Annotated in this window: 55 protein-coding genes (2 of these 55 cut by a window edge); 30 read left to right on the top strand and 25 right to left on the bottom strand. The window is 63.2% G+C overall.

The window, feature by feature from the left end; genetic code table 11:
- From CLV78_RS19680 to CLV78_RS19690, 3 genes are all read left to right on the top strand, one after another.
- A protein-coding gene (locus tag CLV78_RS19680; RefSeq protein ID WP_106207255.1) for a DNA translocase FtsK crosses the window boundary here: on the top strand, positions 1-1942 show its 3' portion. The gene continues 980 nt to the left of window position 1, outside the view; 1942 of the gene's 2922 nt are visible here — the last part of the coding sequence; its start codon lies off the left edge, out of view; its stop codon occupies positions 1940-1942.
- Between the two features lie 188 nt (positions 1943-2130).
- Positions 2131-3699: a hypothetical protein gene (locus tag CLV78_RS19685; protein ID WP_106207257.1), complete on the top strand. Its 1569-nt coding sequence runs from the start codon at positions 2131-2133 to the stop codon at positions 3697-3699.
- A gap of 87 nt (positions 3700-3786) precedes the next feature.
- Positions 3787-4386, top strand: coding sequence for a LolA family protein (locus CLV78_RS19690; RefSeq protein WP_106207259.1), 600 nt, complete (start codon positions 3787-3789; stop codon positions 4384-4386).
- A 64-nt stretch (positions 4387-4450) separates the two neighbouring features.
- On the opposite strand, the gene CLV78_RS19695 is transcribed toward CLV78_RS19690, so the two are convergent.
- Together CLV78_RS19695 and CLV78_RS19700 are read right to left on the bottom strand one after the other, a co-directional pair.
- Positions 4451-5035: a transglycosylase SLT domain-containing protein gene (locus CLV78_RS19695; protein ID WP_106207260.1), complete on the bottom strand. Its 585-nt coding sequence runs from the start codon at positions 5033-5035 to the stop codon at positions 4451-4453.
- Between the two features lie 87 nt (positions 5036-5122).
- Positions 5123-6004 (bottom strand): AEC family transporter, encoded by an 882-nt coding sequence (locus tag CLV78_RS19700; RefSeq protein WP_106207262.1) that lies wholly within the window; start codon positions 6002-6004, stop codon positions 5123-5125.
- 82 nt (positions 6005-6086) lie between these two features.
- Here CLV78_RS19700 and hspQ point away from each other — a divergent pair, with 82 nt between their 5' ends.
- Positions 6087-6413 (top strand): heat shock protein HspQ, encoded by a 327-nt coding sequence (gene hspQ, locus CLV78_RS19705; protein WP_106207264.1) that lies wholly within the window; start codon positions 6087-6089, stop codon positions 6411-6413.
- Between the two features lie 122 nt (positions 6414-6535).
- Here hspQ and CLV78_RS19710 read toward each other — a convergent pair whose 3' ends face one another.
- The 3 genes from CLV78_RS19710 to CLV78_RS19720 all read right to left on the bottom strand — a co-directional run bounded on the left by CLV78_RS19710 (position 6536) and on the right by CLV78_RS19720 (position 9244).
- Complete coding sequence (locus CLV78_RS19710; RefSeq protein ID WP_106207266.1) at positions 6536-8116, bottom strand: gamma-glutamyltransferase family protein; 1581 nt, start codon at positions 8114-8116, stop codon at positions 6536-6538.
- A 208-nt stretch (positions 8117-8324) separates the two neighbouring features.
- Complete coding sequence (locus CLV78_RS19715) at positions 8325-8765, bottom strand: ATP-binding protein (protein ID WP_158263614.1); 441 nt, start codon at positions 8763-8765, stop codon at positions 8325-8327.
- Positions 8766-8899: 134 nt separating this feature from the next.
- Entirely contained in the window at positions 8900-9244 is a 345-nt protein-coding gene (locus CLV78_RS19720; RefSeq protein ID WP_106207269.1) for an STAS domain-containing protein, read from the bottom strand.
- 90 nt (positions 9245-9334) lie between these two features.
- Between CLV78_RS19720 and CLV78_RS19725 the strand changes: the two genes are divergently transcribed.
- Genes CLV78_RS19725 through CLV78_RS19740 form a run of 4 tightly spaced genes read left to right on the top strand, consistent with a single transcriptional unit; the run spans position 9335 to position 11971 of the window.
- Positions 9335-10495: an acetyl-CoA C-acyltransferase gene (locus CLV78_RS19725; protein WP_106207271.1), complete on the top strand. Its 1161-nt coding sequence runs from the start codon at positions 9335-9337 to the stop codon at positions 10493-10495.
- Between the two features lie 3 nt (positions 10496-10498).
- Entirely contained in the window at positions 10499-10954 is a 456-nt protein-coding gene (locus tag CLV78_RS19730; RefSeq protein ID WP_106207273.1) for a GAF domain-containing protein, read from the top strand.
- A complete protein-coding gene (locus tag CLV78_RS19735) occupies positions 10944-11327 on the top strand; it encodes a GFA family protein (RefSeq protein WP_106207275.1) in 384 nt (127 codons plus the stop codon). The genes CLV78_RS19730 and CLV78_RS19735 overlap by 11 nt, the downstream gene beginning before the upstream one ends.
- Positions 11324-11971 (top strand): RluA family pseudouridine synthase, encoded by a 648-nt coding sequence (locus CLV78_RS19740; RefSeq protein WP_106207277.1) that lies wholly within the window; start codon positions 11324-11326, stop codon positions 11969-11971. Before CLV78_RS19735 ends, CLV78_RS19740 begins: the two co-directional genes overlap by 4 nt.
- Positions 11972-12039: 68 nt before the next feature.
- Here the strand turns inward: CLV78_RS19740 and CLV78_RS19745 are convergent, their stop codons facing one another.
- Positions 12040-13476, bottom strand: a complete 1437-nt coding sequence (locus tag CLV78_RS19745; RefSeq protein ID WP_106207279.1) for an aldehyde dehydrogenase family protein — start codon at positions 13474-13476, stop codon at positions 12040-12042.
- Positions 13477-13633: 157 nt separating this feature from the next.
- Here CLV78_RS19745 and CLV78_RS19750 point away from each other — a divergent pair, with 157 nt between their 5' ends.
- Together CLV78_RS19750 and CLV78_RS19755 are read left to right on the top strand one after the other, a co-directional pair.
- On the top strand, positions 13634-14290 hold the full coding sequence (locus tag CLV78_RS19750) for a peroxiredoxin (RefSeq protein WP_106207281.1): 657 nt from the start codon (positions 13634-13636) through the stop codon (positions 14288-14290).
- 198 nt (positions 14291-14488) lie between these two features.
- Complete coding sequence (locus tag CLV78_RS19755) at positions 14489-15052, top strand: L,D-transpeptidase (protein ID WP_106207283.1); 564 nt, start codon at positions 14489-14491, stop codon at positions 15050-15052.
- An 18-nt stretch (positions 15053-15070) separates the two neighbouring features.
- Here the strand turns inward: CLV78_RS19755 and CLV78_RS19760 are convergent, their stop codons facing one another.
- The gene (locus tag CLV78_RS19760; protein WP_106207285.1) at positions 15071-15640 is read right to left on the bottom strand and encodes a L,D-transpeptidase; all 570 of its coding nucleotides are present in this window, start codon (positions 15638-15640) and stop codon (positions 15071-15073) included.
- 263 nt (positions 15641-15903) lie between these two features.
- On the opposite strand from CLV78_RS19760, the gene CLV78_RS19765 reads away from it, so the two are divergent.
- Genes CLV78_RS19765 through lpxK form a run of 3 tightly spaced genes read left to right on the top strand, consistent with a single transcriptional unit; the run spans position 15904 to position 18405 of the window.
- The gene (locus tag CLV78_RS19765; protein ID WP_106207287.1) at positions 15904-16146 is read left to right on the top strand and encodes a DUF4170 domain-containing protein; all 243 of its coding nucleotides are present in this window, start codon (positions 15904-15906) and stop codon (positions 16144-16146) included.
- 7 nt (positions 16147-16153) lie between these two features.
- Complete coding sequence (locus tag CLV78_RS19770) at positions 16154-17416, top strand: 3-deoxy-D-manno-octulosonic acid transferase (RefSeq protein ID WP_158263615.1); 1263 nt, start codon at positions 16154-16156, stop codon at positions 17414-17416.
- Positions 17416-18405: a tetraacyldisaccharide 4'-kinase gene (gene lpxK, locus CLV78_RS19775; protein WP_106207291.1), complete on the top strand. Its 990-nt coding sequence runs from the start codon at positions 17416-17418 to the stop codon at positions 18403-18405. The genes CLV78_RS19770 and lpxK overlap by 1 nt, the downstream gene beginning before the upstream one ends.
- Positions 18406-18413: 8 nt before the next feature.
- On the opposite strand, the gene CLV78_RS19780 is transcribed toward lpxK, so the two are convergent.
- Complete coding sequence (locus CLV78_RS19780) at positions 18414-19052, bottom strand: DsbA family protein (RefSeq protein ID WP_106207293.1); 639 nt, start codon at positions 19050-19052, stop codon at positions 18414-18416.
- Positions 19053-19057: 5 nt separating this feature from the next.
- Positions 19058-19594 carry a DUF721 domain-containing protein gene (locus tag CLV78_RS19785; protein WP_106207295.1) on the bottom strand — a complete coding sequence of 179 codons (537 nt, stop codon included), beginning with the start codon at positions 19592-19594 and terminating at the stop codon, positions 19058-19060.
- A gap of 81 nt (positions 19595-19675) precedes the next feature.
- Between CLV78_RS19785 and CLV78_RS19790 the strand changes: the two genes are divergently transcribed.
- Positions 19676-20737 (top strand): A/G-specific adenine glycosylase, encoded by a 1062-nt coding sequence (locus tag CLV78_RS19790; RefSeq protein WP_106207297.1) that lies wholly within the window; start codon positions 19676-19678, stop codon positions 20735-20737.
- A gap of 58 nt (positions 20738-20795) precedes the next feature.
- On the top strand, positions 20796-21929 hold the full coding sequence (locus CLV78_RS19795) for an alkane 1-monooxygenase (protein WP_106207299.1): 1134 nt from the start codon (positions 20796-20798) through the stop codon (positions 21927-21929).
- Positions 21930-21953: 24 nt separating this feature from the next.
- On the opposite strand, the gene CLV78_RS19800 is transcribed toward CLV78_RS19795, so the two are convergent.
- The 7 genes from CLV78_RS19800 to CLV78_RS19830 all read right to left on the bottom strand — a co-directional run bounded on the left by CLV78_RS19800 (position 21954) and on the right by CLV78_RS19830 (position 30061).
- Entirely contained in the window at positions 21954-23771 is a 1818-nt protein-coding gene (locus CLV78_RS19800) for an ABC transporter ATP-binding protein (protein WP_106207301.1), read from the bottom strand.
- A 102-nt stretch (positions 23772-23873) separates the two neighbouring features.
- Entirely contained in the window at positions 23874-24227 is a 354-nt protein-coding gene (gene uraH, locus CLV78_RS19805; RefSeq protein ID WP_106207303.1) for a hydroxyisourate hydrolase, read from the bottom strand.
- Positions 24228-24705: 478 nt separating this feature from the next.
- The gene (locus tag CLV78_RS19810) at positions 24706-26154 is read right to left on the bottom strand and encodes a TRAP transporter large permease (RefSeq protein WP_106207305.1); all 1449 of its coding nucleotides are present in this window, start codon (positions 26152-26154) and stop codon (positions 24706-24708) included.
- Positions 26155-26157: 3 nt separating this feature from the next.
- On the bottom strand, positions 26158-26958 hold the full coding sequence (locus CLV78_RS19815) for a TRAP transporter small permease subunit (RefSeq protein WP_106207306.1): 801 nt from the start codon (positions 26956-26958) through the stop codon (positions 26158-26160).
- A 110-nt stretch (positions 26959-27068) separates the two neighbouring features.
- Entirely contained in the window at positions 27069-28118 is a 1050-nt protein-coding gene (locus tag CLV78_RS19820) for a TRAP transporter substrate-binding protein (protein ID WP_106207308.1), read from the bottom strand.
- A gap of 252 nt (positions 28119-28370) precedes the next feature.
- Positions 28371-29045: a GntR family transcriptional regulator gene (locus CLV78_RS19825; protein ID WP_106207310.1), complete on the bottom strand. Its 675-nt coding sequence runs from the start codon at positions 29043-29045 to the stop codon at positions 28371-28373.
- Complete coding sequence (locus tag CLV78_RS19830) at positions 29042-30061, bottom strand: Gfo/Idh/MocA family protein (protein WP_106207312.1); 1020 nt, start codon at positions 30059-30061, stop codon at positions 29042-29044. Before CLV78_RS19830 ends, CLV78_RS19825 begins: the two co-directional genes overlap by 4 nt.
- A gap of 98 nt (positions 30062-30159) precedes the next feature.
- On the opposite strand from CLV78_RS19830, the gene CLV78_RS19835 reads away from it, so the two are divergent.
- The 10 genes from CLV78_RS19835 (at position 30160) to serA (ending at position 40518) form a co-directional block, all read left to right on the top strand.
- Positions 30160-30450: a putative quinol monooxygenase gene (locus tag CLV78_RS19835; protein ID WP_106207314.1), complete on the top strand. Its 291-nt coding sequence runs from the start codon at positions 30160-30162 to the stop codon at positions 30448-30450.
- A complete protein-coding gene (locus CLV78_RS19840) occupies positions 30447-31244 on the top strand; it encodes an N-acyl homoserine lactonase family protein (RefSeq protein WP_106207316.1) in 798 nt (265 codons plus the stop codon). The genes CLV78_RS19835 and CLV78_RS19840 overlap by 4 nt, the downstream gene beginning before the upstream one ends.
- Positions 31241-32467 carry a 3-oxo-tetronate kinase gene (otnK, locus tag CLV78_RS19845; RefSeq protein ID WP_106207318.1) on the top strand — a complete coding sequence of 409 codons (1227 nt, stop codon included), beginning with the start codon at positions 31241-31243 and terminating at the stop codon, positions 32465-32467. Before CLV78_RS19840 ends, otnK begins: the two co-directional genes overlap by 4 nt.
- A 3-nt stretch (positions 32468-32470) precedes the next feature.
- A complete protein-coding gene (gene otnC, locus CLV78_RS19850; protein ID WP_106207320.1) occupies positions 32471-33121 on the top strand; it encodes a 3-oxo-tetronate 4-phosphate decarboxylase in 651 nt (216 codons plus the stop codon).
- Between the two features lie 483 nt (positions 33122-33604).
- Positions 33605-34585 (top strand): Bug family tripartite tricarboxylate transporter substrate binding protein, encoded by a 981-nt coding sequence (locus CLV78_RS19855; protein ID WP_106207322.1) that lies wholly within the window; start codon positions 33605-33607, stop codon positions 34583-34585.
- A 150-nt stretch (positions 34586-34735) separates the two neighbouring features.
- Positions 34736-35209 carry a tripartite tricarboxylate transporter TctB family protein gene (locus tag CLV78_RS19860; RefSeq protein ID WP_106207323.1) on the top strand — a complete coding sequence of 158 codons (474 nt, stop codon included), beginning with the start codon at positions 34736-34738 and terminating at the stop codon, positions 35207-35209.
- A 9-nt stretch (positions 35210-35218) separates the two neighbouring features.
- Complete coding sequence (locus CLV78_RS19865) at positions 35219-36739, top strand: tripartite tricarboxylate transporter permease (protein WP_106207325.1); 1521 nt, start codon at positions 35219-35221, stop codon at positions 36737-36739.
- Positions 36740-36867: 128 nt separating this feature from the next.
- Entirely contained in the window at positions 36868-37290 is a 423-nt protein-coding gene (locus tag CLV78_RS19870) for a GlcG/HbpS family heme-binding protein (RefSeq protein ID WP_106207327.1), read from the top strand.
- A 406-nt stretch (positions 37291-37696) separates the two neighbouring features.
- Positions 37697-38851 (top strand): phosphoserine transaminase, encoded by a 1155-nt coding sequence (locus CLV78_RS19875; RefSeq protein ID WP_106207328.1) that lies wholly within the window; start codon positions 37697-37699, stop codon positions 38849-38851.
- A 71-nt stretch (positions 38852-38922) separates the two neighbouring features.
- Entirely contained in the window at positions 38923-40518 is a 1596-nt protein-coding gene (serA, locus tag CLV78_RS19880) for a phosphoglycerate dehydrogenase (RefSeq protein WP_106207330.1), read from the top strand.
- Positions 40519-40600: 82 nt separating this feature from the next.
- Here the strand turns inward: serA and pflA are convergent, their stop codons facing one another.
- The 3 genes from pflA to CLV78_RS19895 all read right to left on the bottom strand — a co-directional run bounded on the left by pflA (position 40601) and on the right by CLV78_RS19895 (position 45027).
- Entirely contained in the window at positions 40601-41386 is a 786-nt protein-coding gene (gene pflA, locus CLV78_RS19885; RefSeq protein WP_106207331.1) for a pyruvate formate-lyase-activating protein, read from the bottom strand.
- Positions 41387-41436: 50 nt separating this feature from the next.
- A complete protein-coding gene (gene pflB, locus CLV78_RS19890) occupies positions 41437-43692 on the bottom strand; it encodes a formate C-acetyltransferase (protein ID WP_106207333.1) in 2256 nt (751 codons plus the stop codon).
- Between the two features lie 360 nt (positions 43693-44052).
- A complete protein-coding gene (locus CLV78_RS19895) occupies positions 44053-45027 on the bottom strand; it encodes an NUDIX domain-containing protein (RefSeq protein ID WP_158263616.1) in 975 nt (324 codons plus the stop codon).
- A 120-nt stretch (positions 45028-45147) separates the two neighbouring features.
- Between CLV78_RS19895 and CLV78_RS19900 the strand changes: the two genes are divergently transcribed.
- The 5 genes from CLV78_RS19900 to CLV78_RS19920 all read left to right on the top strand — a co-directional run bounded on the left by CLV78_RS19900 (position 45148) and on the right by CLV78_RS19920 (position 50144).
- Positions 45148-45642, top strand: coding sequence for an NUDIX domain-containing protein (locus tag CLV78_RS19900; RefSeq protein WP_245925198.1), 495 nt, complete (start codon positions 45148-45150; stop codon positions 45640-45642).
- 25 nt (positions 45643-45667) lie between these two features.
- On the top strand, positions 45668-47263 hold the full coding sequence (locus tag CLV78_RS19905; RefSeq protein ID WP_245925199.1) for an aminoglycoside phosphotransferase family protein: 1596 nt from the start codon (positions 45668-45670) through the stop codon (positions 47261-47263).
- Positions 47256-48140: a GAK system ATP-grasp enzyme gene (locus tag CLV78_RS19910; protein WP_106207339.1), complete on the top strand. Its 885-nt coding sequence runs from the start codon at positions 47256-47258 to the stop codon at positions 48138-48140. The genes CLV78_RS19905 and CLV78_RS19910 overlap by 8 nt, the downstream gene beginning before the upstream one ends.
- On the top strand, positions 48137-49225 hold the full coding sequence (locus CLV78_RS19915; protein ID WP_106207341.1) for an HprK-related kinase B: 1089 nt from the start codon (positions 48137-48139) through the stop codon (positions 49223-49225). The genes CLV78_RS19910 and CLV78_RS19915 overlap by 4 nt, the downstream gene beginning before the upstream one ends.
- 652 nt (positions 49226-49877) lie before the next feature.
- Positions 49878-50144 carry an amphi-Trp domain-containing protein gene (locus CLV78_RS19920; protein WP_106207343.1) on the top strand — a complete coding sequence of 89 codons (267 nt, stop codon included), beginning with the start codon at positions 49878-49880 and terminating at the stop codon, positions 50142-50144.
- Positions 50145-50165: 21 nt separating this feature from the next.
- Here the strand turns inward: CLV78_RS19920 and rbsK are convergent, their stop codons facing one another.
- The 6 genes from rbsK to rbsD form a co-directional block, all read right to left on the bottom strand.
- Complete coding sequence (rbsK, locus tag CLV78_RS19925; RefSeq protein ID WP_106207345.1) at positions 50166-51080, bottom strand: ribokinase; 915 nt, start codon at positions 51078-51080, stop codon at positions 50166-50168.
- Positions 51081-51120: 40 nt separating this feature from the next.
- Positions 51121-52113 (bottom strand): LacI family DNA-binding transcriptional regulator, encoded by a 993-nt coding sequence (locus tag CLV78_RS19930; RefSeq protein ID WP_106207347.1) that lies wholly within the window; start codon positions 52111-52113, stop codon positions 51121-51123.
- Between the two features lie 66 nt (positions 52114-52179).
- Complete coding sequence (rbsB, locus tag CLV78_RS19935) at positions 52180-53061, bottom strand: ribose ABC transporter substrate-binding protein RbsB (RefSeq protein WP_106207349.1); 882 nt, start codon at positions 53059-53061, stop codon at positions 52180-52182.
- A 34-nt stretch (positions 53062-53095) separates the two neighbouring features.
- Positions 53096-54043: a ribose ABC transporter permease gene (rbsC, locus tag CLV78_RS19940; RefSeq protein WP_106207351.1), complete on the bottom strand. Its 948-nt coding sequence runs from the start codon at positions 54041-54043 to the stop codon at positions 53096-53098.
- 154 nt (positions 54044-54197) lie between these two features.
- Positions 54198-55703, bottom strand: coding sequence for a sugar ABC transporter ATP-binding protein (locus CLV78_RS19945; RefSeq protein ID WP_106207353.1), 1506 nt, complete (start codon positions 55701-55703; stop codon positions 54198-54200).
- Positions 55704-55719: 16 nt separating this feature from the next.
- Positions 55720-56066 carry the 3' portion of a D-ribose pyranase gene (rbsD, locus tag CLV78_RS19950; protein ID WP_106207419.1) on the bottom strand. Its footprint extends 76 nt past the window's final position, so 347 of the gene's 423 nt are visible here — the last part of the coding sequence; the start codon falls outside the window, past its right edge; the stop codon is at positions 55720-55722.

Consider the following 56066-nt stretch of genomic DNA (forward strand, 5'->3'; position numbering starts at 1 on the left):
TGCCGACGCCATTCGCGTCCGAGCACGCGGCACCACGGCCGCCCGTTCCGCCAGCGGTTTCGCCCGCGCCGAACCGCCCGTCGTACGTGCCCGCAAACCTGACCCGCTGATCCTGAAGGTTCCCGGCGCCGTTCCCTCCGCCCCGATGGCTCAAGTCGATGACATGCAGCCCATTCCTGCTTCGCAGATCCAGCCCACCACCCCGCAGCCCGAGGACCAGGTGGCGCAGGACCCGGCGCCCCGCCCCGGTCCAACTGGCATCGCCGGGCCGCAGGTTGCCCCGCAGATCCATGAACGCGGCACACCGGTTGCCACCATCGAGGAGCCGCGGGCCGTGGTGCAACACCCGCCGCGCAAGGCGCCGCAGCCGTCCCGACAGGCGAAGGCCGAGGCGCAGCCTGCCCTGGCTTTCGAGCCTTCGGAAGCCGCCGTATACGAGACCCCGCCGCTGTCCTTGCTGACCAGCCCGACCTCCATCGAGCGGCACGTCCTCTCCGACGAGGCGCTGGAAGAAAATGCACGCATGCTTGAAAACGTGCTCGACGACTACGGCGTGAAGGGTGAGATCGTCTCTGTCCGCCCCGGCCCCGTCGTCACCATGTACGAGCTGGAGCCGGCCCCCGGCCTCAAGGCGAGCCGCGTCATCGGGTTGGCGGACGATATCGCCCGCTCCATGTCGGCGCTTTCGGCGCGCGTCTCCACCGTTCCGGGCCGCTCGGTGATCGGTATCGAACTGCCCAATGCGAACCGCGAAATGGTCGTGCTGCGCGAGATCCTGTCGTCCAAGGACTTCGGCGATGCCAAGTTCCGCCTGCCACTTGCGCTCGGCAAGGATATCGGCGGCGCACCGGTGGTCGCCAACCTCGCCAAGATGCCCCACCTCCTGATTGCGGGCACCACCGGTTCCGGCAAATCGGTCGGCATCAACACGATGATCCTGTCGCTGCTCTATCGGCTGAGCCCGGAGGAATGCCGCCTGATCATGATCGACCCGAAAATGCTGGAGCTGTCGGTCTATGACGGGATCCCGCACCTGCTTTCGCCGGTCGTTACCGACCCCAAGAAGGCCGTCGTGGCGCTCAAGTGGGTGGTCGGCGAGATGGAGGACCGCTACCGCAAGATGTCCAAGATGGGCGTGCGGAACATCGAGGGCTACAACGGTCGTGTCCGCGAGGCACTGGGCAAGAACGAGATGTTCTCTCGCACCGTGCAGACAGGCTTCGACGACGAAACCGGCGAGCCCGTCTTCGAGACGGAGGAGTTCGCTCCGGAGATCTTGCCGTTCATCGTCGTCGTGGTGGACGAGATGGCAGACCTGATGATGGTCGCCGGCAAGGAGATCGAGGCCTGCATCCAGCGCCTCGCACAGATGGCGCGGGCTTCCGGCATACACCTGATCATGGCCACGCAGCGCCCCTCCGTGGACGTCATTACCGGTACGATCAAGGCAAACTTCCCGACCCGCATTTCCTTCCAGGTGACCTCCAAGGTCGACAGCCGCACGATCCTGGGCGAGATGGGCGCCGAACAACTGCTCGGCATGGGCGACATGCTCTACATGGCAGGCGGCTCCAAGGTTACGCGCGTGCACGGCCCGTTCGTCTCCGACGAGGAGGTCGAGGAGATCGTGAACCACCTAAAGGCCTTCGGCCCGCCGGAATACATCGGTGGCGTCGTCGACGGACCGGACGACGAGAAGGAGAGCGACATCGACCTCGTGCTCGGCCTTGGCGGGAATACCGACGGCGAAGACGCGCTGTATGACCAGGCGGTGCAAATTGTCATCAAGGACCGCAAATGCTCCACCTCCTACATCCAGCGCAAGCTGGCCATCGGTTACAACAAGGCCGCGCGCCTCGTTGAACAGATGGAAGAACAGGGCCTAGTGAGTGCCTCCAACCACGTCGGCAAGCGCGAGATCCTAGTCCCCGAACAGGACTGACGGCAGCATTCGCACGACAATGGATCGCCCGGTTCCGGATATCCCGGGGCCGGGCGATGTCCTTTCCGAAGCACGGAAACCGTTCTGCTCCTACTGAAGCCCGGGGGCCGGACACCGGCCGCCGTTTGGTGCCCTGCCCCCCCTGTGCTACGATTTGCAGATAGTGCGAGTCTTGTCGAGGAGAGGTCATGCCGGTTGTCAGGGATATTCGGGCCATTCTTGCTTATCATGAGGATGAGCAGAACCGCTGGAACGCCAACGAAGACCTCGGCACATCGGCATTCGTCGCCTATCGCTTTGCCACCAATGCTGAAATCGGGCCCTTGGAAAGCAGCTCACGCAACCAGTACAATGGCGACTTCCGCGTCTTCACCCCGAAGGAAAAGGCCGCCTTCAGGGAGGCCGTCAAGGTCTTCGAGAAGGCCGCCGGCATTCGCCTTGTCGAGACCGCAAACACGGCCGCAAAGGTCGTCGCCTTCGGCGCGGACCTGAATGCCATGAACCCGGCCGGCTACGCTTATGTGCCGTTCATCAACACCGGCACGGGGACCTTTGACGATCCGATCGACCAGTCGCTGCACTACGTGATCAACATGGCCCCCAACGATTTGGCCACGAACAAGGGGTTCCGGACGGTCCTGCACGAGTTGGGCCATTCTCTCGGCCTCAGCCACCCGTTCGAGGCGCCATTCACGCTGGCAAGCAACCTCGACAATACCGACAACACTGTCATGTCCTATACTCACACGCCGGTCACCGGGCGCCAGCTCGCACCGATGGACATCGAGGCGATGCGGCATCTCTACGGTCCGTCCAGCGATCTCAAGGGCTGGACCTACAGTATCAAGAAAGGCGTCTTCAAGGCGACGGGGACCAAGGCGGACGAGGAGGTTGTCGGCCTGCTGCACTTCAAGAACAACATCAAGGGCGGGGCCGGCAAGGACCTCATTGTTGGCTGGGAAAAACGCGACATCCTCGACGGCGGCGGTGGAAACGACACGCTCAAGGGGGCCCGCGGGAACGACCTGCTCAAGGGCGGCGCCGGCAACGATACCCTCCTCGGGGACGAGAATGATCCCGACAGGCAGCTTGATTTCGGCGACACGCTGCTCGGCGGTGGCGGCAAGGACAAGCTGCGCGGGATGGACGGCAACGACATCCTGAAAGGGGGCAAGGGCAACGACATGCTCTGGGGCGACCAGAGCGACAACTGGTGGATCAACGACGACAAGCTCTACGGCGGCGGCGGGAACGACCAGTTGTGGGGGGGTGTCGGGGACGACACGCTGAAAGGCGAGCGTGGCAGAGACAAGCTCTATGGCGGTGATCAGTCGGACAAACTGATTGGTGGCGGCGGAAACGACCGGTTGGATGGCGGCAAGCACAACGATACGTTGTCTGGTGGGGCTGGCCCGGACATCGTGAAAGGCGGCGCCGGCCGCGACACGATTTCGGGCGGTGGCGGCGCGGATATCCTGGTCGGCGACGATGGCCCCAAGGGCAAGGCGACGGCCGAAAAGGACACCTTCGTCTTTACCCGGGCGGACCGTGGCGCGCGAGACAAGATCACGGATTTCGATCTCCGGCTCGACGCGATCGATGTCTCGGCAGCCGGGTTTGCGTCCGGTGATCTTCAGGTGAAGAAGGTAAACGGCAATGTGCTTCTCAGTTTCGACGGCGGCAGCCTGGAAATCGTCCTGCAGGGCATCAGGAAGGCCCAAGTGGACGCTTTGAGTGATTTCGAACTCTTTGCCTGAGCCACTCCCCGCCGTGGCAAAGGCGGTCACCTCTATGTGAGCCGCTTCGGGGTGGCGCGACACCTCGAGAAGCCCTAGGCATTTGACATGATCAGAACTCTCATCCTTTCGCTGGCGCTCGGGATTGCCCTGGCCAGCCCGGCAACCGCCCAAAAACTCTCTCTGGGGGCGTTGTCCAACTACCTCAATTCCTTCCAGACCGCCGCTGGCGAGTTCACGCAAGTGAACGCCGACGGAACGATCTCGACTGGAACGATTTTCATCAAGCGGCCCGGTCGGGTGCGGTTCGAATACAATCCGCCGGACAACTCGCTGGTGATGGCAGGTGGCGGGCAGGTCGCTGTGTTCGATTCCAAGTCGAATACCGGGCCGGAACAGTTTCCTCTCAAGCAGACGCCGCTGAACCTGATCTTGCAGAAGAACGTCGATCTGACCCGTGCCCGCATGGTCGTGGGGCATTCCAGCGACGGCAAGAGCACGACCGTCGTCGCACAGGATCCGGAACGGCCGGAACTGGGCACGATCCAGCTCGTTTTCACGAGCAACCCGACGGAGTTGCGCCAATGGGTCATCACCGACGGTGGCGGCGAGAGGACAACGGTGATCCTCGGTCAACTCGAAAAGGGTGTGTCGCTTGGGTCGAGGATGTTCAATATCCCACACGAAACCGCAGCACGCTCACGGTGACAGCATCCGGGACGCTAGAAGGAAACGCCGGGCACGCCCGGCGTTTCGGTCCCTAGGCGCCAGACTAGCGCTTCCCGCAGGATCTTAGCTGACGGTCGTACATGACCGCCCTGTCGCCCACGCGGCTGGAGACGCTGACGAGCCACCCCTTGGCGCGATAGCTTCCACGCGCGTAGCCGGTCCAGCCTTCGTGATAGGCGAGGTACTGACGCCGGGCATCCGACAACGGGATGCCATTGCGCCGCTTCGTCTCGTTCATGTACCAGCCCATGAAATCGGTGGCGTCGCGGATCTTGTCCCGCTTGGCCCCGCGGTTGCCCGTTGACGTGCGGTAGTGATCCCAGGTCCCGTCAAGAGCCTGACTGTAGCCAAAGGCCGAACTCTGGCGCCCCATCGGGATCACGCCAAGCTGCCATTGCAGTGGCGTGCGAGCGTCGCCGTCAAACTTGCTTTCCTGGTGCATCACCGCCATCTGGACCGGGACCGGGACACCCCATTTCTTCTCGGTCTTCTTCATCGCCCGAAGGTACTTCGGCCGTTGCTTGACGATACTGCATGCATTGTCGAGGTTGCTCGGGGAAACCTTGTTGCCCCCGCCACACCCGGCAAGCAACATCAGGACGCACACCGCGCTGAGAAATCGGATCATCCGCCTGTCCAATCGTTTTTTTGGTCTGCTCGTTTTCTTTCAGTCTAGTTCAATTGCGTCTCGGGGGAAACGGTCAACCGTTCACATTCAGACCAGCAGCGCCAGCGCGATCGGCAGCGTCACCACGGCAAGAAGGGTGGAGGTTACCACAAGCCCGGCCACCTGCTCCGCGCCGGCATCGTATTTCTCCGCAAGCAGGTAGGAGGTGACGGGGACGGGCGTGATCATCTGCACGACCAGAACCGCGAAGGGCACCTCCGGCAGGCCAAGCGCCAGACCGGCCGCGACACCAGCCGCCGCGCAGATCAACACCCGCACAGCCGACAGCCCGAACCCCGCCAGAAGCTGCCCCGGGTGCAGGCGGCCGACGGCAACCCCCAGAGTCAGCAGCATCAATGGGATCGCCATCTGCCCCAGCAAGTCGAGCGAGTTGGTCAGCCAACCGGGCGTGGACCACCCCATGGCAAGAAAAAGAGCGCCGAGGACGGTGGCGATGACCATCGGTTCGCGCAACACCCGTGCGGGATTGCTGGCGCCCGACACGATCAGCAAGCCGATCGTGAACAGCCCGATCGTGGTCACGGCCAGCACCGCCACGCCATAGGAGAGCCCGTCGGTCCCGAATGCAAAAAGCGCCAGCGGCAGGCCGAGGTTTCCGGTGTTTCCGAACACCATGGGGGCAAGGTAGGTGCGCCGCTCGAGCTTCAGAACCAGACAGAGACCGAACAGCGCGACGGCAATCAGCGCGTAGGCCAGAACGGAGGCAATCGCGATCCCGGAAAGCACGACCGGGTCGATCTGCGAAGATTGCAGCGCGGTGAATATCAGGCAGGGCACTGCAAGGGTCATCGCAAGCCGCGTGATGAAGGCGACGGGGTAGTCCCAACCGAGGCGGGTCCAGGTGAAACCGAGTGCTCCCAGGAGGAAAACCGGCGCCACGATTTCAATCACTGTCAGGATGAGGTTCACAGACTGTTTCCCATGTTTTCCGGCCTGTCGCATGGACTCAAAGGCCCTCAGGGCTTAGGCAAGAAGTGTGGGGACTGCAATTATGTTAAAAAGTCAGGCTAAATATCATCTTGGTCAGGTGCTCCGACATCGGAAGCATCCGTTTCGTGGTGTCGTATTTGATGTGGACGCCATGTTCTCTAATACGGACGAATGGTACAATGCCATTCCGGAAGACAGCCGGCCAGTCAAGGAACAGCCGTTCTATCACCTGCTGGCCGAGAACGATCAGAGCTACTACGTAGCCTACGTTTCCGAGCAAAACCTCGTACCGGACGTCTCTGGCGAGCCCGTGGATCATCCCGATCTGCCCGACCTTTTCGGGGAGTTCGAGGACGGTGTCTATCCGCTGCATTTCCAGTTGAACTGACCCTGCCGGGCCATACTGGATGACCTGTTTCGGGGGGCTCCCGCCCCTCTGGCACGGCCTGTCGGCCGAGCGAGAGCGTTGGGTCGGGCGCGCTTCGCGCGTGCGCCCGTGGCAATTGGTCCTCAGTATCCGACTGCCTGCCCATCCTTGCGAGGGTCAGAGCCGGCGATCAGCACACCGGTCGTCGGATCGATCCGGATGGCCTGAGCGCCCCCGATCCCGGTGTCCGGGCGAACAACGCGGTGGCCCAGGCCCGACAGTTGCGCCTGCACATCCGGCCCGTATCCGCTCTCAAGCGATAGCACGCCATCGAAGGCAAAGCTGCGCGGGCTGTCGATGGCGTGCTGTGGATCCATGCCAAAATCCACCACGTTGCTGACAAAGCGCGCGTGGCCATTGGGCTGGTACTGTCCCCCCATGACCCCGAACGGCATGAGAACCTTGCCCCCCTGGCGCAACATTCCGGGAATGATCGTATGCAATGGGCGCTTGCCCGGGCCGTACTCGTTGGGGTGCCCCTCGGCCAGGGTGAACCCGGCGCCGCGGTTCTGGAGCAGGATACCATAGGTCGGGGAGGCGATCCCGGAGCCGAAACTGTGGAAGATCGAATAGATGAGCGACACCGCCATGCGATCCTCATCGACGACAGTGATATAGATCGTGTCGCGGTGGACGGCCTCGGTCAGGGGGGGGGCGGCCTCCATTGCCTTACCCGGATCGATAAGCGCCGCGAGGTCGCGCGCGAGATCGGGGTCCAGCAATCGATCCGGGTTGGACATGAACTCCGGGTCGGCAATGAATCGGTTGCGCGCGTCATAAGCAAGCTTTGCGGCCTCCGCCTCGATATGCGCGCGCTCGGCGCCATGGGGATCCATCGCCGAGATGTCAAAAGCCTTCAGGATGTTCAGCAACAGGATGGCCGTGGCACCCTGCCCGTTGGGAGGGTGCTCCACGACCTCGATATCGCCATAGGACCCGCTGATCGGCGTCGCCCAGTCGGCGCGGTGGTTGGCGAAATCCTCTTCGGTGTGAACGCCTCCGAGTTCATTCAGTGCGGCCACCATGTCCGCTGCAATTTCACCGGTGTAGAAGGCTTGCGGTCCCGCCTCGGCAATCGCGCGAAGCACCGTCGCCTGCCCCGGCGAGCGAAAGACCTGACCGACCCCGGGCGCATTCCCCGACAGAAGGTAGTGCTCCCTGCCTGCGCCCTGCAGGTTGCCCACGGCGGCTTGCCAATCGTGTGCGACCCGCGGCGCCACGGGGACACCACGTTCGGCGTAGTCGATTGCCGGCGCGAGGCTCGCGGCAAGGCCCAGCCGGCCCAATCGTTGCGACAGTTCGGCAAACCCAGCGATTGCACCGGGGATGGTGACGGCTTCGGGCGAGAAGAGCGGGACGGAATCCAGCCCACGTCCACGAAGCGCCTGCGCGGAGGCCGCCGCCGGAGCGCGTCCCGATCCATTGAGCGCAAGGACGTCTCCACCATCCGGAGGGGACACCAGCACAAAGCAATCCCCGCCGATCCCCGTCATCTGCGGCTCACAGATTCCAAGCAACACGGCGCCTGCAATTGCTGCATCCACCGCATTGCCGCCATTGCGAAGGATGTCAATTGCGGCCGATGCTGCCAGCGGATGCGACGTTGCGCACATTCCCCGCTCGGAAAGGACCGGGGATCGACCCGGGGTCTGGAAATCTCGCATGTTTTTCTCCCTGTCGACACTGGATATCGTGCCGATCCGGGGAAGCCAATGCTGGTGGAGGGAAGTATGTGATCCTCGGCGCCATGCACTGGGTGGGGGCTAATACGCACAGCGCCGAGGGAAGCCTAGTGCAGCTACACAGCCATTTTGAGTTTCGAGTCTGTCGGCACAGTGGTTCGATTGCGGCAATCGTGAGGCACAACCGAACCTACGCGGTCCGGTTGCGACATATGCAGAACGACACATGGTTCTGGCCGTTGGAGCGGACATAGCCGAGTTCGCAGGTCAGGTCCTGGATTAGAGTCCAGCCAAATCCGCCCTCGGGCAAATCCTCCAGATCCACGTTGAAATCGTGCCGGTGCACGGGTGGCGGAGCAAGTCCCGGCAGCGCTAGACCGTCATCGACAACATGGCAGGACAGGGAATCATCTAGGATATCAACACGAAGGCAGATGCTGCGACCGGGTTGGCCAAGGTAGGCGTGTTCCACCACGTTGTTCATGAGTTCGGCGAGGACAACCTCGGTGCTCTCGATCTCTCTCGGACAGGCTCCCCTTTCGGCCAGAGCCCGCGTCGTCCGTTTCAGCGCGTTTCGAACGCTTTCCGCGGTGCTGTCGATCCGTTCCTCGATTCGGGACCGATGTGACATCCACTTCGCCTCACCCGTGCGAGCGATCAATCGCCCCGTACAGCACTTGCCTGACGCCTCTCCTGGACGGCTTGAGGAGGTAGTCTCTCCCGGGTCGTCTTGGCCGGGCCCTTCGTGTCGGCCATGGCGCCCCATCAGGCGGCGCTGTCTCCCGCGCCAAGCGCGGTCTCCACCGTGTCATGGATGGTGAATACCGTATCCATTCGGGTGAGTCGAAACACCTTCGAAACCTTGGACGACAGGCCGGATAGCTCCAAAGTCCTTGACTTACCGAGCATTTTCATCGTTGCAACGACGGCACCCAACCCGGATGAATCGAGGAAATCGACAGCGGCGAAGTTCAGGACGACCCGCCTTGGCTCGTCGCCGCAAACCTCCCGCATCCGGTCCTTGAACTGAATTGCGCAGGCCGCGTCAATTCGTGAGGTCCCCACATCCACCCGCAACGTATCGCCGTGGCGAAAAGCCTTCAGTTCCATTTGCCACTCCCTGGCGCATTCGGCATGTCCAGACGCTGGACGAAAAAGCTTACCATTCGGTATGCGTTGGGGCAGATGAGGGAGGATCATATGAAAGACGTCGTGATTTCGGGCGCCAGCCGCACGCCCATGGGTGGATTCCAGGGAGTGTTTTCGGACCTGGGCGCCCCGGCGCTCGGAGCAAGCGCCATCCGCGCGGCGCTGGAAGGCGCGGGCGTGATCACCGCGGACGAGGTCCTGATGGGCTGCGTACTGCCGGCGGGACAGGGCCAGGCTCCGGCGCGGCAGGCAGGGTTCGGCGCGGGGCTCGGGGAGGAGGTCCCCGCCACGACGCTCAACAAGATGTGCGGCTCCGGGATGAAGGCAGCGATGATCGCCTTCGACCAGATCGCCCTCGGGCAGTCGGATGTGATCGTGGCCGGCGGAATGGAGAGCATGACCAATGCGCCCTACCTGTTGCCGAAGATGCGCGGCGGCGCCCGGATCGGGCATCAGGAGGTGCAGGACTCGATGTTCCTCGACGGGCTTGAGGACGCCTATGACAAGGGGCGCCTGATGGGCACCTTCGCTGAGGATTGCGCCGAGCGGTTCCAGTTCACCCGCGAAGCCCAGGACGAATACGCACTTGGTTCGCTGGCGAATGCGCTTGAGGCACAGAAATCCGGGGCCTTCACGGCAGAGATCTCGGCGGTCACCCTGCGCGGACGGAAGAGCGATGTGGTGGTGACAGAGGACGAGCAACCCGGCAACGCGCGTCCGGAGAAGATCCCGCATCTGAAACCCGCGTTCCGCAAGGACGGAACCGTGACACCGGCCAATGCCTCGTCGATCTCCGATGGTGCGGCGGCCCTGGTCATGGCTTCGGCCGACAGCGGTTTGCCGGTGCGCGCACGTGTGCTGGGGCATGCCTCCCACGCGCAGGCACCGGGGTGGTTCACCACCGCACCGGTGCCCGCGGCCCGCAAACTGCTTACCCGGATCGGATGGTCGGTCGAGGACGTTGACCTCTGGGAGGTGAACGAGGCTTTTGCCGTTGTGCCTATGGCGTTCATGCGCGAAATGGGGATCGCCCGCGACAGGATGAACGTGAACGGTGGCGCCTGCGCGCTTGGCCACCCTATCGGAGCCTCGGGCGCCAGGATCATGGTCACGCTCCTGAATGCGCTGGAGGTGCGGGGCCTGAAGCGCGGGGTCGCGGCCATTTGCATCGGGGGCGGCGAAGGCACGGCGATTGCAATCGAAAGGCCATAGGGAATGGTGAACTACACCGAACTGGAAAAGGTCATCCTCGCCCTGACGGCGGGGGAGACGGACGAGGTGGCGCTCATGGCGACGCTCGCCTGCGAAATCCACCACGCGGATCACAGGTTCGACTGGACCGGCTTCTACCGCGTGGTGGCGCCGGACCTTTTGAAGATCGGCCCCTACCAGGGCGGACATGGCTGCCTTGTCATTCCCTTCGCGCGTGGCGTGTGTGGCGCGGCGGCCCGAACGGGAGAAGTGCAACTGGTCGACGATGTGGATGCCTTTCCCGGCCATATCGCCTGCGCCTCCTCCACCCGATCCGAACTTGTGTTGCCGGTCCGGAATGCCGCGGGTGAGGTGATCGGAGTGCTCGATATCGACAGCGACCAGCCGGCGGCATTCACAGAAGACGATGCGCAATCTTTGTCGCGGATCCTGGAGAAAGTGTTCGGCAATGTCGGGTGACGCTCTTCGGGGGAGCCGCCTTTGTGGGGCGGCCTCTTTCGCGGTCAGGGGTAAGGTTGAGGGGCCCGGGATCTGCCATTGCTCGCAATGCCGCAAGCAATCCGGCCACGTCTGGGCCTCTGCCTTCGCTCCGGCGTCGCGTGTCGAAATCACCGGAGAGGTCCGCTGGTTTGCCTCCAGCGATACGGCACGGCGGGGGGTCTGCCCGCATTGCGGATCCTTCCTGTTCTGGCGGCACACAGCGGAGGACACGATCTCGTTTTCCCTTGGTGTGCTTGACGGGCCGACGGGATTGACGCTGGAGAAGCACATCTTCGCACGCGACAAGGGCGACTACTACGAGATCGCGGACGGTCTCTCTCAGAGCACGTGAGCAGCGAATATGCCCCTCCGACAGCGCCGCTGGTCGTCCTTCACCGGGACGACCACCTGCTTGTCGTGGACAAGCCCGCCGGTCTCCTGTCGGTTCCGGGCAAGGGGGCGCACCTCTCGGACTGCCTTCTGAGCCGGCTAGAAGCGGTCGATGCCGCCACATTGCTGGTGCACCGCCTGGATCGGGACACGTCCGGTGTCATGGTCTTTGCACGGACCAAACTGGCCCAGCGCCACCTGGGGTTGCAGTTCGAGCGGCGACACACGTCAAAAACCTATATCGCGCGCATCACCGGCCACCCGGACACCGATGGCGGCCAGATCGACCTGCCCCTCATCGCCGACTGGCCGAACCGGCCAAGGCAAATGGTCGACTTTGAGCGTGGGAAACCAGCGCGAACCGGCTGGCGAGTGCTGGAGCGCGAGCCACGCAGCACCAGAGTCGAGCTGACACCGGAAACCGGGCGGAGCCATCAGCTGCGGGTTCACATGGCGGAGCTTGGACACCCGATCCTCGGGGATCCGCTCTATGCCGAGGGTGAGGCACGCGCAGCGGCCCGCATGATGCTGCATGCCGAGACGCTGACCATTCGCCATCCCGATGGCGGTGCTCCAACGACGTTCAGAACCGCCTGTCCCTTCTGACGGCTGCGGTGACGCAGAGCACGCCCGAAAAACACACGCCCCGGGAGTGCCCTTCGACAGCGGAGCGACTAGTCCGCCGGCCAGCCGCCCACGGCCACGACCTCAAGGAAATCGTCGAGTCCAAACTCACCGCCTTCGCGGCCATTGCCGGATTGCTTGATCCCCCCGAATGGCGCGATCTGAGCGCGGCTGGCGCCGTTGATCTCCACCATCCCGGCGCGTAGCTGCCGCGCCATGCGGATCATCCTGTCTCTGTCCTGCGTCTGGGCATAGTTGGTCAGACCGTACGGGGTGTCGTTGGCCAGCCGGACAGCCTCTTCCTCGGTGTCGAAGGGCGTGATCGACAGGACGGGACCGAAGATCTCCTCCCGGTAGATCGTCATGTCGGGAGTCACATCGGCAAAGACGGTGGGCTTGGCAAAATAGCCGCGGTTCAACCCGTCGGGCCGACCAGTTCCGCCCGCAACCAGACGGGCGCCCTCGTCGATTCCCGTCTGGATCATGCCCTGCACCTTGTCCCATTGCATCTGGCTCACAAGCGGACCGATGTGGCGGCCATCGTCATGGGCACTGGAGACCCTGGTGGCCTCCGCCTCGGCCGCCGCGATCTCCACCGCTTGATCGTAGCTGGAGCGCTCCACCAGCATGCGGGTCGGCGCGTTGCAGGACTGACCGGTGTTCTGCATGCAGTGCCGCACGCCCCGTTCCACGGCCTTGTCATCGGCATCCGCGAACACGAGGTTCGCCCCCTTGCCGCCGAGTTCCAGGCAAACCCGCTTGACGGTATCGGCGGCAGCCTTGGAAATCAGGATCCCGGCACGGGTAGAGCCGGTAAAGCTCACCATGTCCACGCCCGGATGCGCCGAAAGCTGGCTGCCAACGCCCGCACCATCGCCGTTGACCATGTTGAAGACCCCCGCCGGAACGCCAGCCTCGTCCATGATCTCCGTCCACACGACGGAGGACAGGGGCGCGATCTCGGAGGGTTTCAACACCATGGTGCACCCCGCCAGAAGCGCCGGAATCACCTTCAGGGACACCTGGTTCATCGGCCAGTTCCACGGTGTGATCATCGCGACCGTACCGATCGGGGACATGATGATACGGTCGTTCGGGGCGCCATCGAGCTTGCGCACGAAGGCATAGTCGCGCGCCACCTTCAGGAAGCCCTCGATATGCCAGGCTCCGGCGCCAACCTGGTTGTTGCGGGACATCCGTATCGGGGCGCCCATCTCCAGCGTCATGGCCTGCGCGAGGTCTTCGGAGCGGGACTTGTAGACCTCAAGGATCCGCTCCACCAACGCGATCCGCTCCGCGGGGTCGGACTGCGACCATGAAAGGAACGCGGCATTTGCCGCCAACACTGCAGCATCAGTATCCGCCTCGCCCCCGAGCGAGATCACGGCCACCTCTTCCTCCGTAGAAGGGTCGATGACCGGAAGATCGTGCGGCGACACCGGGTCAACCCAGCTGCCGTTGATATAGAACTGGCGTTTTTCGATCATTTTCCGGAGGTCCTTCCCGTCGCATTTTGCGACACACTGTCACCACGCCGAAACCGCCGCAAGATGGGGATTGCGTTCCTAAGTCTGGGATATATCTAAAGCACGGGTCGCCCCCTCAGCACCCAGCACACTGACAGATTTCATCAAGGAGACCCACATGGGCCTGCGTATCAACGATGTCGTTCCGGATCTGAAATTCAAGACCAGCCAGGGCGAAATCGCGTCCTTCCACGACTGGATCGGCGACAGCTGGGCAATCCTCTTCTCGCACCCGAAGGATTTCACGCCGGTCTGCACAACCGAGTTCGGCGCCGTCGCTCAACTGGCCGAGGAGTGGCAGAAGCGCGGGACCAAGGTCATCGGCCTTTCGGTCGACGGTGTTGAAGAGCACAAAGAGTGGATCAAGGACATCGAGACATACGCAGAGGCGCCGGTTCCCTTCCCGATTATCGCCGACGAGGACCTGGAGGCGTCCAAGGCCTTCGACATGCTGCCGGCCGAAGCCTACCTTCCGGACGGCCGCACGGCCAACGACAGCGCCTCCGTGCGTTCGGTCTTCATCATCGGACCGGACAAGCAACTGAAGCTCACAATGACCTACCCTATGTCGGTTGGCCGCAACTTCGGCGAGGTGCTGCGGGCGCTTGATGCGCTGCAATGCACCTCCAACGTGCCGATCGCGACTCCGGCGAACTGGACCATGGGTCAGGACGTGATCGCGGCCCTGTCGCTCGACGACGACGCCGCACGGGCGAAGTTCGGGGAGTTCGACGCCGTTCTGCCTTATCTGCGCAAGGTCAAGACACCGGCCTGACGCCTCTGAATCGACAAGACGACGAATGCGGGCCCTGCCACCAGCGGGGCTCGCTTTCTTGTCCGGTGCTGGCAACTGCCGAATTGCCACACCTCCGACATGCGCGCGAACATTTGATCCACCATCGAGTACGCGCGCTTGTCCCGCGGAAAAGGCCATGCAAGGCTTCTGTCCAGATTAGCCAGGAACCATTGTGTCATGACCAGCCGCCGTGCATTCATCGCCACCTTTGCAGCCACGCTCTGCGCCCCCGCCATTTCTCGGGCCCAGGTTCAGAAGACCTACAAGCTGGACAAGAAGTACCAGGCCAAGGTGGTGAAGCTGCGTCCAGGCTACACACCGGGCGATATCCATATAGAGACCAAGCGGCATCTTCTCTACCTCATGCTCCCCGACGACCAGGCAATTCGATATGGCGTTGCGGTTGGCGAAGAAGGCCGGAACATGTCCGGTGAAGCCTACATCGGGCGTAAGGCCGAATGGCCAAGCTGGACGCCGACGGCGAACATGATCCGCCGCGAGCCCGAACTCTATGGTCCGATGGCGGGCGGCATGCCGGGCGGTCCGGACAACCCTCTGGGCGCACGAGCGCTGTACCTTTACCGAAACGGAAAGGACACGCGGTACCGAATCCACGGTACACCGCAACCTTGGACCATCGGGCGCTCGGTCTCCTCCGGATGTATCCGGATGCTGAACGACCACGTGATCGACCTCTATCAACGGGTGCCGATCGGCGCCCGTGTGATCATCTATACCTGAGCTTTCGGCCTTGGAGCGTCAGTAGACAACGACCTTCGTACCCGTCGGGACATCCGGGTAGAGTTGGGAAACATGGGTATTCGTCAGCCGAATGCAGCCTGACGAGAAGGAGCGCCCGATGGTCCAGGGCTGTGGCGTCCCATGGATCCGGTAGTATGTGTCGCGGCCACCCTGGTAGAGATAGAGCGCGCGCGCACCGAGCGGGTTCCGCTCATGTCCGCCCGGCAGGCCACCACTGTATTTCGCGTAGATCTGCGGCTCCAGGCGGATCATGTTCGCCGTGGGCGTCCAGCTTGGCCATTCGGCCTTGCGCCCGACATAGGCCGTTCCCTTGAAATTGCGCCCGGCCGCGCCGACGGCAATGCCGTATCGCATCGCCTTGCCCTTGCCGAGCGTCCAGAACAGGAAGTGCTTCTCCGGAAAGACGTGGATCTCCCCCGCGGGTGTAGCATCGCCCACAGACACTTTCTGCGGCATGTACTTGCGCGGGATCCTGACTTTCTTGGTGGAGGTGGCAAACGCCGGGACCGGAAGCGTGGTTGCGGTGGCGGCAGTTGCGGCAAGAAGGAAGTGGCGACGTGTGACCATTCGTGACTGCTCCCGTGGTCAATTGTATTTTGTGGCGCTTCCTTACAGGAAACCGGCCAAAATGCGTAGCAATTGGGCAGAGCCTGGATGTCTGAACCGCGAAGTGTTGCGCTTCTACCCCGTACGAACAGGCGCAGTACGCACAGGGTTTTCCGAACGCGCGACACTTTTCCGTCGCGCCCGCCGGTGCCGCTGCCACGCTTGACCCGATGGACGCAATCGCTAGGGTGCCGACGATTCAACGCGATACCCGGGAGGCTCTCATGGCCCAACGCCTTCATCTCGTCTTTGGCGGCGAACTCGTCGATCCGTCAAAGACCCAGTTCAAGGATGTGGACGACATCCATATCGTTGGCATGTTCCCTGACTATGCCTCGGCCCATGACGCCTGGAAATCCGAGGCACAGCGGACGGTCGACAACGCCCACATGCGCTATTTCATTGCACATATCCACCGTCTGCGCGACGAGGAAACGGAAGCCTCGTCGACAGAGGAACTCGGCTGAGCCGGACTTGGACGCGCTGACCTTCACAAGACTGAAGGCCCGTTTCAATGCGTCTCATCTCAATCACCGGATCAAGTCTCAATCCGGCGACAACGAGGACGCGATACGGGAAGCGGGCGAGCGCCTCGGCCGCGCCTCCCTGCCGCGTCCTGACGGGGCGCTGGCATGGATACATGCACCCGACGGTCTGGATTGCCGGTGCCTTGACGACCTCCTTGAACGGCTCGAAACGCAGCTCGATCCGATCCACGTGTTGATAACCGCGCCGCGACGTCTCGACACTCAGGTTCTCGGCGATGACGCGCGCATCATTCAGCATTTTCCACCGGAGGACATGCCAGGCCCGATCGCTCGGTTCCTCGATCACTGGCGCCCCGATGTCGGCATATGGCTCGACCGGGCTGACAAACCACTGCTGCTCGATGGTGCCGCGAGATATGGCATGACCCTGTTTCTGCAAAACGCGAGCGCGCCACGGGATCACCATCCCCGGGCGCGTAACCTCGAACGACACCTGTTCGGACTGTTCGAGCGTGTCCTCGCTGTCAACTCGACGGAGGCCGAAAAGATCCGGACGTTGGGAGCCATCCCCGCCCGGATCGAGACAACCGGCCCGCTGCGTCCCATCTCACACCCGCCGGATTGCAACGAGTCCGAACGCGAGGCCCTTGCCGCGGCCATCGATACCCGGCCGGTCTGGATGGCGGCCATGCCGGATCCGCGGGAGCTCGACGCAATACTGGTGGCCCACGGGCAGGTCCGCCGAACGGCACATCGGTCACTGCTGCTGATTGTCCCGCGCGACGATGCCGAGGGCCCTGCAATGGTGCAGGACTTGCGGAACCGGGGCTGGCAGGTTGCAAGCCGCGAACTCGACATCGAACCCGACCCGAACACCGACATCTTCGTCGCCGATTGCCTTGAGGAGATCGGCCTGTTCTACAGCCTGTCGCCAGTGTCCTTCCTTGGCGGATCGCTTCTTGGAGCGGAGATCCCGGACCCGATGGCTCCTGCGAGCCTCGGGTCTGCCATGATCGCCGGCCCCACCATGGGCACAAACGCGGACGCCATCCGGCGCCTGCGCGCAGCCGATGCCTGCCTCCGTATCGCCCGCCCCGAAGAGCTGGGCGACGCGGTGATCGATCTGCTTTCACCCGATCGCGCGGCGACCCTGGCGTTGCACGGCTGGGATGTCGCCTCCGAAGGCAGCCAGGTCCTCGACCGCCTTTCCGCCCTGATATGTGCGTCGCTAAGGGACAGTTTCGCGTGATGCGGGCGCCGCGCTTCTGGGATACCCCGGCCGACGAACCGGCCCTTTCTGCAAGACTGCTGAGTCCGCTTGGCAGGCTCTATGCCGCAGCGACGGCACGCCGGCTGGCCGGTGGCACGCCGTACCGATCGGACGTTCCGGTGATCTGTATCGGCAACCTCAACGCAGGCGGGACGGGCAAGACACCAACCGTGATAGCTCTTGCCCAACGTCTCGGCGAGGGAACCCAGGTGGTCAGCAGAGGGCACGGCGGATCGCTGGAGGGACCGGTTCGGGTGGACGCCGCCGCTCATACCGCCGAACAGGTTGGCGACGAGCCGCTGCTGATTGCGGCCTTTGCTCCGGTCTGGGTTGCCCGGGACCGCGCCGCGGGCGTGCGGGCGGCAGCGTCTGCCGGGGCGGCTCGAATCCTGCTCGACGACGGGTTCCAGAACCCCTCCGTTCACAAGGACCTCTCGGTTATCGTGGCCGACGCGCGGCTCGGTTTCGGAAATGGGCGCTGCATTCCCGCCGGTCCCCTGCGCGAGCCCGTCCACGTCGGGCTTGCCCGCGCCGATATCGTGCTGAGCATCGGCGATCCGGCAATGCAGGCGCGTTTCAGGAGCAACTGGTCCCCGCCAATCGCCGAAGCGGGCTTGCCGCATGTGACCGGCCAGCTCCAGCCGCTCCAGACGGGGATGGACTGGAGCGGGCTGCCGGCGCTGGCCTTTGCCGGGATCGGCTATCCGGAAAAGTTCTTTGCCACCCTGCGTGCCCTCGGCGTGGATCTGAAGCGCACCGAAGCCCTCGACGACCACCAACCGTTGACCCCTGCCCTCGTGACCCGCCTGCAGAACGAGGCAAAGCTGCTCGGTGCCCAACTGGTCACAACGGAAAAGGACGCCGTGCGGATGCCGGCGCCCTTCAGACGGCAGGTGCTCACGGTCCCCGTCAGGTTGGAACTCGACGACTGGAACCCACTGGACAGCTTGCTTGACAGGCTGCCCTGAGGGGTCTTCTACTCGCCGAGCTTCTCGTCCAGCACCTTGGAGAAGTCGGCATAGTTCATGTTCGAGTACTTCTCGCCATTGATCACGAAGCTCGGCGTTGCGGAGATGTCGTGCTCCTTCGCGTTGCCCTCGTACCAGGCGACCAGGTCCTGGGCCATTTCGGCATCCTGAAGGCAGGCATTCACCTGCTCGTTGGACAACCCTGCGGTGCGTCCGATCTTGCGCAGGTTGTCAGCGATCTGGGCAGGCTCACCCGAGGCCCAGGCGCTGATATCCTTGAAGAGCAGGTCGGAAATGCCAAAGTAGCGCATCGGATCGCAGCGGGCGACCATCGATGCCCAGAGCCCGTAGCGGTCGAAGTAGACATCGCGGTGCACGAACTTGATCTTGCCGGTGTCGATGTAGTCCTTCTTGATATCCTTCAGGACAGTCTGGCTGAAATTGGCGCAATGGCCGCAGGTGAAGGAGGCGTATTCGATCACCTCGACCTTGGCGTCCGGGTTGCCCAGCACCATTTCCTGAATGGCCTCGGCATGGGCCGCGCCGACGAAGGACGGGAAGGTCGACTGACCGGGCTGGCTTTGGGAAAAGCCGATACCGACAGCCGCGATCGCGGCCAGAACAGCCAGGGTGAAAGAACGCTTCATTCGGGTTACTCCGCTGATTTCTTGGAATTTCTGAGGACTTCTGCGCCGAGATCGGCCAATGCCTTGCGCAGACCTTCGTCTTGCACATCGACAGCCATGATCTCGGCCTGTTTCTTGATTTCCCGGTCCGGCGGCCGGTGTTCGGGCACGGGAGCGGGGCCGAACTCGGCCTGCCCCTCCGCAAAGCCGGTGGGCGCGGTCTGGGTGAAACGAATGCGGGTGATGGCACTGTAGCCATAGCAGGCGTTGATCTTCTCCCGCAGTCGCGGTTCCTGCATCTGCAACATCGGCGCCTGTGCGCCTGTGGTCAGCACCGTCAGGGTCGCGCCAAAGCTGCCGCGTGCGTAGCTGACGTTGACGGGTCGGGACACCGCCGCCACGTCGGCACCGACGATCTCTCCCCAATGGGTCAAAAGGCGCGTCTCGGCAAAGCCGCGTGTCTCGCTGGCCTTGCGAATGCGCTGCGCCAGCAGGCTCGACGTCCGCTCGAAGCCCCGCCTGCGGCGGGCGGGCTGTTTTTGATCCGCGGGCTGCTTTGCCATGCCTGACATTTCCTTCGTTGCGCCCTATCTTACCCGCTGGTTCGGCGGGAACCATAGGGCGCGAGTGCCGGGGAATAAACAATGCGTGACGTCACATCGGCGCAATCTGCGCTTCTGGACTGGTATGATGCCCATGCTCGGGTGATGCCGTGGCGGGTAGGCCCTGCCGAACGCCGCGCAGGCATTGTCCCGGATCCCTATCGCGTCTGGCTGTCCGAGGTCATGCTTCAGCAAACAACCGTTGCAGCGGTGCGGGAGAAATACCTCCGGTTTACCGCACTCTGGCCACGGGTTGAGGACCTCGCCGCGGAGGAAGATGCCACCGTGATGGCGGAATGGGCCGGCCTCGGCTACTACGCCCGGGCCCGCAACCTGTTGAAATGCGCCCGCGTGGTGGCGGTCGAACACAGCGGCGTTTTCCCAGACACGCGCGACGCCCTGCTTGGGCTGCCGGGCATTGGCCCCTACACCGCCGCCGCAATTGCCGCCATTGCGTTCGACCGACCGGAAACCGTTGTCGACGGCAACGTCGAACGCGTCGTGTCCCGCCTCTATGACATCCACACCCCGCTTCCGGAGGCCAAACCCGAACTCACCTCTGTGGCCGAAGCGTTGACTCCGACCCAGCGCCCCGGCGATCACGCCCAGGCCATGATGGACCTTGGCGCCACGATCTGCACCCCCCGCAGACCGGCCTGCGGGATCTGCCCGCTGATCGCTGAATGTGCCGCACGCGTTGCCGGCACTGCGGCCGATCTGCCGAAGAAGTCGCCCAAAACGGCCAAGCCGACCCGGCTCGGCATCGCCTATGTCGCGCAGCGCGAGGATGGCGCCGTACTGCTGGAGACGCGCCCGCCCCGCGGATTGCTCGGCGGGATGCTGGGGTGGCCGGGCACCGAATGGAACGACGCTCCCGTTGCTGCTCCGCCTCTGGAGGCCGACTGGCAGCAGGTCCCGGGCGAGGTGCGCCACACCTTCACCCATTTCCACCTCCGGCTCGCTCTCCAGGTCGCTGTCGTCCCGGCAGACACCCAAACCACGCGCGGCGGTTTCCATGGCCGGGCTGACTTTCGCCCTGCCGCCCTGCCTACCGTGATGCGAAAGGCCTGGGACCTTGCGTCCAGCGCCTTGCCACCCCTTTGAAGTGGCCGACAATTGAGAATAGGCTGCGGCCCGTGATCCACCACTCGAAAGCACCACGATGATCCCGGCCTCGCAGATCGCCCGTTTCCAATCCGCTGCGCCATTCTGGCTGTCGCTCCTGATGATTCCACTCGCATGGCTGTCGGCGACCCGGGGCGGACCATGGGTATTCGCCTTGCCGCTTTTCTCCTGGGGGCTGTTCTCCTTGCTGGACACTCTGACCGGCCTCTACGAGGAGAATGCCGACCTGGAGACAACGGAGGATCAGCTCTTCTGGTATCGGCTCATCACGATTGTCTGGTTCCCGATCCAGGTCGGCGTGCTTGGCTGGCTCATCTGGTACGTGCCGGGCGCCGAGCACCTGAGCTGGCCGGAAAAGCTCATGGTGTTTTTCGGCATGGGGGTCGTCTCCGGAACCACGGGAATAGTCTATTCCCATGAACTCATGCATCAGTCCGACAAGCTTGAACGCTGGCTGGGCGATCTGCTGATGGCCTCGGTACTCTACGGCCACTTCCGGTCAGAGCACCTGCTGGTGCACCACCGCTATGTCGGCACGCCGCGCGATGCCGTCACCGCCCGCTACAACGAGGGGTTCCATCGCTTCTTCGCCCGAGTTCTGCGACAGAGCCATTCCTCTGCCTTTGCCGCCGAGAAGACGATGCTCGCCCGCAAGGACCTGCCCTGGCACCACCGCTCCAACCCGTTCTGGCGGTACTGGACACTGGAGATCGCCTTCCTCCTGGCGGCCTTGGCGATCGGTGGCTGGGCCGGGTTGGCGCTCTTTCTCTGGCAAGCCTTCGTCGCGATCTGGCAACTGGAGCTTGTGAACTACGTCGAACACTACGGGCTGACACGGAAGCATCTCGGCGAAGGCCGGTACGAGCATGTCCTACCGCGCCACAGTTGGAACGCCACCCACCGCGCGTCCAACTGGCTTCTCATCAACCTGCAGCGTCACTCCGACCATCACTACAAGCCCAGACGCCGGTTCCCCCTTCTACAGACCTATCCCAAGGACGAGGCGCCACAGCTTCCTCATGGCTACCCTGTGATGACCTTCCTCGCCATGATCCCACCGCTCTGGCGGCGGCGCATGAACCCGCGCGTCCGCGCATGGCGCAGGCAGTTCTATCCCGAGATCGACGATTGGACGCCCTACAAACAGGCCACCAATCCACTGCCACGCTAGAGGGGCACTGTTGCAGGGACCGGCCTAGAACGGGCGCAACACCTTATGGCCGGGCTCCACCTCGTCATAGACGGAAGGCGCCGGCTCGTAGTCCAGCGGGAAGACCGGCGACGGGATCGGCTTGAAATTGAGCTCATGCTCCTTCTTGCGCTTGCGCGGGTCGGCCACAGGAACGGCCGAGAGAAGCGAGCGGGTGTACTCATGCTGCGGGTTCTCGAAGATCTGCTGCCGCGACCCGATCTCCACGATACGGCCAAGGTACATTACGCCGACCATGTGGCTCACGCGTTCCACCACGGCCATGTCATGGGATATAAAGAGCAGCGATATCCCAAGCTCTGCCTGAAGCTCGATCAGCAGGTTGAGCACCTGTGCCTGGATCGACACATCCAGCGCGGAGACGGCCTCGTCGGCAATGATCAACTTCGGCCGGAGCGCGAGCGCGCGGGCGATTGCCACCCTCTGACGCTGCCCGCCCGACAACTCGTGCGGGAACCGGTTGAGAAAACTGCGTGGCAACTCCACCCGGTCGAAAAGCTCGGACACCTTGTCCTGCAACTGCCTGCGGCCCTTCGCGAGACCGAAGTTCAACAATGGCTCGGCGACCTGGTCGACAAGCCGCATCTGCGGATTCAGGGAGGCAAACGGGTCCTGGAACACCATCTGCATCTCCGCGCGAGCCTGGCGCAACTCGCTTTCCGGCATCGCCAGGATGTCCTGACCGTCGAGCCAGACCTCCCCGGCCTGCGGCTCCACCAGACGCAGGATCGACCGACCGCAGGAGGATTTCCCACAGCCCGACTCACCGACCAGCGACAGGGTTTCCCCTGCGTTCAATGTGAAGGAGACGTCCTCGACCGCGTGAACATTCGCGACGGTCCGGCGAAACAACCCGCCCTTGACCGGGAACCGCGTCATCAGGTTGCGCACTTCCAGAAGCGGCTTGGCCGCCCCTTCGGTATGTGGCTTCGTCTCCACCGGGTCCTGCCCGAGGATCGCAAGCGGTTCCGGACGAGCTTTGCCAGTCATCCCGCCCAGCTTCGGCACGGCGGCCAGAAGCGCCTGGGTATAAGGATGCTGCGGCGCCTCGAATATCTGCTCGACCGGACCTTCCTCGACCTTGTTGCCCTGGTACATGACCACCACACGATCGGCGACCTGGGCAACCACGGCCATGTCGTGGGTGATGAACAAGACCGCGGTACCGGTCTCGCGCTTCAACCGGTCGATCAGCGCCAAGATCTCCGCCTGGATTGTCACGTCGAGCGCCGTCGTCGGCTCGTCCGCGATCAATAGCCGCGGCTCGCAAGCCAGCGCCATCGCGATCATCACGCGCTGCCGCATGCCGCCTGACAACTCGTGCGGGTACTGGGTCAGGCGCCTCTCCGGCTCGGGAATGCGCACCCGCCGCAGCAGCTCCAGCGCCTGTGCCCTCGCCTCCGACCGGCTCAGCGCCTTGTGCACCCGCAGCCCTTCGGTGAGCTGCCGCTCGATGGTGAATACCGGGTTGAGTGCCGACATCGGCTCCTGGAAGATCATTGCGATCTCGTTGCCGCGGATCGTCCGCATCAGGTCGCTGCCTGCCTCCGCGACGTTTTCCACGTCCCCCGACGGGCGGGCGAAATTCAGCGTGCCATTGGCGATCCGCCCACCGCCGAACTCGACCAGACGCATCAGCGAAAGGGAGGTGATCGACTTGCCCGACCCGCTTTCCCCGACCACGCAAACGGTCTCGCCTGCGGCGATGTGGAACGACACGTCCTCGACACCGACAACAAGCCCGTCGTTGGTATCGAACTCAACGCGGAGATTCTCAATGGAAACGAGTGTATCGTCGAGCATGGTCTCTCCTTTTGGTCGCCCCGATCCTGGCGGGCGCATGCCAGGGTTGCGAGGGCGGGCGGGCCGATGCGCCTGCGCGAGGTCCGCCTGCCCGAAATTCAGTCAACTACCACGGTAGGTCGAATAGCCATATGGCGACAAGAGCAGCGGCACGTGGTAGTGGTCGTCCGCCGCCATGCCAAACCGAATTGGAACCTCGTCCAGAAACAGCGGTTCATCGCCCCCCTGCCCCGTCCGCCGCAAGTAGTCCCCGGCATGGAAGATCAACTCGTAGGTTCCGGTTTGAAACCTGTCTTCGGACAAAATCGCCGCTTCCGTCCGGCCATCCGCATTGGTGACCGCTTCCGCGATCTTGCGGTGCGAATTTCCCGTGACACGGTAGAGCGTGATCGCAATCCCCTCGGCGGGCCGGCCCAAGGCGGTGTCCAGGACATGCGTCGTCAGATACCCTGCCATTGCCATCTCCCTCCGGACGGTTCCAAGTCGCGATTCCGCTCCATGAAGGCGGGAAAGCGCCGCGATCGCAAGACATGACTTGGCGCCACCGAGCAGAAACGGCGTCCCCATGGCCCGGCGGCGCGAGGATCGCCCTGCAAATCGTGCCGAACGACGAAGAAGGCAGCGGGATTACCTGCCGCTTCGCCACGCGGCGTCCAGAGCCTTCGCCCATTCGGAGATGGGCACGAAGCAAGCAGCCCAGGCGGGAATACCCAACGTTCATCCAAAAACCCGGTACGGCGGGCTCACGCCGCTCCATGCTCCCGGTCTCTTTGCTGCGGTCGTCCGGATCGCAATAGTGTTCACCATGAGGTATTCACCTATCCCGATCCTTGGAACGCCTTGCTCGACGGCCCACAAAAAAAGGGGCGCAGCCCGCCCCTTTCTTGGTTTCAGCAAATGCACTGCCGGTCGCAGGCGCGCCCGGCAACTCCTGCTAGTTTCCGTAGGCCACCGATGGCAACCATGTGGTCAGGGCCGGGTATTGGAACACGATCAGCAGGCCCAGCAACTGAAGCAGCACGAACGGAACCACTCCCTTGTAGATGTGCGCCAAGGTGACACCCGGCGGGCAGACTCCTTTCAGATAGAAAAGGGCAAAGCCCACCGGTGGCGTCAGGAATGACGTCTGCAACGTCACCGCGACCAGGATGGCAAACCAGACGACAGATGGATCACGGACCACGTCATAGCCCGGCACCGCCAGTTCCAGCCCCTGAATGATCGGCAGCATCAGCGGCATGATGATGATGGTGATCTCGATCCAGTCGAGCAGGAAGCCCAGCAGGAAGACGATGAACAGGATGAACACCACGATCATGTATGGGTTCTGGAACGTGGAGAGCACGAGGTCCTGCACGATCTCGTCACCACCGTAGCGGCGCAGGATGAACGCGAAGAAGTTGGCCGCCAGGAAGATCCCCACGATGTAGCCGGACGTGTTGAGCGTCGACCGACTCACTTCCTTCAGGACCTTGTAGTTCAGCTTCCCGTTGAAGAGCGCAAGCAATGTGGCGCCGAAGGCTCCAAGGCCGGAGGCCTCGGTGGGCGTCGCGAACCCCGCGAAAATCGACCCGAGCACCAGCAGGATCAGGAACATCGGCGGCACGACCGCCAGCAGCACTTCCTTCACCACCGGCCAGCCGACATGTTCGGATTTCTCCGGCGCCGGCATCGAGCCGGGAGAGATCAGGCCATAGATCACGATGAAGACGATGTAGAGCGCACCAAGGATCAACCCGGGGAACAGCGCCCCCATGAATAGGTCGCCAAGCGAAATAGCCAGCTGATCCGACATGATCACGAGCATGATCGATGGTGGTATCAGGATGCCAAGCGTTCCGGCCGATGCAATGGTTCCGGTGGCGATCGGCTTGGAGTAGTTCTGCGCCATCATCGAGGGCAAGGCCATCACGCCCAGCAGCGTCACCGAGGCCCCGATCACACCGGTCGATGCGGCCAGGATGATCCCGATCAGCAGCACGGTCAGCGACAGCCCCCCCTTGAGGCCGCCAAAGAGCTTCTGCATCGACTGCATCATCCGCTGTGCGACGCCGGACTGGTCCAGCATGAGCCCCATGAAGATGAACATCGGCAACGCCACCAGAACAGGGTTCTTGACGGTGGATCCAAAGATCCGCCCCGATAGTGCAGCGAGCTTTCGGTAGTCGATACCGACACGGTCGAACTCGATGATCTCCTTGAACATCGAGCGGTGCGGATCGAGGAAGATCTCGGCGATCAGCACGAAGATCAGGCTGACCCCGACAAGCGCGTAGGCAACCGGGATGCCCCGGAACAGGAAGAAGATGAAGACGAGGAACATCGCCGCCACGGCAAGCTCATTGAGCGACAGCACATGGCCGATGACTTCAAGAATGCCCATGTGTCAGGCCTCCCCACGGTCGCGCAACCGCGCGATACCGATCATGAGAATGGTCAGCACCAGGGAGATGATGACGGTATATTCGATTTCCTGCGTGCCGATCTCGACCTCGCCAAAAACGGGTTGCTTGGTGATTGCGCGGTCCTTCACCTCATCGGGCGAGGTTGTCAGGCGCGTGAACCACCAAAGCGCGTAGAAGACGCAGAGATTCACGGCGTACATCGTCGACGGGAAGGCATAGAGCAGGCGCTTCCAGCGAACCGGTTTCGTCAGCCGTTTCAGCAACCGGATGTAGGCCGACCATGTGGCTATGGCGATCAGGATGAACGCAAGGTTCATCAGGATCTTCAGGATCCATAGGTTGTGCAGGCCGTTCGGGCTGTCCGATCCCTCTCCGGCTGCAACCGAGGAGATCGCATAGTGCAGCGTCAGGTCCCAGCACAGGATGACAAAGGGCAGGAACAGCCAGACGAGACCGAATATCTCGATCCGTGTCTGCTTGTCCGGCTTGTAATTGTCGAAAAGGATATCGACCCGCACGTGGCTGTTGGTCGTGACCGCGTAGGCCACGCCGGTCAGCACCGCGATGCCGTAAAGCCACCACTGTAGGTCGTCGAGCCAGGCCTGGTTCATGCCCGACGCGCGCAGAACGACCTGGGAGCAGATCGCGACCATTAGGATCGGGAACAGCCAGGCGACGACATTGGAAATGCCGACAACGAGCCGGTCGCCCCTGTTGTGTTCGGCGCGGCCAATCTCGCCCGGATCGTACAAGGCAACGACGGCGTCTTCCGGTTCCGACATGAGAATCTCTCGATTTCGATGGAGTGATTGATGTGGTCGCCAAAGGGCGGTCCACACCGCAGGCGGGACAGGGCCTGTCGGCCCTGCCCCGGTATCGTGTCAGCCGTGCATCAGTTGCGCGGACGCGGCAGGTAGATCGTGTCGCCCCAGACCTTGTAGCCGGCGCGGAACTCCTGAAGGTCATCCCAGACCTCCTTGAAGTAGGCGTCTTCGGCAGCCAGCTCGGCGGCAACTTCGTTCCAGGCACCCTCGAACGTGGCGAGCTGCTCGGGCGTCCAGGACTTAATCGTCACGCCGTTGTTCTCTGCATTGTCCACCATCGCGGCGAAGTTCTTGGCTTCACCCTCGGCGTAGTTGGTGGTGATGTTGGCCAGACAGGCAACCTCGATCTGCTTCTGGGCGCGCTCGTCCAGACCTTCCCAGACGTCCTTGTTGACCAGCAATTCGAACATCGTCGCAGGCTGGTGCCAGCCCGGGAAGTAGTTGTACTTGGCAATCTGGTGGAAACCGAGCCGCGCATCGATCAGCGGCATGGAGAACTCAGTCGCGTCGATGGCGCCGCGTTCCAGGGCCGGGAAGATGTCGCCGCCCGCCAGCAGGGAGGTCGAAACGCCAAGACGTTGCATGACTTCGGCACCCAGGCCGAAGAAGCGCATGTTCAGACCCTCCAGGTCTTCCAGCGAACCGATTTCATTCTTGAACCAGCCGGACGTCTCCGGAGCGATGATGCCGCAGGGCGTGACGTGAACGTCGTAGCCGTTGTCGTCATACATTTTCTGGAACAGGGCATGGCCATCGTCATAGAGCATCCATGCAAGGAACTCGCCGGCTTCCGGACCGAAGGGAACGGCCGCGAAAAGCGACGCGGCGGTGATCTTGCCCTGCCAGTATCCGGAGGTCGTGTAGGCGGCATCGACCGAACCGTTGGAAACGGCGTCGAGCGCTTCGAGGGTCGGCACAAGCTCGCCGGGATCGAAATGCTCGAACTCGACCGCCTCGGAGATGCCGTTGATCTTCTCCACGAAGTCGATGGCCGCGGTGCCCAGAATCGGCAGGTTCTTCCCGAAGGCCGAGGTCATTTCGAGCGTTTCCTGCGCGCTCGCCGCGCCGGATACCGCCATGGATGCGCCGGCCACAAGGCCGAAGAGTTTAGTGTTCATGTTGTCCTCCCAAAGTTTCCCGGTATTGGTTCATTATTATTACCAATAGCGGCATTTCTGCCCGTCCCTCGGACAGAATTTCAATACCCACAAACACGGAGCAACCTCTTTCGGGTCACTATGGCCAATGCCTGTGGACAAAATCCTCCCTTTTCGAAATGCCCGATCGGGCACTTTCTCCCGGTTTGCATGGTCCTCGCATGGGGCCACATGTCAACACCCGTCGGCGACTGCACCACTGATTCGGGCCGTTCAGATATGCCTGAGACCGTGGCGGCGCAGCAGATCGGTGATCAGAACGCGCGCCTGACGACGGTGATCGCGGTGCAATTGGCCAGCGGCCTCGGCATCACACCGCAGGATCGCATCGCAGACCGCCCGGTGCGCCGCGTTTGAATCCGACGGCGCCGGACGCAACCAGAGCGTGACGGCACGAGCGCGCCGCACCTGGTCGCTGTACATGTCGAAGATCATCTCCGCGCGCTTGTTGTGTCCAAGCAGGATCAGCGCCCTGTGAAACGCCTCGTCGGCTGCGGCCCAGGCCTCCCGGTCCTCGGCCTCAAGGGCAGCGTCCATTTGGGCCATTGCCTCTTCAAGCGCCCGAACCTCTTCCGCGGAATGACCGGCATCGGCCGCCTTCTCGGCGCACATACCCTCGATCTCCGTCAGGATCTCGTAGATTTCCTCCATATCCTCCGGAGAGATCGGCGTGATCCGGACGCCGTGCCGCGGCCGGACTTCCAGCAGCCCCTGGCTCTCGAGCCGCAGGGCCGCTTCCCGAACAGGCGTCCGCGACATGCCGAGGATCTCGGCCAGTTCGGCTTCGAGATAGGTCGATCCCGGCATCAGGTCCCCGGCAAAGATCATCTCTCGCAGGGTGTCCTGTGCCTTGGCTGTGTTCGACTTCGGTCGCGGCGCGTCGCTCATGGGCTCACATCCTGTCTGCTCCCGGCCTGGTCGGAAGCGTATATTGCCTCCTCCATCTCGATGACCTTCAGGTAGTCACGGGCACGGTTCTCCAGCTCTCCTTCGCCCCTCATGAACTTGGCGACATGATCGCAGAGCATGAAGACGCAGTCACCGCCAAAGGGATGCCCGACATAGGGCTCCATCAGCACCGTTTCCTCCATCGCATGAAACTTCCGCAACCAGACGGAGCCATCGCCATGCAGACTCAGCGTCCCTTCGGTGCCCTCGATCAACCCTTCACCCATTGTCATCCTGTGATTCTCGGCCTTGTGGTCCAGCAATCGGTTGCCATCGAAGATCGACCGTACCCCGTTGCCGTGATCGAAGAGAATATAGCCTGCATCCTCTCCCGCAATGACCGGGTTCATTTTTCTGAGATCGGCATAGACCGAGTGTACGGGCCCCATCAGGTACCGGAACGTGTCCACCCAATGCACCGCGGTCTCCCGCACCAGGAACTTCTCCATGGTCTGGAAATAGGGCTGGCGGTCCAGATAGGCCTCCGGCCCTTGCCCGTCTCCGGGCCGCAGCCGGAAGGTGCATTGCAGGACCGTGCCGATATCGCCACGGTCCATTGCCGCTTTCATCACCCGGTACCAGGGCTGCCAGCGGAAATTCTCATGCACCACGAGGTTGGCGCCCGCCGCCTCGGCGACCTCGGTCACCTCGATCGCCTCTTCGTGGCTGGTGCAGAAGGGCTTCTGGCACACGATCATACGGCAACCGGCGTCGATCGCGTCCTGAACGGCCTGCTTGTGGGTCGGCGGGTTGGTCGCGATGTCCACGATATCGGGCACACCGGCCGTCTCGAACAGCTCTACAAGACTGCCAAACGCGGGAAACCCCGTTGCCTCGGCCTTGGCCACCGTCCGGTTCGCCACGCCAATCAACGTCACGTCGTCCATTCGGTCCCAGGCTTCGTGGTGGAACCCCGCGAAGTATCCAGCGCCGAGAACGGCTGCGGTCATGGCCATGGTAATTTCCCTCTTGATGCGGCTTGCGTATTTATCAACGCATACGTAAAGTATTGCAAGCCCCGCTGGCGGGGCAGCCTGTCGAGGGAGGAACCGGCATGTTCGCAGTCACCGTCATCTTCCGCACCGCACCGGGCGCGATGGAAGCCTTCCTGCCCCTGATGCGCGCCAACGCGGCCACGTCGCTAGCGGAAGAACCGGGGTGCCGGGTCTTTGATGTCTGCACCGACCCGTCGCGACCGGACGAGGTCTTCCTCTACGAGATCTACGATAGCGAGGAGGCGTTTCAAATCCACCTGAAATCCGCGCATTTCCTCGAATTCGATGCGAGTGTCGCGGCGATGGTGGTGAAGAAAACCGTCGCGACCTATCGGGAGGTTGCCCGATGACCTGGCAGGTTCACGCGGTCAAATACGCAGATCGAAACGCCCGGACGCGGGCCGATTCCTTCATGTTCGACGACGATCACGCGGCGCCGCACGCAATGGACTACTTCATGTGGATCCTCCAGGACGGTGCGCGGACGATCCTTGTCGACACCGGCTACGATGCGGATGAAGGCGCACGGCGGGATCGCCCGATCCGGCTCGACCCGCGGGAGGCGCTCGCGCCGCTGGGCATTCGGCCAGAGGAGATCGACACGCTCATCGTCACCCACCTGCACTACGACCATGCGGGCGGGTTGCACCTCTTTCCCAACGCGACCCTCCACCTGCAGGAGGCGGAGATGGCCTATGCCACCGGTCCCTGCATGTGCCACCGCGCGCTCAACCATCCATTCACCGCCGAGCATGTCTGCGAGGCGGTCAAAAGGGTCTATGCCGGCCGCGTGGTTTTCTACGACGATTTCGGCGAGGTCGCGCCGGGCGTCACCGTCCACAGGATCGGGGGCCACTCGCGCGGTTTGCAGGCCGTGCGGGTCGATACCGAGGCTGGAACGATGTGCCTCGCCTCCGACGCCGCGCACTACTATGAGAATGCCTTTGCCGGAAAGCTGTTCCCCATCGTCGCGGATGCGGAGGACATGTTGCGCGGTTTCGACCGGATCATCTCTCTCGCATCCCACAAGGGGCTGCTCATTCCGGGGCACGACCCGCTCGTGCGGGAGCTGTTTCCCTGCCATGATCAGGCCGAGTGGATTCACCGGCTGGACCTGGGACCAATGAAGGAGTTGCCGTTTTGAAACTGGGTGTCATCGCAGACGACTTTACCGGCGCATCCGACATCGCGCTGGCATTGGCCGAAGGGGGCATGGCCACGGTGCAATACGGCGGCCTGCCCGACGGCCCTGCCGACAAAGACGTACAAGCCGGCGTGATTGCCCTGAAGTGCCGCACGATCCTGCCGAAAACGGCCGTCGAACAGACCTGCGCCGCCGCCGACTGGCTGTTGGCTCAGGGCGCCGAGCAGATCATCTACAAGGTCTGTTCCACCTTCGACTCGACCAGGGAGGGCAATATCGGGCCGGTCGCCCAGGCGCTCGCCGAGAAGCTGGGCGAGACAGCGGTGCTGGTCTGTCCAGCCTTTCCGGAGAACGGGCGCTCGGTCTACCAGGGCCATCTCTTCGTTGCCGACACGCTGTTGTCGGACAGCGGGATGCGGAACCATCCCCTGACGCCAATGACCGACCCCGATCTGCGGCGCTGGCTTGCCCACCAGACAAGCTGGCCCGTGGCGCACCTTCCGGCGGCGACGGTGTTTCAAGGGGCCGGTGCAGCACGTGCCGCACTTGCGACCCACGCCCGCGCGATGGTCATCGGGGATGCCATCAGGGACGAGGACCTGCGCACGCTGGGTGCGGCCGCCAAGGGACGCCGGCTGCTGGTCGGAGGCTCGGGCATCGCGCTTGGACTGCCGGCGAACTGGGACATCGCGCCCGCACCGATCCCGTGGGACGGAGAAGCCGGCCCCGGCGTCGTGCTTTCGGGGTCCTGCTCGGTGGCGACACGCGGCCAGGTGGAGACCTATTCGGCCAAGGCGGCTACGTGGGAGATCACGGCGGAAGCCGCCATGGCGGGCAACATCGATATCGACGAGGTCTCCGAATGGGTGCTGGCGCAGGACACGGCGCCGCTGATCTACTCCTCCGCCGATCCGAAAAAGGTCTCTGCCGCCCAGAAACGCTTTGGACGGGAAGAATCTGCGGAGGCCATCGAGACGCTTTTCGCCCGACTTGCCGCGAGGCTGGCCGAAAAGGGCATCGGTCGGATCGTGACCGCGGGCGGTGAGACCTCCGGCGCGGTCACGCAGGCGCTAGGCGCTGACCGGCTTCGCATCGGCCCGCGCATCGCCGCGGGTGTGCCGGCCTTGAGGGTGGACGGCCGACCGTTGGTCCTCGCGCTCAAATCCGGGAATTTCGGTGGCCCGGACTTTTTCGCCGAAGCCCTGACGCTTCTGAAAGGCTGAGAGATGACGGAGGAAACCCGCGCTCGAGAGGACATCGCCCGCTTTGCAAAGTCGATCTTCGATCGTGGGCTGACTGGCGGTTCCTCCGGCAATATCTCCATGAGGCTTTCCGATGGCACGGTGCTCGTGACCCCAACGGGCTCCTCGATGGGCAATCTCGACCCGGCGCGGATCAGTCATCTGGACGAACGGTGGACCTTGCTGTCCGGCGATGCGCCGACCAAGGAGATCCCACTTCACTCCGCGTTCTACGAGACGCGCAGCCGGACTGGCGCCGTTGTGCACCTGCACTCCAGCCATTCCGTCGCCCTGTCGGTCCTGCCGGACACGAATCCGGACAATGTCCTGCCTCCGCTCACGGCCTATTCGATCATGCGGCTCGGAAAGGTGAAACTTCTGCCCTATTTCATGCCCGGCGATCCGGCCATGGGCGATGCTGTCCGCGGACTCGCGGGGAAACGCTCCGCCGTCCTGCTGGCCAACCATGGACCCGTCGTGGCCGGCAAGGACCTCGATGCGGCCGTCTACGCCATGGAGGAACTGGAAGAGACTGCGAAGCTCGCCCTCCTGACCCGTGGAATGAACCCGGTGATGCTGAGCGGGGCGCAAATCGGTTCGCTCGTCCGGAAATACGACGTCGAATGGGTCGATTGACTGCGGTCGTTTAGCCCGCGCCCGATCCGCCGTCCCCTCCGTGCACGCCTGACGACACCTGATAGCGCCAACCCTTTCGGGACTTCCCACCGAGTCGCCGGCTTGAGTTGTCATTTTTTGCAACACGTCGATTACAAATGTTGCACTTCAGGCTTGAACGCACACCTGCGTGGCAGCGTCATACTGACACTCTCCGGTCGCACGCCGCGCTTCTGCCATCCGGCGGGGATCGCGGACGCAACGGATTAAGGCGCTGTTTTCAAGTTGATTTCACTTCAGTCTGGTTGCAAAGGCAGAAAAATCGCCTGCGCATGGCCCGACACGCGCCCGCCTGCCGCACCGACCGATTGGCGTTGAATTTGTCACCTCGGTCGGTATGAATCCGGCGAGGTTGGAGTTTGGAAGCGCGCTGCGCCTCATTCCGGACCGCGCGGCGCTGAAACCGACCGGTCAAACCGCAACGCATCTATTGGGAGGATGCTCATGCTACGCAATGCTCTTACACTGGGACTCGGAATCGCTGCCTTCGCCGCAGGCACCGGGCTTTTTGCCGATGCCGCACAGGCCGAGTATCCCGAGCGCCCGATCACCTGGGTTGTGCCGTGGGGCGCAGGCGGCGGAACCGACGCCACCAGCCGGATGCTCGCCGGACTTATGGAAAAGGAACTCGGCGTGCCCGTAAACGTCGTCAACCGGGACGGTGGTTCGGGTGTTGTCGGGCATTCGGCGATCGCGACCGCCGAACCCGACGGCTACACCATCGGCACCGTGACAGTCGAAATCGCGATGATGAAGCATGCAGGTCTGACCGACCTGGACTACACCGGCTACACGCCGCTCGGCCTGTACAACGCCGACCCGGCCGCCTTCCACGTTGCGGCCGATTCCGAGTTCGACACCATTTCGGACTTTCTCGAGGCCGCCAAGGCCGAACCGGGCAAGATGAAGTCTTCGGGCACCGGTCAGGGCGGTATCTGGCACCTCGCCATGGCCGGCCTGCTGGTCGAGGGCGGGCTCGGCGCCGATGCTGTGCCTTGGGTGCCTTCCAAGGGGTCGGCCGCAGGCTTGCAGGATCTGGTCTCGGGCGGTGTGGACATCGTCTCCTGCTCCTATCCCGAAGCCGTCTCGCTGGTCTCCGCCGGCAAGGTGAAGTCGCTGGCCGTGATGAGCGAAGAGCCGCTGGCCGATGCGCCGGATGTGCCGACCGTCAAGGGTGAAACCGGCATTGACCTCATGATCGCCACCTGGCGCGGCGTGGCCGGCCCGGCAGGCCTTCCGGAGGACGCGACCGCCAAGCTGTCTGCCGCGCTCGAAGCGGCCTGGAATTCGGAAGAGTTCACCGGTTTCATGGCTGAGCGTGGTTTTGGTAAAGTCTGGATGGACGGCCCGACCTATGGCCAGTTCATGGCCGACGCTGATGCAGCCAACGGCTCCGTGATGGAAGCCGCAGGACTGTCGAAGTAAGCGATCGGGCGCGCCGCCCCCTGCTCGGGTCGGCGCGTCTCCCTTCCCCTCTCCCCCCAGAACGGAGGGCGAGCGGCGAACGCCCCTGCCGGACCGCGCCCGCACGCTAGCGGATCTCCGGCGCGGATCCGGGCAATCACTGGAGATGACATGAAGATCAGTGACCGCCTCACAGGCTGCTTTCTGCTGGTGTTCGCCACGGCCATCCTGTTCGAAGCCAGCAGTTTTCCGGTGATCCCGGGCCAATCGATCGGGTCCGCCCTGCTGCCCAACATCGTGGCCATCGGCCTGATCGGCTGCGCGATCATCCTCATCGTTTCCGACCTCGTCGGCTCACCGCGTCCAAGGCTGGCAGAGGCGGGCGACTGGATCACCGATCCCCGGCGCCTGCTTCGCGTGGGCATCGTGTTGCTGGGAACGGCGAGTTTCATCCCCTTCATGGACGTGATCGGATTCCCCGTTCTCAGTATCACTGTCCTGTTGGCCTTCCTTCTGTCGCTTCGGGTGGACATCCTCACCGCGATCCTCGTCTCCGTGACGGCGTCGCTGGCGATCCACACGCTTTTCAGCAAGGTCTTTCTCGTGCCCCTGCCATGGGGCGTCCTGCAATCCATCGCCTGGTAGGTCGCGACCATGGACAACCTGATCAACGCATTCGCCCTCGTCGCAGATCCCTCTGTTCTCGGCGTCATCCTCGGCGCTTCGATCTTCGGCCTCTTCGTGGGGGCGATCCCGGGACTCTCGGCCACCATGGCCACGGCGCTGCTGGTGCCGCTCACCTTTTTCATGGAGCCGCTTCCGGCCATCGCCGCCATCGTGAGTTCCGTCGCCATGGCGATCTTCGCCGGCGACATCCCCGGCGCCATGCTCCGTATCCCTGGCACGCCGGCCTCGGCAGCCTATGTCGACGATGCCTACCAGATGACGCTGCGCGGACAGGCAGAGCGGGCGCTCGGCATCGGCCTTGTCAGTTCCGTCTTCGGCGGGCTGGTCGGCGCTGTCATCCTGACCACCGGCGCACCGTTCCTGGCGGAATTCGCTTTCCAGTTCAGTACCGTCGAGTATTTCTGGCTCGCCTGCCTCGGGTTGAGCTGCTCGGTCATCATCTCACGCGGTTCCCCCGTCAAGGGATTGGTGGCGCTGCTGATCGGACTGTTCATCTCCACCATCGGCATCGACGTGACGGGCGGGCACCCGCGGTTCACGTTCGGCTCGATCGACCTCATGGGCGGCGTCAGCTTCATCCCCGCGATGATCGGCATGTTCGCCATGACCGAGATCCTGCGCTTCGCCATGGCAAAGCAGCACAACACCGCCTCGGTGCCGAAGTCGAGCTCATCGGTCTATGGCGGCCAATGGCAGATGATGCGCCGGAACAAGGGCAACCTGGCTCGCGGCAGCCTTATCGGGACCGTGGTCGGCATCCTGCCCGGAGCCGGTTCCGACATCGCCGCCTGGGTCTCCTATGCCATGGCCAAGAAGTTCTCGCGCACGCCGGAGAAGTTCGGCACCGGCCATGACGAGGGGCTGGCCGCCGCAGGGTCGGCCAACAACTCGTCCCTGAGCGGCGTCTGGATCCCGGCACTCGTCTTCGGCATCCCCGGCGATTCCGTGACCGCCATCGCTATCGGCGTTCTCTTCATGAAAGGGATCACGCCCGGCCCGATGGTCTTTGCAACCCAGGCTGACCTGACCTACGCGATCTTCCTGACCTTCTTTGTCGCCAACATCCTGCTGCTGTTCCTGGGGTATTTTGCGATCCGCGGCGCCCGCTACGTGGTGCAGACACCGGCCCGGCTGCTGATGCCGATCATCCTCCTGTTCTGCATAGTCGGCTCTTTCGCGATCACCAACAGCGTCTTTGGCATCGCCATCATGCTGGTGCTGGGGATCATCGGCTTCCTGATGGAGGAGAACGGCTTTCCCATCGCCCCCACCATCCTCGGGATCGTGATCGGCCCGATGCTGGAGGACAATTTCATGGCCAGCGTCATCAAGGCCGACGGCAACATCATCGGCTTTTTCGACCGCCCGGTGGCCGGAACGCTTGGCGCCATCACCGTCCTGATCTGGACCGTGCCACTGATCTCGATGGCCATACGGGCCATTCTCCGGCGCTGGACCACGGCCGAGGCACAGGACCCGCGCAGCTGAATGCCGGCGCATCGCGCGGTGGTACCAGCGCCGGCATCAGCCCCACTGCTGGTGCCGACGCCCCCGTTCCCCGAAACGACACGGCAGGCAGACGCCGCCCTTCCCGGACAACGACAAAGGAGTGACCGATGCTGACAATCAAACGGCTGGACCTTGACGACGCACGAATGCTGATCGACGGCGCCAGAGCCAAGGCCGAAGAGATCGGCGTGCCGATGGCAATTGCCGTCACGGATGAAAGCTGCAACCTGATCGCCTTCGAGCGGATGGACGGGAGCAAGCCGCCGGGGACGCAATTCGCCATCGACAAGGCCTTTACCGCAACGGGCACCTGGAAAGGGACGCACGAACTGCGCGAGGCCTGCCAGCCGGGCCAGCCGGCCTATGGCATCACCGCCTCCCATGGTGGCCGGATGGTCGTGCTCACCGGGGGGCTGCCGATCGTCGTCGAAGGCAACGTCGTGGGCGGCATTGGTGTCAGCTCGGGCTCCCCCGATCAGGACCTCGCGGTGGCCGAGGCTGGCATTGCCGCGCTGTTCGGGACGACCTGACCGCGCGCTGTCACGTGCACCGGAACGCGCCAGCGGTGGCCAGCCTGCCGGACGGCCGTCGTCGGTGACCCGATCTGGCGCCTGATCTCAGATGCGTGCGACGGCCGCACGACATCTGTGCGGGTGCTGCCCTCGTTGCTGGCAAGACAGTCGCAAGATGACACACGTCCCGCGCGGCTCCGACCCCAATCGCAATGGGGTGTACGCGTGTAAGAGCGACCGCGTTTTGCAACCGCTTTTCTTTCCGCGCCGATCGGTGACCCAGGTTTCCGATCCGATGCACGCGTGGCTGCAATCGCAGATCGGGGCGACCACACGGGGGTTGTCATACGATTGGCATTCCCGTAGGTCCGGCGGCGGGACACCTCTCCCCAACGAGAGGCAGATATCTGGAAGGATACCAGCAATGGCAAACTCCGCTCCGGCCACGCGGCCGGTCAATCCGCGTTTTTCCTCTGGCCCCTGTGCCAAACCCCCTACATTTTCGCTCGATGTCCTGAAGGATGCTGCCCTCGGCCGTTCGCACCGTGCCGCCATCGGCAAGGCCAAGCTCAAGGATGCCATCGAGACGACTCGCGAAATCCTCGGCATCCCCGCCGACTACCGCATCGGCATCGTGCCCGCCTCCGACACCGGTGCGATGGAAATGGCCATGTGGTCGCTTCTGGGCGCGCGCCCTGTCGAGATGCTCGCCTGGGAGAGCTTTGGCTCGGGCTGGGTGACCGACGTGGTCAAGCAACTCAAGCTCGACGCCGTGGTCAAGACGGCTGATTACGGCGAGATCGTGGACTTCGGGTCGGTCGATTTCGACCGCGACGTCGTCTTCACCTGGAATGGCACCACCTCCGGCGTCCGCCTGCCCAACGGCGACGCGATCCCCGCCGACCGGGCCGGTCTGACCCTTTGCGACGCCACTTCCGCCGCCTTCGCGGTGGACCTGCCCTGGGACAAGCTCGATGTCGCCACCTTCTCCTGGCAGAAGGTGCTGGGTGGTGAAGCCGCACATGGCATGCTGATCCTGTCGCCACGCGCGGTCGAGCGGCTGGAGAGCTACACCCCGGCCTGGCCCTTGCCGAAGATTTTCCGCCTGACCAAGGGCGGCAAGCTGATCGAGGGGATTTTCTCCGGCGCCACGATCAACACCCCCTCCATGCTCGCGGTCGAGGATTATCTCTACGCGCTGGAATGGGCAAAGTCGGTCGGCGGCCTACAGGGCATGATCGCCCGGGCGGACGCCAATACCGCCGTGATCGAACGCTTCGTGGCCGACAATGACTGGATCGATTTCCTCGCCGCCGACCAGGCAATCAGGTCGAACACCTCCGTCTGCCTGAAGTTCACGGATAATCGCATTGCCGATGGCGCCGCGTTCGCCAAATCCGTGGCAAAGCGCCTGGACTCCGAAGGCGTTGCGCTCGATATCGGCGCCTATCGCGATGCCCCGGCGGGCCTGCGCATCTGGTGCGGTGCGACCGTGGAGACATCCGATCTCGAGGCCCTCGTGCCATGGCTTGTCTGGGCCTTCGAAGCAGAGATCGAAGCCCAGCTGGCCAACGCCTGATCCATTGCGCGGCCTCCACACCGGAGGCCGGCTCACCCAGATTTCAAAAACGTCCGCCAAAGGAGCTTCCAATGGCCCCCAAAGTTCTCGTCTCCGACAAGCTGTCGGAAACCGCCGTCCAGATCTTCCGCGACAACGGCATCGAAGTGGATTTCCTGCCGACCCTCGGCAAGGAAAAGGACAAGTTGCTCGAACTCATCCACAACTACGACGGCCTCGCAATTCGCTCGGCAACCAAGGTGACCGAAAAGCTGCTGGAACGTGCCGACAACCTGAAGGTCGTCGGACGCGCCGGGATCGGCGTCGACAATGTCGATATCCCCGCAGCATCCAAAAAAGGCGTGATCGTCATGAACACGCCCTATGGCAACATGATCACCACCGCCGAGCACGCCATCGCCATGATGTTCGCGGTCGCGCGCCAGATCCCCGAAGCCTCCGCCTCCACCCACGCCGGCAAGTGGGAGAAATCCCGGTTCATGGGTTCGGAGCTTACCGGCAAGACCCTGGGCGTGATTGGCGCAGGCAATATCGGTGGCATCGTTTGCGAACGTGGTGTCGGCCTGCGGATGAAGGTTATCGCCTATGATCCGTTCCTCTCCGACGAGCGCGCCGCGAAGCTGAACGTGACAAAGGTGGAGCTGGACGAACTGCTGCAACGGGCCGATTTCATTACCTTGCATGTGCCGTTCACCGAGAAGACCGCGAACATCCTCAGCCGCGAGAACCTTGCCAAGACCAAGAAGGGCGTTCGGATCGTCAACTGTGCACGCGGCGGCCTGGTCGACGAGGAAGCACTGGCAGAAATGCTGAAATCCGGTCACGTGGCCGGTGCCGCCTTCGACGTGTTCGCCAAGGAACCGGCCACCGATAACCCCCTCTTCAACCTGCCCAACGTGGTCTGCACCCCGCACCTTGGCGCCTCCACCACCGAGGCACAGGAAAACGTGGCGCTTCAGGTGGCCGAGCAGATGTCGGCCTATCTCAACACCGGTGCCGTCGAGAATGCGCTCAACATGCCGTCAGTGACGGCGGAGGAAGCGAAGGTCATGGGGCCGTGGCTGAAGCTGGCGGAGCACCTGGGGGCCTTCATTGGCCAGATGACCGACGAGCCGATCAAGGCGATCAACATCCTTTATGACGGCAAGGTCGCCGAGATGAACCTCGACGCGCTCGGCTGCTCTGCCATTGCCGGTGTAATGGCGGCGTCGAACCCCGACGTGAACCTTGTCTCCGCGCCTGTTCAGGCAGCGGAACGCGGCATCCAGATTTCCCGCACGACACAGGCGAAATCGGGCGTCTTCGACAGTTTCGTCAAGCTGACCGTCGTCACCGACACCCGCGAGCGCTCCATCGCGGGAACCGTGTTCTCCGACGGCAAGCCGCGCTTCATCCAGATCAAGGGCATCACGATCGACGCAGAGATCGGCGCCAACATGCTCTACACGACCAACGAGGACGTGCCAGGCATCATCGGCACCCTTGGCCAGACCATGGGCGCGAACGGCGTCAACATCGCGAACTTCACGCTGGGCCGCTCCGAGCCGGGCAAGGACGCGATTGCCCTTCTCTATGTGGATGCCCCGGTCAAGCCGGCCGTGATCGACAAGCTCAAGGAAACCGGCATGTTCCGCAATGTCAGCCCATTGGCGTTCAACGTCGCCTGACCCGCCGGACATCGCAAAAGGAAGCCCGCGAACCGGGAAACGGTTCGCGGGCTTTTTTTGGTTTCTGATTGTCGGACGTGGATCAGCTGGCCACCAGTCCGCGGGACCGGAAGATGTCGCGTGCCGCCTCGGCTTCATCGCGCGTCGGGGTTGGTGTGTCGCGCAGCTTGTACTCCAGACCGAGCTGATCCCACTTGGATGTGCCCATCTGGTGGAACGGCAGGACCTCCACCATTTCCACCGCATCGCCATAGCTCTGCACGAGGTCGGCCATGCCCTTGACCTCCTCGGGCGCGTCGCTCCAGCCGGGCACCAGCACGTAGCGGATCCGCATCTGCTTGCCCAGGCGCAGCAGGCGCTGTGCGAAATCGAGGGTCGGCTGCAAAGGCTGCGACGTCAGTTCGAGGTAGCGCTCGGGATTGATATGCTTGATGTCGAGCATCACCAGGTCAATTGGGTCGAACCAGTCGTCCTCGACGTTTCCGTGCAGAAAACCCTGCGTGTCCAGCGCAATATGCAGCCCCCAGGCATCCTTGATCGCCTTCGCAGCTGCGCCGACGAAGGGGGCCTGCATCATCGGCTCGCCGCCTGAAAACGTGACCCCGCCCGCGAACCTGAGGAAGTTGGCGTATTTGCCAACCTCGGAGAGCATGTCTTCAAGCTCCACCGGCCGACCGTTGTGCAGCTTCCAGGTGTCGGGGTTGTGGCAGTAGAGGCAGCGGAACTGGCATCCCGCCATGAAGAACACGAACCGCATCCCCGGCCCGTCGACGGCGGCGCCGGTTTCCACGGAATGCAGGTAGCCGTGGCAATCCACATTCTGGATACTGTCGAGCACCTCTTGGGGGATGGGGAGGGAATATGCCATGCGCGGATTCAAACGGGGCGCCCGAAAGCGCCCCCGCCCTTGCTCTTGTCTTACATTGCGTTGTGGAACGTGCGGCTGATCACGTCGAGTTGCTGCTCTCGGGTCAGCTTCACGAAGTTCACGGCATAGCCGGAGACGCGGACCGTCAGCTGCGGGTGCTCCTCTGGGTGATCCATCGCGTGCAGCAGCGTTTCGCGGCCAAGCATGTTGATGTTCACATGGAACCCGCCGGCATCGATATAGCCGTCGAGGACATTCGCAAGGTTTCGCACCTGCTCCCCCTCGGTGTGGCCCATCGAGTCCGGGGTGGCCGATGCAGTCCAGCTGATGCCGTCCTTGGCGTAGTCGTAGGGTAGCTTTGCAACGCTGGCACCAGCAGCGACGAAACCGTTCTTGTCACGGCCGTTCATCGGGTTGGCGCCGGGCGCAAAAGGTTCGCCAGCCTCGCGGCCGTCCGGGGTCGCGCCGGTCTTCTTGCCATAGACCACGTTGGACGTGATCGTCAGCACCGATTGCGTGGGCATCGAGTTGCGGTAGAAGTGCGGTTGGGCGGCGACCTTCTCCATGAATGCCTGTGTCAGCCAGACGGCGATCTCGTCGACACGGTCGTCGTTGTTGCCGAAGGCCGGGTAGTCGCCCGCGATCTCATAGTTGACGGCCAGGCCATCCTCGTTGCGCAGAACCTTGACGGTCGAATACTTGATCGCTGCCAGAGAATCCGCCGCGATCGACAGGCCCGCGATACCGCACGCCATGGTGCGCAGGATTTCGCGGTCATGCAGCGCCATCTCGATCCGCTCGTAGGCGTATTTGTCGTGCATGTAGTGGATACAGTTCAGCGCCTTGACGTAGGTCTTTGCCAGCCAGTCCATCGCCTTGTCGAACTTGGCGACGACTTCGTCATAGTCCAGCACATCCGCCGTAATCGGCTCGAGGCCGGGAGCGATCATCGTGCCGGACTTCTCGTCCACACCGCCGTTGATCGCATAGAGTAGAGCCTTTGCGAGGTTGGCGCGGGCGCCGAAGAACTGCATCTGCTTGCCGATCGCCATGGCCGAGACGCAGCAGGCAATGCCGTAATCGTCCCCCCATTTGGCACGCATCAGGTCATCGTTCTCGTACTGGATCGCGGACGTGTCCTTCGACACCTTGGCGCAGAAATCCTTGAAACCGCGTGGCAGGTCGACAGACCACAGCACCGTCAGGTTCGGCTCCGGCGCCGGGCCGAGGTTATAGAGGGTGTGAAGCATCCGCATGGCGTTCTTGGTCACCAGCGTGCGGCCATCGGTGCCCATGCCACCCAGCGCCTCGGTCACCCAGGTTGGATCGCCGGAGAAAAGCTCATCGTAATCCGGGGTGCGCAGGAAGCGAACGATCCGAAGCTTGATGACCATGTCGTCCATCATCTCCTGGGCTTCGCTCTCGGTCAGAACACCGCGTTCGAAGTCCCGCTCGATATAGATGTCGAGGAAGGTCGAGATCCGACCGATCGACATCGCGGCGCCGTTCTGTTCCTTAACGGCGGCGAGATATGCCAGGTAGGTAAACTGGATCGCTTCGCGTGCGGAACCGGCGGGCCTCGACATGTCGATGCCGTACTTCATGCCCATCTCACGCAACTCGTCCAACGCACGGTATTGCTCCATGAGCTCTTCGCGATCGCGCAGGACGTCTTCGCTGAAAACCGCGTCGTCAAGCTGGTGATGCTCACGCAGCTTCTCTTCCTTGAGGGCATCGATGCCGTAGAGCGCCACGCGGCGATAGTCGCCGATGATCCGCCCGCGACCATAGGCATCCGGAAGGCCGGTGATCACGCCCGACTTGCGACAGGCGATGATGTCGGGGGAATAGACGTCAAAAACACCCTGGTTGTGGCTCTTGCGATACTTGGTCCAGACCTCATGCACGGTGGCGTCGGTGTCGAACCCGTAGGCTTTCAGCCCGTTTTCGACCATGCGCAACCCACCGTTCGGCATGATGGCGCGCTTGAGCGGGGCATCGGTCTGAAGCCCGACAATAATTTCAAGCTCCTTGTTGATGTAGCCGGCGTCATGAGCCGTGATCGACGAGGGCTTGTCTGCGGAGACATCGAGAACGCCAACTTCACGTTCTTTCTTGAGCAGGACCGACAGTTCTTCCCAGAGCGCCTTCGTCCGGTCGGTTGGCCCGGCCAGGAAACTGTCGTCACCCTCGTAGGGCGTGTAGTTTTCCTGAATGAAACCGCGCACGTCGATTGTGGTGCGCCAGGTACCGGCCGAAAAGCCGTCCCACGGATCTTTGAGCGGAGAATGGGTCATGACGTTCATTTGCAGCTCCTGCAATCGGATGGCGCGGGAGGGAGGGGCCCCGCGGACAGAATTCGGTAGCAACGGGATCGGGTCAACGCCGTGCGGCAGTCTGGTTCCGATCCCGGAGAGATCGTGGCTCGATCCCCCTGCTGTGCTTCAATATGGCCTTTCTCCTTCTACAATCAATTGGCCCGCCAAGTGCAGAAATTTGGAAAATTATTCAAAAACAATTGCTTGCCTGTGGGCCATTTTCGGCAATGCGCTGGAAGCATGAGTAACGAAGTGTCACGCATAGGTCGGAATGCGATCAGATCGTGCGCAACGAACGGATATTGCTCTTGCCGCGGGCGCTGCGACGCATTGTGTCAAGGCGGGACCTTACGTCAACTTGCCGCCAGCTTCGCCCATTCGAGCGGCGAAATCGGCGACGAGCCGCTTCAGCCCGGCGTGCTTCAACCGCGCGAGTGCCTGTTCCGGCGTGACCCACAGGCGGTGCCGGTGGTTCTCGTCCCAGGCATCGTCATCAAGGATCCGCGTAACGCGCATCGCATAGGTCGTCACCATACAGGTGGCGCCCCATTTTGCGACGTCGAAGCGCCCCAACGGCGTCTCTTCCACCTCTCCGAAGATGCCGGCCTCTTCCTCCGCTTCCCGGGCGGCGGAGGCCTGTGCAGAGGCGCCCGGTTCGTGAATGCCCTTGGGCACGACCCAGTGGTTGCGCTTGCTTGAGGTGATGACGAGGATCTGCAACCTGCCATCGGCGAACCGATATGGCACGACAGCGGATTGCCGATAGTAATAGGCTGGTCTGTCGCGCCATTCTGTCCCCCCCGGCCCCGGAAAGGGAAATCTCTTCGGCAAGTCCTGCTGCCGAACGAACCGAAGATCCTGCGCGGCGGCCATTCCAAGGCCCTCAGCACCGTCGGAAAGCAGGAGGTGAACAAGCGTACCGGACTTGAGGTCCAGCCGGCTCCGCCTGTCGCCGGTCAGGTGCCGCACAAGACCCTCCAGCCCCGCCCGGTGCCCCACAAGCATGAGCGGCGCGCTACTCGCACCAAACCTTTCGCCCAGCAGCGCCAGGTGCGCGTCGGCCCTGTCCGGCCCAAGCCGATCGTCCAGCACAATGCCCCCTGCCCCGACACCTGCCGCCTTGAGGGTTTTCTGGGCGGTGACAAACGCCCGTTCCGCCGGAGAGCTGATCACCACAGTGGGCAGCAGCCCGTTCCCAGCCAGCCAGACCCCGATCCGTTGCGCCTGTCGCTTGCCGCGATCCTTCAGCGGTCGCGCCAGATCCGGCCCCGCGTGACCGGAAACGGCCTTGCCGTGCCGCAGAAGAAGAAGATCCCGGGGCATCATCCGCCCTTCGTGTTGTGAATCGCCCTGACCGCCACACTATACCCGCCGCCCGGAGGTTCGCCATTGCGGGCGCGGGCCTTGTCTGACACGCTGATGCGCGAAACGTCGGGACCTGCCATGAATCTGTTCCGTTTCCCGACCAGAACAGACCGGACCATGCCCGAACGCCGCTTTCAAGCTCCCATCCGTCCGACCGTCCGGGCCGTCATCCGGCGGGATGATCGGATCCTGGTTCAGGTAAAGCAGAAGCCCGGTTCAACGCCCTACCTGACACTGCCGGGTGGTAAGCAGGAGCCGGGAGAGACGCTGGTGGAATGCCTGAAACGGGAGTGCCTTGAGGAGATCGCCGCCCAAGTAAAGGTTGGACCACTCCTCCATGTTGCGGAGGTCTTCAAGCCCAAGGTCGACGGAGTGCGCCACCAGCTTGAGGTGCTCTTTGCCTGCGATCTGGTGGGGCGATACACGCCACGGATGGGACCGCGGCCGGACCCGTCCCAGATTGCCACCGAATGGGTGTCTCTGTCCGCGCGGGCCACGGAATTCAGACCCGGGTTCGCAAAGGCGCTCACAACACCAAGCGCCCCCCAATACCTGGGGGTGTTCGATGGCTAGGCTGCCCCGCGCAATCGGAGAAAACTTGCATTTCCTCTGCGCTGAGCTCGACGGCCAGCTTGCCGGCCTGCAATCCTATTTCGAGGCGCCGGCCACAGGTGTCGCCCAGAAGGTAATCCTGCGGGCCGGGTATTCGGACAACCTCCGCGCCCGGGTGCACAACGCGAGCCAACGGGGACTTTCCGCGCGCAAACTTGGCCAGTCTCAGCGCATGTTGCTACAGAACATGGACATGGTCGGGCGGAACCTCGACATGATCAGCCGCCTTGCCCGCCGCAGCCTGATCCATGCCGAAGACGTCCAGCGCAAGGAAATGCTGCGCCCCGAGGTCTATCCCAAGGCCATCAAGAGTGTACGGCGTTCCATTGCCGATATTCTGCCCGCAATCGAGGCCTCCGAAAGCAAGCTCGCCGTGGCAATCGGACAGAGCAAGGGGCGGCTGGACGACCTCTATGACCAGGTCTTTCGCACCTACACGCGCGACATGCGCAAGTCGAAACAGACCGAGGACCTTGCCAACAGCCTGCTTGCCGCCAACGAGCTGCGCCGCATGGGCGACGCGCTGCAAAGCATATCCGAGGGGATCCTTTCGGTGAACATCGGCCAGTCGGTGCAGTTCGAACGGTACTTCACCCTGCGCAGCATTCTCTCCAGGACAGACGCCAACAACGACGATCTGGAACTCGAACCGCTGGCCGAAACCCGGTCCGGCGGCGCAATCTCATCCGTGAAGTCGCGCAACGAGTCCGTCGACGCGGTCTTCAAGGATGGTGCCTTGCAAAAGGTCCGGGAAGAACGCGCCGGGGTGAAATCCTGGCATTCGATCTATCCCGGCCTCGCGCCAAAGATCCTCTCCTATGAGAAACGTGGCCAGTCCGCAGCACTGCTGATCGAACACCTCCCCGGGAGAACCTTCGAGCATATCCTGCTCAACGAGAGCGACCTGCACGTTTCGGAAGCGCAACGGGCGCTCACGAAAACACTTCGTGACATCTGGAAACGCACCCGCACCGACGAGCCGGCCGACATGGGCTCGATGGTGCAGCTCGCCCGGCGCATGAAAGACGTTCGCCGGGTGCATCCGGATTTTGGCGCTGGCGCGAGCCAACTCGGCGAGGTGGATCTGCCGTCGTTCGACACGCTGGTCGCCCGCGCCAACAAGCGAGAGCGCGCCCTCAAGGCGCCTTTCTCGGTGCACATCCACGGCGACTTCAACCTCGACAACGTGATCTACGACCCGGTCGAGAAAAAGATCCGCTTCATCGACCTGCATCGCTCCCGCTACATGGACTATGTGCAAGACGTCTCGGTCTTCATGGTGTCCAACTACCGGTTGCAGATCCAGGATGGCCCGATCCGCAGCCGGATCGCCGGCGTGGTGTGCGACTTTCATGGCATGGTGGCGAAATTCGCGCGCAGCCAGAAGGACAGGACTTTCGAATACCGGCTGGCGCTCGGACTGGCGCGCAGCTTCGCCACCTCGACCCGGTTCATCTTTGACAGGGCCCATGCACGGCGCATGTTCCTACGGTCCCGGTTCCTGCTGGAGCAGGCGCTCAGCTGCCCGCCGGGCAAGGAAGAGCGTTTCAAACTGCCGATCAGGGAGCTGTTCAGTGACTGAACTGAAGATCGGGGTGGTTGGTATCCCCGGCAAATGGTCCACCGAAGCACTGGCCGACGCGGTGGAGGCACGCACGGGGTTCCGGCTTGTGATCGACATGGGGCGGGTCACCATGGACCTCGCCAACGGGGCGTTGCATTATGAGGGCACGAACCTCTGCACGCTCGACGCGCTTATCGTCAAGAAGATCCACGAGGTCTACAGCCCCCACGTTCTTGACCGGCTGGAGATGTTGCGATTTGCCGAAACGCGCGGGGTGAGGTTGTTTTCGCGACCCGAGGCGATCCTGCGGCTGATCGACCGGCTTGCCTGCACGGTCTCTTTGACAGCAGCCGGGATGCCAATGCCCCCGACCCGCGTGACCGAAGATCCGGCAGCCGCCCTTCAGGCCGCGAAGGACTTTGGCACTGCCGTTTTCAAGCCGCTCTATTCCACCAAGGCGCGGGGGATGACCCTGATCGAAGGCACAAATCCGGATGCCACGGCGCAGATCGCTCGTTTCGCGGCCGTAAACCCGGTGATGTATATCCAGCAAAAGGCCGACCTCTCGGGGCAGGACCTCGGGATGGTTTTCCTCGGTGGCGAGTATGTCTGCACCTACGCCCGCGTTTCCCAGAGCGACACCTGGAACACCACGATCCATTCGGGTGGCAGATATGAAGCGTACGAGCCTGACCCAGAGTTGATAGATTTGGCGCGGCGGGCGCAGGCGCCGTTCGGATTGACCTTCACGACGGTCGATGTCGCTCTTACGGCGGACGGCCCAATCGTGTTCGAGGTTTCCGCGTTCGGAGGGTATCGCGGGGTCAGGGAAGGCTGCGGGCTCGATGCGGCAGCCCTGGTGACCGATCACGTGATCGCGGAGGTAACCCGATGACACCGCGAACCGTTGCCGAAATCCTCGCGCGGCTCGACCTGTCGCCACTCCACACGACCGTGCCGCTTTTCCTCGAAGTGGGCCATCTCCGTGCCGAGATCCGGTGCAACGAGCCTCTGCGCAGCGAGCTGGAGGTGTATTTTGCCGACGTCCTTGCTGCTCCCGGGACCGTCAACACGACGGTCGAAGTGCTGGACGGGCAACAGCTCGATCCGGCGCCGCGCTTTGTCGATTGGGCGCGGGAACCGGGAAAGGCAGGCCGGAAGGACGCGATACTGGACCTCTGCAACGCCCGATTGATCCACAAGGTCCGCACCGGCGTGACCTTCCTGCAGAGCGCGGATCGGGCCATCGCCTTTGGACCGACAGCACAAAACCCAAATCAAGTCATTAATTTCGTCAACACGCAGTTGCTGAACATCTGCCAGCGCGACGGTTGGCAGATCTGCCATGCGGCAGCGGCTACGAACGGCACCCGGACACTGGCCATCGCCGGCCTGTCCGGGGGAGGAAAATCCACGGCGGTCCTGCATATGATGGACCGGCCGGCGGTCTCCTTCGTGACCAACGACAGGCTGCTGGTACGTGCGGGAACACCGGTGCCAGAGGGGCTCGGCATTGCCAAGATGCCGCGTATCAACCCCGGAACGATCCTGCACAATCCCCGCCTCCACCCTCTCCTGAGCGCGACCCGACGCGCAGCGCTCGACGCTCTGCCAAGCGAAGAGCTTTGGCACCTGGAAGAGAAGTATGACCTCCCGATCCGGCGCATCTATGGGGCCGACCGCATCCGCCTTTCCGCTCCGCTCACCCATATCTGGGTGCTGAACTGGGCGCGGAATGGCGACACCCCCACGCGGATCTCCCCGGTTCTGCTGGAAGAACGCCCCGATCTTCTTGCCGCGATCATGAAGAGCCCCGGGCCCTTCTACCAGAAACCGGACGGCCGGTTCCTTCGCGACATCGAGCAGCCAGAACCCGAGGCCTACCTGTCGGCGCTCGCAGGGGTTGCCGTCTCGGAGGTCACCGGAGGGATCGATTTCGATGCGCTCCAACATGCGGGCGCAGGCGTGTTCGGGAGCTGACAGGACCGCGCATGGCGCCGCCGGCACCCGCTGTGGACCCCGCCAAAGGCCTGCGCAACCGGTCGGTTTCGTGTCGGATCCGCATGCCGGTCGTGACAGCGCCCCTGTCGCGGCGCGGGTAGTCCGGCGACAACTGGTTCAGATCCTTTCCGAAGCAGGCCGCCCCGTACCTCGTGCCGAACGCGATCCGGAAGGCGATGAGACAGCGTCGAACACTGATCCGCGCATTCTGGTTGCCGCATTGGATCACTGCCATTGCTCCAAGGGTGAATCGAAAAGGAAAATCCGCGAGTTTCCTGCCGGAGACAGGACCGGCGTCGCGAACCGCCGCTCTCGCGAGGAGGTGCGCTTGCACCCTTTGGCGCTCTGCTTCGACTCCGTGTCCAACCTGCCGCGCTCGGCGTAGCGCGCTGCGCGAGGCACGCTTGCCACGGTCTCGGCACAAGCAACACTGACTGTCAGATACTGACCACGAAGTATTTGCCCCACCTCTGGGGGAAGCGTGACGCCGGGCCGCACATGCCGACAGTACGGTGGCTTGACGGGGATCGGCACTGGGGCCACGCTCGCATTTCCATGCGGGGCTGTCTTTTGACGATCCCCGCGCCAAGCACTTCAGCCCCAAGCGGCACATCTGGGAGGCAGATCCGGCGTGAAAACTGACGGCAAGTTCCGGCACGAATCCCTGCAATCGCGAAAGACGATCAAGGCACTTCTGGAATCGATCACCAAGGGGCTCGGCAAGGGTGAGTTGACGCTTTCGGACGAGGACGGCGCGATCACTCTGGAACCCGACGGGCTCTTGACACTGCGCATCCGGGCAGAGCGCGCCGAAGGCAATTGCCGACTGGACCTGCGCGTCACGTGGAGCGAGGACGCGGATCCCCCCAAGAGCAAGGGCGCGCCGAAAATCAGCTGACCGAAGCGCAGCGACTCCATCCTACCCCATGAGCGCCCGCACCTCCGGCAAAGTGGGCGCGGAGCTGGAAGCGCCCGCTTTCGTCGTCGACAACGCACCACAGGCCGCGGCGAAGCGGATCGCATCGCCCATGCTCGCCCCATCGTTCAGCGCGTAGGCCAGACCGCCGTTGAAGCAGTCGCCGGCCGCGACGGTGTCGATGCTCTCGACCTCGAATGGCGGAATGAACCCTCCGCCGTCGGCATCCTGGTAGCAGACCCCGGCCGCGCCGAGCTTGACCACCGCCGCGTGGACACCTGCGGCGCGCATCATCGCCGCCGCGCGCGCGGCATCTTCCGGGGTCCGGGGACGCAACCCGACCAGCAGTTCGGTCTCCGTTTCATTGGGCGTCACGACATCGACTCGCGCCAGAATCTCTGGTGGCAGCCCCCCGTCCGGTGCTGGCGCCGGGTCGAGGATCACACGCCCGCCATGCGCGCGGACAATGTCGGCAGCCGCAAGACCGGCCTCCAGCGGAATCTCCAGTTGCAGCAGCAAGACCGAGGTCGCCTCGAACACGTCACGCGCACGCTCCACGTCACTGACGTCTATGGCCATGTTTGCCCCGCCAACGACGGTGATGCAGTTCTGGGCCTCGGCATCGACGCCGATCACGGCGATGCCGGTCTCCACACCCGCGTCGGTGCGAATGTCGCCGGTGGATAGCCCTGCACCGGACAGGTCGGCCAGCGCCCGCTGGCCGAAGGTATCCTCCCCGACGCGCCCCACAAGGCGTGTCTGCGCCCCGAGGCGCGCGGCGGCGACGGCCTGGTTGCAGCCCTTGCCACCAAGCCCGATCGCATAGCGATCCCCGTGGAGCGTCTCACCCGGGCGTGGCAGGCGCGTGGCATAGGTCGTCAGGTCGATATTGATGCTGCCGAATACAGTGATCGTCATGGCACCTCGCGGTGGTTGGCGCACGGGGGCCGCACGGCGTCTAGCGCACGGATTCCCGCACGACGAGTTCGGGTTTCTTCTGGATGACATCGGGCAGGCCAATGCCGGACTCGAGGTTCCGGATCAGGATCTCCGCCGCCTCAAGACCGAGATTGAACCCGGGTTGCCGGATCGTGGTCAGGCCCGGCTGCAGGTAGGAGGCGATTTCGAGATCGTCGTATCCTATGATGGAAATGTCGCCGGGAACGGCCAGGCCTTCTTCCGCCACGGCCTTGTAGGCGCCCATTGCCATGAGGTCGTTGAAGGCAAAAAGCGCATCCGGCAGAGCGCCACGTTCGATCAACGCCCGCATGGCCTCGTACCCACCGCGGGCGGACAGCTCGCCGGCCGCCACCAATCCCGGGTCCAGCGAAAGGCCGGCCTGCGCGAGCCCATCGCGGAAGCCAGAAAGGCGGTCGTCCGACCGTGTGTGCCTCTCTGGGCCGGACAGGCAACCGATCCGGCGGTGCCCCCGCCCGGCGAGGTACTCGGCCGCCAACCGGCCGCCGAGGATGGAATCGTCGCCAATGGCGCAGGCATGCGGCATCGGGTCGGAATCCAGAACCGCGCGCGGCAGGTTCGTAAGCCGGTCCAGTTCCGACTGAAAATCGGGGTCGCGGTTGACCGTCATGACCACCAGCGCGTCGATGCGTTTCTGCATCAGCGTCTTGAGGTAGCTTCGCTGCCGCCCCGGCTGATCGCCGGCATTGCACAGGATCAGGCTGTAGCCGGCCTGAAAACACCCCTCCTCGACGCCGCTGACGATCTCCGCAAAAAACGGGTTGGTGCTGGAGGTGACAAGCATGCCGATGGTTCGGGTGCGATTGCTCTTGAGCGCACGCGCGAGGTAGCTGGGCTCGTAGCCGAGGTCATCGACTGCCTTCTCCACCGCGGAGCGCGTGTCGGGCGCCACGAAGCGTGTCTTGTTGATGACATGCGAGACCGTAGAGACGGAAACGCCCGCAGCCTTTGCGACATCCTTGATACTGACCATGTCATCCCGCTTTCGGTGCGGGGAAGCAACCGTGCCGCTCCCCCGCATTCACTTGAGTATTGGAGCTTACTTCTGGATCAGCTGCAGGGGAACCGGTGTGTACTCCGGAACCTCTTCGCCTTTCAGGATCTTGTCGGCGGTCTCGACGCCGAGCGCACCGATCATTCCGGCCTGCTGGGCCACGGTCGCCAACATGGTGCCCTCGTTCACGGCTGCAACAGCGTCATCGGTGCCGTCGAAGCCTATCACGAGGATGTCGCGTTTCGCGGACTCGATGGCCTTGATCGCACCAAGCGCCATCTCGTCATTGTGGGCAAAGACCACGTCGACCTCAGGCTGCGCCTGCAGGATGTTCTCCATGACGTTGAGCCCCTTGGTACGGTCGAAATCGGCCGCCTGGGAGGCGACGATTTCCAGCCCGTCGACGGCGTCAATTCCCTTGTTGAATCCCTCGCCCCGATCACGGGCTGCGGAGGTACCGGGCACACCCTGCAATTCCACGACCTTGCCGGCGCCCGACAGAGTGGTGTTCACCAGTTCGGCAGCCATCTCGCCGCCCTGCACGTTGTCTGAAGCGACGTGGGAGACCACTTCACCGCCCGAGGCACCCCGGTCGAGTGTCACCACCGGCACATCCTTGCGGTTGGCGGCCCGAATGGCACTGCGCACGGCGTCAGAATCAGTGGGGTTGATCATCAGGAGCTTGACGTCCTTGTTGAGCACGTCTTCGACGGCAGCCAGTTCCTTGGCCGGATCGTTCTGGCTGTCGAGCACGAGCAGCTCGTAGCCCAGTTCGGAGGCCTTGCCTTCGGCGCCTTCCTTAAGGGTCACGAAGAACGGGTTGTTCAGGGTCGATACCACCAGTGCCAGCGTATCCGCAGCAAAGGTCGGGGCGGTGGTGCCGAGAAGCATCGCAGTGGCGGTTGCCAGGCCAAGCAGCTTTTTCATGACATTTCTCCTCCAGGTCATGGTCGTATGGGGTTTATTTCGAGGTAGCCTTGCTGCGGCCATCGAGGACCACGGCAAGCAGGATGACAGCGCCCTTTGCAATCATCTGGTAGTAGGACGAGACATCCATGATGTTCAGCGCGTTGTTGAGCACGCCGATGATGAGGGCACCGATCAGGGTGCCCGTTATTCGCCCGCGCCCACCGGCAAGCGAGGTCCCGCCGAGCACGACAGCGGCGATCGCGTCAAGCTCGTAGGCCAGGCCGGCCGTGGGCTGGGCGGATTCGAGGCGGGCCGTCAGGATGATGCCCGCAAGTGCCGAGAGCGCACCGGAAATGGCGTAGACGATCACCTTCACCCGCGCGACGTTGACCCCGGCCAGCAAGGCGACCTGCTCGTTGCCCCCGATGGCATAGACGTAACGGCCAAGTCGGGTGAAGTTCAGCACGTACCAACAGACGAGGAATGCAAGCGCGGCGATGATGACCGGGATCGGAATGCCCGCCACATAGCCGCCCCCCACCTCGTAGAAACTGTTGGCAACGTCGAAGTTCCCCGTCGAGATCGGGCGCCCATCGGTGTAGACCAGCACCAGCCCGCGCACCATGGTCATGGCGACCAGCGTTGCGATGAAGGCCTGAACCCCGAAGAAGGCAACGATACTGCCCGACGCCGCGCCCAGCGCCGCGCCGATGACGATCGTGGTCAGCAACGCGACGATGAGTGGCGTGTCGGCCGCGATCATCGAGGCACAGACCGCACCGGCGAAGGCCAGGATCGAACCGACAGAGAGGTCGATACCCGCCGTGAGGATCACAAACGTCATCCCCATGGCGATGACCGCGTTGATCGAGGTTTGCCGAAGGATGTTCAGCAGGTTGTCGACGGTCAGGAAACTCGGCGAATAGAGCGATACCGCTGCCATCAGCACGATCAGGCCGATCAGCGGGATGTTCTCCGTGGCGAATTGCTTTACTTTCATTTCGCTGTTTCCTCCGGGAAATCGACCGTCAGGTGTTTGCTGGTTGGCGTTCCGCCCGTGACGGCGCCGGGGGCGCTCGCCTTCGAACCCACTGCCTGTTCAACGGTGGACGGGGTATGTGTGGTGAAACCTGGTGGTGTGAACCGGTCGGGATTCATGGCGCAACGCCCTCCGTCAAACCGGCGACCGTACAGCGCATGATCTCCTCCTGATCGGCCTCGTCACGGGCGAAGCTGCCGGTCAGCAACCCGTTCGACATGACCAGGATGCGGTCGGAGATCCCGAGGAGTTCCGGCATGTCCGAGGACATCAGCAGGATACAGAGCCCCTGCGCCTTCAACTCGTTGATGAGCGTGTAGATCTCCCGCTTTGCGCCCACATCGACCCCCCGCGTCGGCTCATCGAGGATCAGGATGCGCGGTTGCGGCACCAGCGACTTGGCAATGGATACCTTTTGCTGATTCCCCCCCGATAGCTGGGAGACGATGGCATCGATCCCATGGGTCTTGATCGAGAACGCGTTGATGTACTCGGTGATTTCCCTGCGCTCGGTGCGTTTGTCGATGTGCCCGGTCTTTCCGGTAAACCGGAATAGTCCCGTCAGCGCCATGTTCTGCCGCAGCCCGTGCGCCTGGATCAGCCCTTCGAGCTTGCGATCCTCGGTGACGTATCCGATGCCGGCGAGCACGCCGGAGCGAGGCGTGCGCAATCGCATCTCCTGCCCGTCGATCTCGATGCGCCCGGATTTGGCGGGGTTGGCGCCATAGATCGCCTTTCCAAGCTCCGTGCGCCCTGCCCCCACCAGCCCTGCGAAACCGACGACCTCTCCGGCCCGGGCCTCGAACGAGACCTCCCGAACACCCCTGGCAACCAGATTCTCCACCTTCAGCCGGACATCGGCCGGCGCGGCAGGCATATACGGGTATTGGTCGGAAAGCTCGCGCCCCACCATGTGACGGATCAGGCCATCCTCGTCGATCTCGCTGACCGGCCCCTGGTGAATCATCGCGCCATCCCGCAGAACCGCAACGTCATCGCACATCGCGAAAATCTCACCCAACCTGTGGGAAATGAAGACAAGTCCCTTCCCCTCGGCGCGGAGGTGATCGACCACATCGAAGAGGATCTTCGTCTCAACATCGGTGAGCGAGTCCGTCGGCTCGTCCATGATGATCACTTCGGCATTCATCGAGAGCGCGCGGGCGATCTCCACCATCTGTTGCTGGGCAATGGAGAGCTTTCCGGTCTCCGTTCGCGGGTCGATGTCCTGCTTGAGCTGTTTCAGCCAATGGCGGGAATCGCGCTCGATCTGCCCCCAAAGGATGCGCCCCGTGCCATCCACCGGTTCGCGCCCGAGGAAGATGTTCTCGCCGACACTAAGCGCAGGCAGCAGGTTGAGCTCCTGGTGAATCATGCCGATTCCGGCATCCATGGATTGGCGCGCATTGGTGAAGCGAACATCCTCGCCGCGATAGCGCATCGTTCCGGCATCGCGCCCGTAGATCCCGGTGATGATCTTCATCAGCGTCGATTTTCCGGCGCCGTTCTCCCCGGCGAGGGCCACGACGCGTCCGGCCTCGACGGTGAAGTCGACACCTTTCAGAACCTGCACCGCGCCGAATGCTTTGTCGACCGACCGCAGTTCGAGAAGAGCTGTCATCGCACGTCCTTTCCCGTCATCCGAAGGTCACGCCGGAATGAAGAATGATGTTGGCATAGGGGGTCACGTCGCCTGTCCGGACCACGGCACGGCTCCGGGCCGTCTGCACCTTGAAGGTTTCGTGCGGCACATGATCGATCGCAATCGTGTTCCCCTGCAAGTCCTGTAGCGCGGCAAGCAGGTTCCGGATCTGCTCGTAGAGGGCCGGCTGCGTGTCCCGAAGCTCCTCAGCGACGGTCACACGTTCCACGAAGAGTTCCCCCGTCGTGGCTTCCAGCACGTCAAGGAATGCCGGCAATCCCTGCGTGACGGCCAGATCGATGCGCTCGGGCCCTGCGGGAATGGGCAGGCCGGCGTCACCGA

It is taken from the genome of Aliiruegeria haliotis (assembly GCF_003003255.1).
Classification (GTDB): domain Bacteria; phylum Pseudomonadota; class Alphaproteobacteria; order Rhodobacterales; family Rhodobacteraceae; genus Tropicimonas; species Tropicimonas haliotis.

Excerpts from the sequence above, each read along its gene's own strand:
- CLV78_RS19685 (WP_106207257.1), top strand. The coding sequence starts at position 2,131 with ATGCCGGTTGTCAGGGATATTCGGGCCATTCTTGCTTATCATGAGGAT.
- CLV78_RS19690 (WP_106207259.1), top strand. The coding sequence starts at position 3,787 with ATGATCAGAACTCTCATCCTTTCGCTGGCGCTCGGGATTGCCCTGGCC.
- CLV78_RS19695 (WP_106207260.1), bottom strand. The coding sequence starts at position 5,035 with ATGATCCGATTTCTCAGCGCGGTGTGCGTCCTGATGTTGCTTGCCGGG.
- hspQ (WP_106207264.1), top strand. The coding sequence starts at position 6,087 with ATGTTAAAAAGTCAGGCTAAATATCATCTTGGTCAGGTGCTCCGACAT.
- CLV78_RS19710 (WP_106207266.1), bottom strand. The coding sequence starts at position 8,116 with ATGCGAGATTTCCAGACCCCGGGTCGATCCCCGGTCCTTTCCGAGCGG.
- CLV78_RS19715 (WP_158263614.1), bottom strand. The coding sequence starts at position 8,765 with ATGTCACATCGGTCCCGAATCGAGGAACGGATCGACAGCACCGCGGAA.
- CLV78_RS19720 (WP_106207269.1), bottom strand. The coding sequence starts at position 9,244 with ATGGAACTGAAGGCTTTTCGCCACGGCGATACGTTGCGGGTGGATGTG.
- CLV78_RS19725 (WP_106207271.1), top strand. The coding sequence starts at position 9,335 with ATGAAAGACGTCGTGATTTCGGGCGCCAGCCGCACGCCCATGGGTGGA.
- CLV78_RS19730 (WP_106207273.1), top strand. The coding sequence starts at position 10,499 with ATGGTGAACTACACCGAACTGGAAAAGGTCATCCTCGCCCTGACGGCG.
- CLV78_RS19735 (WP_106207275.1), top strand. The coding sequence starts at position 10,944 with ATGTCGGGTGACGCTCTTCGGGGGAGCCGCCTTTGTGGGGCGGCCTCT.
- CLV78_RS19745 (WP_106207279.1), bottom strand. The coding sequence starts at position 13,476 with ATGATCGAAAAACGCCAGTTCTATATCAACGGCAGCTGGGTTGACCCG.
- CLV78_RS19750 (WP_106207281.1), top strand. The coding sequence starts at position 13,634 with ATGGGCCTGCGTATCAACGATGTCGTTCCGGATCTGAAATTCAAGACC.
- CLV78_RS19755 (WP_106207283.1), top strand. The coding sequence starts at position 14,489 with ATGACCAGCCGCCGTGCATTCATCGCCACCTTTGCAGCCACGCTCTGC.
- CLV78_RS19760 (WP_106207285.1), bottom strand. The coding sequence starts at position 15,640 with ATGGTCACACGTCGCCACTTCCTTCTTGCCGCAACTGCCGCCACCGCA.
- CLV78_RS19765 (WP_106207287.1), top strand. The coding sequence starts at position 15,904 with ATGGCCCAACGCCTTCATCTCGTCTTTGGCGGCGAACTCGTCGATCCG.
- lpxK (WP_106207291.1), top strand. The coding sequence starts at position 17,416 with ATGCGGGCGCCGCGCTTCTGGGATACCCCGGCCGACGAACCGGCCCTT.
- CLV78_RS19780 (WP_106207293.1), bottom strand. The coding sequence starts at position 19,052 with ATGAAGCGTTCTTTCACCCTGGCTGTTCTGGCCGCGATCGCGGCTGTC.
- CLV78_RS19785 (WP_106207295.1), bottom strand. The coding sequence starts at position 19,594 with ATGGCAAAGCAGCCCGCGGATCAAAAACAGCCCGCCCGCCGCAGGCGG.
- CLV78_RS19790 (WP_106207297.1), top strand. The coding sequence starts at position 19,676 with ATGCGTGACGTCACATCGGCGCAATCTGCGCTTCTGGACTGGTATGAT.
- CLV78_RS19795 (WP_106207299.1), top strand. The coding sequence starts at position 20,796 with ATGATCCCGGCCTCGCAGATCGCCCGTTTCCAATCCGCTGCGCCATTC.
- CLV78_RS19800 (WP_106207301.1), bottom strand. The coding sequence starts at position 23,771 with ATGCTCGACGATACACTCGTTTCCATTGAGAATCTCCGCGTTGAGTTC.
- uraH (WP_106207303.1), bottom strand. The coding sequence starts at position 24,227 with ATGGCAGGGTATCTGACGACGCATGTCCTGGACACCGCCTTGGGCCGG.
- CLV78_RS19810 (WP_106207305.1), bottom strand. The coding sequence starts at position 26,154 with ATGGGCATTCTTGAAGTCATCGGCCATGTGCTGTCGCTCAATGAGCTT.
- CLV78_RS19815 (WP_106207306.1), bottom strand. The coding sequence starts at position 26,958 with ATGTCGGAACCGGAAGACGCCGTCGTTGCCTTGTACGATCCGGGCGAG.
- CLV78_RS19820 (WP_106207308.1), bottom strand. The coding sequence starts at position 28,118 with ATGAACACTAAACTCTTCGGCCTTGTGGCCGGCGCATCCATGGCGGTA.
- CLV78_RS19825 (WP_106207310.1), bottom strand. The coding sequence starts at position 29,045 with ATGAGCGACGCGCCGCGACCGAAGTCGAACACAGCCAAGGCACAGGAC.
- CLV78_RS19830 (WP_106207312.1), bottom strand. The coding sequence starts at position 30,061 with ATGGCCATGACCGCAGCCGTTCTCGGCGCTGGATACTTCGCGGGGTTC.
- CLV78_RS19835 (WP_106207314.1), top strand. The coding sequence starts at position 30,160 with ATGTTCGCAGTCACCGTCATCTTCCGCACCGCACCGGGCGCGATGGAA.
- CLV78_RS19840 (WP_106207316.1), top strand. The coding sequence starts at position 30,447 with ATGACCTGGCAGGTTCACGCGGTCAAATACGCAGATCGAAACGCCCGG.
- otnC (WP_106207320.1), top strand. The coding sequence starts at position 32,471 with ATGACGGAGGAAACCCGCGCTCGAGAGGACATCGCCCGCTTTGCAAAG.
- CLV78_RS19855 (WP_106207322.1), top strand. The coding sequence starts at position 33,605 with ATGCTACGCAATGCTCTTACACTGGGACTCGGAATCGCTGCCTTCGCC.
- CLV78_RS19860 (WP_106207323.1), top strand. The coding sequence starts at position 34,736 with ATGAAGATCAGTGACCGCCTCACAGGCTGCTTTCTGCTGGTGTTCGCC.
- CLV78_RS19865 (WP_106207325.1), top strand. The coding sequence starts at position 35,219 with ATGGACAACCTGATCAACGCATTCGCCCTCGTCGCAGATCCCTCTGTT.
- CLV78_RS19870 (WP_106207327.1), top strand. The coding sequence starts at position 36,868 with ATGCTGACAATCAAACGGCTGGACCTTGACGACGCACGAATGCTGATC.
- CLV78_RS19875 (WP_106207328.1), top strand. The coding sequence starts at position 37,697 with ATGGCAAACTCCGCTCCGGCCACGCGGCCGGTCAATCCGCGTTTTTCC.
- serA (WP_106207330.1), top strand. The coding sequence starts at position 38,923 with ATGGCCCCCAAAGTTCTCGTCTCCGACAAGCTGTCGGAAACCGCCGTC.
- pflA (WP_106207331.1), bottom strand. The coding sequence starts at position 41,386 with ATGGCATATTCCCTCCCCATCCCCCAAGAGGTGCTCGACAGTATCCAG.
- pflB (WP_106207333.1), bottom strand. The coding sequence starts at position 43,692 with ATGAACGTCATGACCCATTCTCCGCTCAAAGATCCGTGGGACGGCTTT.
- CLV78_RS19895 (WP_158263616.1), bottom strand. The coding sequence starts at position 45,027 with ATGCCCCGGGATCTTCTTCTTCTGCGGCACGGCAAGGCCGTTTCCGGT.
- CLV78_RS19900 (WP_245925198.1), top strand. The coding sequence starts at position 45,148 with ATGAATCTGTTCCGTTTCCCGACCAGAACAGACCGGACCATGCCCGAA.
- CLV78_RS19915 (WP_106207341.1), top strand. The coding sequence starts at position 48,137 with ATGACACCGCGAACCGTTGCCGAAATCCTCGCGCGGCTCGACCTGTCG.
- rbsK (WP_106207345.1), bottom strand. The coding sequence starts at position 51,080 with ATGACGATCACTGTATTCGGCAGCATCAATATCGACCTGACGACCTAT.
- CLV78_RS19930 (WP_106207347.1), bottom strand. The coding sequence starts at position 52,113 with ATGGTCAGTATCAAGGATGTCGCAAAGGCTGCGGGCGTTTCCGTCTCT.
- rbsB (WP_106207349.1), bottom strand. The coding sequence starts at position 53,061 with ATGAAAAAGCTGCTTGGCCTGGCAACCGCCACTGCGATGCTTCTCGGC.
- rbsC (WP_106207351.1), bottom strand. The coding sequence starts at position 54,043 with ATGAAAGTAAAGCAATTCGCCACGGAGAACATCCCGCTGATCGGCCTG.
- CLV78_RS19945 (WP_106207353.1), bottom strand. The coding sequence starts at position 55,703 with ATGACAGCTCTTCTCGAACTGCGGTCGGTCGACAAAGCATTCGGCGCG.